General features: G+C 40.0%; 56 protein-coding genes, 4 tRNA genes and 1 other RNA gene (1 of these 61 running past the window's edge). 12 read left to right on the plus strand and 49 right to left on the minus strand.

Translation table 11 applies throughout. The features are described from left to right. Positions 1–162 precede the first annotated feature (162 nt). On the plus strand, positions 163–5,799 hold the full coding sequence (locus C8P65_RS07685; protein WP_107782307.1) for an Ig-like domain-containing protein: 5,637 nt from the start codon (positions 163–165) through the stop codon (positions 5,797–5,799). 64 nt (positions 5,800–5,863) lie between these two features. Here C8P65_RS07685 and rnpB read toward each other — a convergent pair. From rnpB to C8P65_RS07700, 3 genes are all read right to left on the minus strand, one after another. Next, positions 5,864–6,169: RNase P RNA component class A (gene rnpB, locus C8P65_RS07690), an RNA gene on the minus strand. A gap of 41 nt (positions 6,170–6,210) precedes the next feature. Then, on the minus strand, positions 6,211–6,972 hold the full coding sequence (locus tag C8P65_RS07695; protein ID WP_107782308.1) for an endonuclease/exonuclease/phosphatase family protein: 762 nt from the start codon (positions 6,970–6,972) through the stop codon (positions 6,211–6,213). Positions 6,973–7,118: 146 nt separating this feature from the next. Continuing rightward, positions 7,119–7,961 (minus strand): transketolase, encoded by an 843-nt coding sequence (locus C8P65_RS07700; protein WP_107782309.1) that lies wholly within the window; start codon positions 7,959–7,961, stop codon positions 7,119–7,121. 278 nt (positions 7,962–8,239) lie between these two features. Here C8P65_RS07700 and C8P65_RS07705 point away from each other — a divergent pair, with 278 nt between their 5' ends. Further along, on the plus strand, positions 8,240–10,087 hold the full coding sequence (locus C8P65_RS07705) for a DNA topoisomerase IV subunit B (RefSeq protein ID WP_107782310.1): 1,848 nt from the start codon (positions 8,240–8,242) through the stop codon (positions 10,085–10,087). Positions 10,088–10,142: 55 nt separating this feature from the next. On the opposite strand, the gene C8P65_RS07710 is transcribed toward C8P65_RS07705, so the two are convergent. The 7 genes from C8P65_RS07710 to C8P65_RS07740 form a co-directional block, all read right to left on the minus strand. Continuing rightward, entirely contained in the window at positions 10,143–12,407 is a 2,265-nt protein-coding gene (locus tag C8P65_RS07710) for an aconitate hydratase (RefSeq protein ID WP_107782311.1), read from the minus strand. A 44-nt stretch (positions 12,408–12,451) separates the two neighbouring features. Beyond that, a complete protein-coding gene (locus C8P65_RS07715) occupies positions 12,452–14,665 on the minus strand; it encodes an NADP-dependent isocitrate dehydrogenase (RefSeq protein ID WP_107782312.1) in 2,214 nt (737 codons plus the stop codon). A gap of 18 nt (positions 14,666–14,683) precedes the next feature. Next, complete coding sequence (locus C8P65_RS07720; RefSeq protein ID WP_107782313.1) at positions 14,684–15,967, minus strand: citrate synthase; 1,284 nt, start codon at positions 15,965–15,967, stop codon at positions 14,684–14,686. A gap of 231 nt (positions 15,968–16,198) precedes the next feature. After that, a tRNA-Leu gene (locus C8P65_RS07725) sits at positions 16,199–16,282 on the minus strand. An 18-nt stretch (positions 16,283–16,300) separates the two neighbouring features. After that, a tRNA-Lys gene (locus C8P65_RS07730) sits at positions 16,301–16,373 on the minus strand. A gap of 31 nt (positions 16,374–16,404) precedes the next feature. Further along, a tRNA-Lys gene (locus tag C8P65_RS07735) sits at positions 16,405–16,477 on the minus strand. Between the two features lie 37 nt (positions 16,478–16,514). Continuing rightward, positions 16,515–16,587, minus strand: a tRNA-Lys gene (locus C8P65_RS07740). 137 nt (positions 16,588–16,724) lie between these two features. Here C8P65_RS07740 and C8P65_RS07745 point away from each other — a divergent pair. Next, positions 16,725–17,237 carry a shikimate kinase gene (locus C8P65_RS07745; RefSeq protein WP_107782314.1) on the plus strand — a complete coding sequence of 171 codons (513 nt, stop codon included), beginning with the start codon at positions 16,725–16,727 and terminating at the stop codon, positions 17,235–17,237. On the opposite strand, the gene C8P65_RS07750 is transcribed toward C8P65_RS07745, so the two are convergent. The 8 genes from C8P65_RS07750 to C8P65_RS07785 all read right to left on the minus strand — a co-directional run bounded on the left by C8P65_RS07750 (position 17,224) and on the right by C8P65_RS07785 (position 24,951). Further along, positions 17,224–17,973 (minus strand): tetratricopeptide repeat protein, encoded by a 750-nt coding sequence (locus tag C8P65_RS07750; protein ID WP_107782315.1) that lies wholly within the window; start codon positions 17,971–17,973, stop codon positions 17,224–17,226. The genes C8P65_RS07745 and C8P65_RS07750 overlap by 14 nt on opposite strands. A gap of 8 nt (positions 17,974–17,981) precedes the next feature. Next, positions 17,982–19,736, minus strand: coding sequence for a BatD family protein (locus tag C8P65_RS07755; protein ID WP_107782316.1), 1,755 nt, complete (start codon positions 19,734–19,736; stop codon positions 17,982–17,984). A gap of 42 nt (positions 19,737–19,778) precedes the next feature. Then, on the minus strand, positions 19,779–20,714 hold the full coding sequence (locus C8P65_RS07760; protein WP_107782317.1) for a tetratricopeptide repeat protein: 936 nt from the start codon (positions 20,712–20,714) through the stop codon (positions 19,779–19,781). 8 nt (positions 20,715–20,722) lie between these two features. Next, positions 20,723–21,760, minus strand: a complete 1,038-nt coding sequence (locus C8P65_RS07765) for a vWA domain-containing protein (RefSeq protein WP_107782318.1) — start codon at positions 21,758–21,760, stop codon at positions 20,723–20,725. 95 nt (positions 21,761–21,855) lie between these two features. After that, positions 21,856–22,842, minus strand: a complete 987-nt coding sequence (locus C8P65_RS07770; protein WP_107782319.1) for a virulence RhuM family protein — start codon at positions 22,840–22,842, stop codon at positions 21,856–21,858. An 80-nt stretch (positions 22,843–22,922) separates the two neighbouring features. Next, the gene (locus tag C8P65_RS07775) at positions 22,923–23,174 is read right to left on the minus strand and encodes a type B 50S ribosomal protein L31 (protein ID WP_009391080.1); all 252 of its coding nucleotides are present in this window, start codon (positions 23,172–23,174) and stop codon (positions 22,923–22,925) included. 70 nt (positions 23,175–23,244) lie between these two features. Beyond that, the gene (locus tag C8P65_RS07780) at positions 23,245–24,393 is read right to left on the minus strand and encodes a vWA domain-containing protein (protein WP_107782320.1); all 1,149 of its coding nucleotides are present in this window, start codon (positions 24,391–24,393) and stop codon (positions 23,245–23,247) included. Positions 24,394–24,396: 3 nt separating this feature from the next. Continuing rightward, positions 24,397–24,951 carry a hypothetical protein gene (locus tag C8P65_RS07785; protein ID WP_107782321.1) on the minus strand — a complete coding sequence of 185 codons (555 nt, stop codon included), beginning with the start codon at positions 24,949–24,951 and terminating at the stop codon, positions 24,397–24,399. Positions 24,952–25,209: 258 nt separating this feature from the next. Between C8P65_RS07785 and C8P65_RS07790 the strand changes: the two genes are divergently transcribed. Beyond that, complete coding sequence (locus C8P65_RS07790; RefSeq protein ID WP_107782322.1) at positions 25,210–25,659, plus strand: MoaF-related domain-containing protein; 450 nt, start codon at positions 25,210–25,212, stop codon at positions 25,657–25,659. An 82-nt stretch (positions 25,660–25,741) separates the two neighbouring features. Then, complete coding sequence (locus C8P65_RS07795; protein WP_107782323.1) at positions 25,742–26,536, plus strand: glycoside hydrolase family 16 protein; 795 nt, start codon at positions 25,742–25,744, stop codon at positions 26,534–26,536. Positions 26,537–26,909: 373 nt separating this feature from the next. On the opposite strand, the gene C8P65_RS07800 is transcribed toward C8P65_RS07795, so the two are convergent. Continuing rightward, positions 26,910–27,332 (minus strand): organic hydroperoxide resistance protein, encoded by a 423-nt coding sequence (locus C8P65_RS07800; RefSeq protein WP_107782324.1) that lies wholly within the window; start codon positions 27,330–27,332, stop codon positions 26,910–26,912. 183 nt (positions 27,333–27,515) lie between these two features. On the opposite strand from C8P65_RS07800, the gene C8P65_RS07805 reads away from it, so the two are divergent. Then, positions 27,516–27,935 carry a SlyB protein gene (locus C8P65_RS07805; protein ID WP_107782325.1) on the plus strand — a complete coding sequence of 140 codons (420 nt, stop codon included), beginning with the start codon at positions 27,516–27,518 and terminating at the stop codon, positions 27,933–27,935. Positions 27,936–28,009: 74 nt separating this feature from the next. Here C8P65_RS07805 and C8P65_RS07810 read toward each other — a convergent pair whose 3' ends face one another. From C8P65_RS07810 to C8P65_RS12085, 13 genes are all read right to left on the minus strand, one after another. After that, positions 28,010–28,852, minus strand: coding sequence for an aldo/keto reductase (locus tag C8P65_RS07810; RefSeq protein ID WP_107782326.1), 843 nt, complete (start codon positions 28,850–28,852; stop codon positions 28,010–28,012). Positions 28,853–29,065: 213 nt separating this feature from the next. Next, positions 29,066–29,380 (minus strand): hypothetical protein, encoded by a 315-nt coding sequence (locus tag C8P65_RS07815; RefSeq protein WP_107782327.1) that lies wholly within the window; start codon positions 29,378–29,380, stop codon positions 29,066–29,068. Between the two features lie 83 nt (positions 29,381–29,463). Then, positions 29,464–29,946: a hypothetical protein gene (locus C8P65_RS07820; RefSeq protein ID WP_107782328.1), complete on the minus strand. Its 483-nt coding sequence runs from the start codon at positions 29,944–29,946 to the stop codon at positions 29,464–29,466. A gap of 34 nt (positions 29,947–29,980) precedes the next feature. Continuing rightward, a complete protein-coding gene (locus C8P65_RS07825; RefSeq protein ID WP_107782329.1) occupies positions 29,981–30,832 on the minus strand; it encodes an AraC family transcriptional regulator in 852 nt (283 codons plus the stop codon). 178 nt (positions 30,833–31,010) lie between these two features. Next, positions 31,011–31,475, minus strand: coding sequence for a DUF302 domain-containing protein (locus C8P65_RS07830; protein WP_107782330.1), 465 nt, complete (start codon positions 31,473–31,475; stop codon positions 31,011–31,013). Between the two features lie 257 nt (positions 31,476–31,732). Then, entirely contained in the window at positions 31,733–33,298 is a 1,566-nt protein-coding gene (locus C8P65_RS07835; protein WP_107782331.1) for a hypothetical protein, read from the minus strand. Between the two features lie 279 nt (positions 33,299–33,577). Next, complete coding sequence (locus C8P65_RS07840) at positions 33,578–34,195, minus strand: hypothetical protein (RefSeq protein ID WP_146162927.1); 618 nt, start codon at positions 34,193–34,195, stop codon at positions 33,578–33,580. A gap of 20 nt (positions 34,196–34,215) precedes the next feature. Continuing rightward, positions 34,216–34,467: a hypothetical protein gene (locus C8P65_RS07845; protein WP_107782333.1), complete on the minus strand. Its 252-nt coding sequence runs from the start codon at positions 34,465–34,467 to the stop codon at positions 34,216–34,218. A 387-nt stretch (positions 34,468–34,854) separates the two neighbouring features. Beyond that, positions 34,855–35,718, minus strand: coding sequence for a hypothetical protein (locus tag C8P65_RS07850; protein ID WP_107782334.1), 864 nt, complete (start codon positions 35,716–35,718; stop codon positions 34,855–34,857). Positions 35,719–36,087: 369 nt separating this feature from the next. Next, complete coding sequence (locus tag C8P65_RS07855; RefSeq protein ID WP_107782335.1) at positions 36,088–37,404, minus strand: DUF389 domain-containing protein; 1,317 nt, start codon at positions 37,402–37,404, stop codon at positions 36,088–36,090. Positions 37,405–37,529: 125 nt separating this feature from the next. Further along, on the minus strand, positions 37,530–38,312 hold the full coding sequence (locus C8P65_RS07860; protein WP_107782336.1) for a DUF481 domain-containing protein: 783 nt from the start codon (positions 38,310–38,312) through the stop codon (positions 37,530–37,532). A gap of 59 nt (positions 38,313–38,371) precedes the next feature. Further along, positions 38,372–38,500, minus strand: coding sequence for a hypothetical protein (locus C8P65_RS12360; RefSeq protein WP_281260411.1), 129 nt, complete (start codon positions 38,498–38,500; stop codon positions 38,372–38,374). 51 nt (positions 38,501–38,551) lie between these two features. Continuing rightward, complete coding sequence (locus C8P65_RS12085; RefSeq protein ID WP_170069092.1) at positions 38,552–38,719, minus strand: hypothetical protein; 168 nt, start codon at positions 38,717–38,719, stop codon at positions 38,552–38,554. A 48-nt stretch (positions 38,720–38,767) separates the two neighbouring features. On the opposite strand from C8P65_RS12085, the gene C8P65_RS07865 reads away from it, so the two are divergent. Next, positions 38,768–42,301, plus strand: a complete 3,534-nt coding sequence (locus tag C8P65_RS07865) for an AAA family ATPase (protein WP_107782337.1) — start codon at positions 38,768–38,770, stop codon at positions 42,299–42,301. A 3-nt stretch (positions 42,302–42,304) separates the two neighbouring features. Here the strand turns inward: C8P65_RS07865 and C8P65_RS07870 are convergent, their stop codons facing one another. The 8 genes from C8P65_RS07870 to C8P65_RS07905 all read right to left on the minus strand — a co-directional run bounded on the left by C8P65_RS07870 (position 42,305) and on the right by C8P65_RS07905 (position 48,255). Continuing rightward, the gene (locus C8P65_RS07870; RefSeq protein WP_107782338.1) at positions 42,305–43,372 is read right to left on the minus strand and encodes a glutaminyl-peptide cyclotransferase; all 1,068 of its coding nucleotides are present in this window, start codon (positions 43,370–43,372) and stop codon (positions 42,305–42,307) included. Beyond that, positions 43,369–44,955, minus strand: coding sequence for a tRNA pseudouridine(55) synthase TruB (gene truB, locus C8P65_RS07875; protein WP_107782339.1), 1,587 nt, complete (start codon positions 44,953–44,955; stop codon positions 43,369–43,371). The genes C8P65_RS07870 and truB overlap by 4 nt, the downstream gene beginning before the upstream one ends. Before the next feature lie 13 nt (positions 44,956–44,968). After that, positions 44,969–45,613 (minus strand): epoxyqueuosine reductase QueH, encoded by a 645-nt coding sequence (locus C8P65_RS07880; RefSeq protein ID WP_009733825.1) that lies wholly within the window; start codon positions 45,611–45,613, stop codon positions 44,969–44,971. Positions 45,614–45,668: 55 nt separating this feature from the next. Then, the gene (locus C8P65_RS07885) at positions 45,669–46,115 is read right to left on the minus strand and encodes a GNAT family N-acetyltransferase (protein ID WP_107782340.1); all 447 of its coding nucleotides are present in this window, start codon (positions 46,113–46,115) and stop codon (positions 45,669–45,671) included. A 21-nt stretch (positions 46,116–46,136) separates the two neighbouring features. Then, positions 46,137–46,952 carry an orotidine-5'-phosphate decarboxylase gene (pyrF, locus tag C8P65_RS07890; protein WP_107782341.1) on the minus strand — a complete coding sequence of 272 codons (816 nt, stop codon included), beginning with the start codon at positions 46,950–46,952 and terminating at the stop codon, positions 46,137–46,139. A gap of 3 nt (positions 46,953–46,955) precedes the next feature. Beyond that, a complete protein-coding gene (locus C8P65_RS07895) occupies positions 46,956–47,195 on the minus strand; it encodes a hypothetical protein (protein ID WP_107782342.1) in 240 nt (79 codons plus the stop codon). After that, positions 47,188–47,886 (minus strand): SIR2 family NAD-dependent protein deacylase, encoded by a 699-nt coding sequence (locus C8P65_RS07900; protein WP_107782371.1) that lies wholly within the window; start codon positions 47,884–47,886, stop codon positions 47,188–47,190. Before C8P65_RS07900 ends, C8P65_RS07895 begins: the two co-directional genes overlap by 8 nt. Before the next feature lie 93 nt (positions 47,887–47,979). Next, the gene (locus C8P65_RS07905; RefSeq protein WP_095914603.1) at positions 47,980–48,255 is read right to left on the minus strand and encodes an HU family DNA-binding protein; all 276 of its coding nucleotides are present in this window, start codon (positions 48,253–48,255) and stop codon (positions 47,980–47,982) included. A gap of 199 nt (positions 48,256–48,454) precedes the next feature. Here C8P65_RS07905 and C8P65_RS07910 point away from each other — a divergent pair, with 199 nt between their 5' ends. Further along, entirely contained in the window at positions 48,455–49,396 is a 942-nt protein-coding gene (locus C8P65_RS07910) for a transcription antitermination protein NusB (RefSeq protein WP_107782372.1), read from the plus strand. A gap of 56 nt (positions 49,397–49,452) precedes the next feature. After that, on the plus strand, positions 49,453–49,749 hold the full coding sequence (yajC, locus tag C8P65_RS07915) for a preprotein translocase subunit YajC (RefSeq protein WP_009733833.1): 297 nt from the start codon (positions 49,453–49,455) through the stop codon (positions 49,747–49,749). 60 nt (positions 49,750–49,809) lie between these two features. Here the strand turns inward: yajC and C8P65_RS07920 are convergent, their stop codons facing one another. Genes C8P65_RS07920 through C8P65_RS07930 form a run of 3 tightly spaced genes read right to left on the minus strand, consistent with a single transcriptional unit; the run spans position 49,810 to position 51,024 of the window. Beyond that, a complete protein-coding gene (locus C8P65_RS07920) occupies positions 49,810–50,100 on the minus strand; it encodes a type II toxin-antitoxin system RelE/ParE family toxin (RefSeq protein WP_095914604.1) in 291 nt (96 codons plus the stop codon). Continuing rightward, on the minus strand, positions 50,072–50,317 hold the full coding sequence (locus C8P65_RS07925; RefSeq protein ID WP_095914605.1) for a hypothetical protein: 246 nt from the start codon (positions 50,315–50,317) through the stop codon (positions 50,072–50,074). The genes C8P65_RS07920 and C8P65_RS07925 overlap by 29 nt, the downstream gene beginning before the upstream one ends. 17 nt (positions 50,318–50,334) lie before the next feature. After that, positions 50,335–51,024 carry a PAS domain-containing protein gene (locus C8P65_RS07930; RefSeq protein WP_107782343.1) on the minus strand — a complete coding sequence of 230 codons (690 nt, stop codon included), beginning with the start codon at positions 51,022–51,024 and terminating at the stop codon, positions 50,335–50,337. A gap of 259 nt (positions 51,025–51,283) precedes the next feature. Here C8P65_RS07930 and C8P65_RS07935 point away from each other — a divergent pair, with 259 nt between their 5' ends. Together C8P65_RS07935 and C8P65_RS07940 are read left to right on the plus strand one after the other, a co-directional pair. Beyond that, a complete protein-coding gene (locus C8P65_RS07935) occupies positions 51,284–51,886 on the plus strand; it encodes a hypothetical protein (RefSeq protein ID WP_107782344.1) in 603 nt (200 codons plus the stop codon). Continuing rightward, positions 51,876–52,160, plus strand: a complete 285-nt coding sequence (locus tag C8P65_RS07940; RefSeq protein ID WP_107782345.1) for a winged helix-turn-helix domain-containing protein — start codon at positions 51,876–51,878, stop codon at positions 52,158–52,160. The genes C8P65_RS07935 and C8P65_RS07940 overlap by 11 nt, the downstream gene beginning before the upstream one ends. Positions 52,161–52,282: 122 nt before the next feature. On the opposite strand, the gene C8P65_RS07945 is transcribed toward C8P65_RS07940, so the two are convergent. The 6 genes from C8P65_RS07945 to C8P65_RS07965 all read right to left on the minus strand — a co-directional run bounded on the left by C8P65_RS07945 (position 52,283) and on the right by C8P65_RS07965 (position 55,411). After that, on the minus strand, positions 52,283–52,909 hold the full coding sequence (locus tag C8P65_RS07945; RefSeq protein ID WP_009733837.1) for an L-threonylcarbamoyladenylate synthase: 627 nt from the start codon (positions 52,907–52,909) through the stop codon (positions 52,283–52,285). Positions 52,910–53,051: 142 nt separating this feature from the next. Continuing rightward, positions 53,052–53,471, minus strand: a complete 420-nt coding sequence (locus tag C8P65_RS07950) for a PaaI family thioesterase (RefSeq protein ID WP_107782346.1) — start codon at positions 53,469–53,471, stop codon at positions 53,052–53,054. Between the two features lie 101 nt (positions 53,472–53,572). After that, complete coding sequence (locus C8P65_RS07955; RefSeq protein WP_107782347.1) at positions 53,573–54,169, minus strand: SMI1/KNR4 family protein; 597 nt, start codon at positions 54,167–54,169, stop codon at positions 53,573–53,575. A 383-nt stretch (positions 54,170–54,552) separates the two neighbouring features. Further along, a complete protein-coding gene (locus C8P65_RS07960) occupies positions 54,553–54,861 on the minus strand; it encodes a hypothetical protein (RefSeq protein ID WP_107782348.1) in 309 nt (102 codons plus the stop codon). 189 nt (positions 54,862–55,050) lie between these two features. Then, positions 55,051–55,182 carry a hypothetical protein gene (locus C8P65_RS12365; RefSeq protein ID WP_281260412.1) on the minus strand — a complete coding sequence of 44 codons (132 nt, stop codon included), beginning with the start codon at positions 55,180–55,182 and terminating at the stop codon, positions 55,051–55,053. A gap of 10 nt (positions 55,183–55,192) precedes the next feature. Beyond that, positions 55,193–55,411, minus strand: coding sequence for a hypothetical protein (locus C8P65_RS07965; protein WP_107782349.1), 219 nt, complete (start codon positions 55,409–55,411; stop codon positions 55,193–55,195). Between the two features lie 236 nt (positions 55,412–55,647). Between C8P65_RS07965 and mfd the strand changes: the two genes are divergently transcribed. Then, on the plus strand, positions 55,648–57,671 hold the 5' portion of the coding sequence (mfd, locus tag C8P65_RS07970) for a transcription-repair coupling factor (RefSeq protein ID WP_107782350.1). The gene runs 1,291 nt beyond the window's last position; 2,024 of the gene's 3,315 nt are visible here — the first part of the coding sequence; it begins with the start codon at positions 55,648–55,650; the stop codon falls past the right edge of the window.

Raw genomic sequence — 57,671 nt, forward strand, 5'->3', positions numbered from 1 at the left:
TACTTAAGCCTTTTTTCTCTATTTCTTCTATGACAGCTCTCTTAAAGCAATCACTGTACCGAACTATCTCTGCTCGCCCTTTTGTCATATTTTTTTCCTATTTTAGTGTAAACCTATTTTAGGATATGACATAGTGCTCGTGAAAGAAAGAAAATAACTACTTTGGATAATGGACAACCTTTCAAGGCAGACCAAGAGTATGAAGTAACCTTTACATCTGTAGATGGACAAACAGTAACTAAAAAAGAAACGTATAATACTTTTTACAACACGGTGCGACCAGGAGGAAGCTATACTCAAGAAACTAGATGTTTTGGAAGTAATGAGGTTCCTAAAGGAAGAATTGATATATACTTTAGGCAAAAGCAATGGGGGTCTATATTGTCTATGAATGGCTTTAAGGTTACTCTCCTTGAGGCTCCAGCAGGTTATGTAGAGGAACCAGGTAAGCTTAAACTAAACGAAACTGTTACCATAAAATATCAGAATCCATCTAAAGTGATTACTAATATTATGGCCACACATAACCAAGATGATTTAACACAAAACTTCTCATTACCTGAAGGTACTTACAAAATTAAAGTAGAGGATCTTTGTGGAAAGGTAACCTATGTGTATAGTGGAAGAGATGATTCTAAAGAGGAATTTAATCTCGTTTATCCATCTTACCAAGAAAAGCCATTAACACCTAAAACAGAAACCGACTGTGCTAAAGTAAGAGTTTATCCATTTAGAGGTAATCCTACTTTTGATTGGTTGAAAGCTGAAAATAAAAACAGAAGTGTGTATGTCTACCTTTATAAACGCCCTGATGGTATTGCTGAAGAAGATGTGACAGTAAGTAGTAATTTAGCTCAAGTAATAGCAGGTAAGAGATATATCAAAGCAGTTTATAATCCTAATGATGCAAGTTCTGCCAACCAGTATTTCTCCTTGCCGAGAAACCAAAATTCTGAAGGTAGCTATACTTTTGTATATGGAGGAAAAATAGATGTTACTAATAGCAATGAGCAAGATATATCCACCTATATATCAAGCAATGGCACCAATGGTTGTGTACGCACTTTCACTATCAGTATAGATGATGTGCTACTCAACTTCGATAGAAATGGCTATATAGGCTACAAATGTGAAGATAATACTGGTAAAATTGTCGTGAAAGCCATCAATGGTATTGGCGGTTCTGGCAACTACCAATACGATTTGTACAACGTGAAAAACGGCACTCTTATCGAAAGCAAAACCGCTGCTAAGGGTACTGCAGTTACCTTTACTAATTTGGGTACTTTCACTGGAGGACAAAATAGTCGTTGGGTGAAAATCACCGATTCAGAATGTCCAACAGATCCTGTTTGGAAAGAGTTGCCTATCACACCACTCAACAACCCACAATTGGCGTTGGCTACACCATTACAAACGGCTTATTGCAAAGGAGAGACAGTAACTATTACCTTGCATTCGTTGGGAGCAACCGCTTATCAGTGGAAATATCCTAACGGAACTACGGTAACTACTAGCGCTCCTCAGTTGGTAATACCATCTATTGATGCTCAGCATGCAGGCTCTTACCGAGTAGTAGCCCAAGGACTTGTTTGTGCTGCTAGCACAGTAACATTCAGTTATACAGTTAATATTTTAGAAGCACCAGCTACGGGCAAAACTTATACTTTATGTGCAGCTGCTACAATAACTGATCTCAAAGCAAAAATAGCAACTGATACAGCTACCGTAAGAGTTTATAAAAACGGTACTTTAGTAACAGATAATACTGAATCTCTCTCTACTACTGATACTTATAAGGTGAGCCGCTTTAATGCTGTTTGCGAAACTGATAAAGTAGTCGTAACGATTGTGTTTAGTAATACAGTAACGCTTACAGTTCCAACTGCTTTAACAGTAACTTGTACAGCTACCAATATCGATACAGTAGTAAGCAATTGGCTTAACCAAGCTACTGTTACCGATACTTGTGGTACGGCTACACTTACTCACGATTTTGCAGCTGTAAAACCAACGAACTGGTGCAACACATCAGTAGTAACAGTAACCTTTGTAGGAAAAGACCCTCAAGGAAATACAGTAACTAAAACAAGTGTCATCAAAGTAAATAGTACGCCAATAGTTGCTAAAGACGATACTTATACTGTTACTAACGGACTTACTGGCGGTACAACTCCAAGTGTATTGACTAACGATAGCTTGAATGGTAATAACAACCCAAGTACTAGTTCAGTAACGCTTACTTGGCTAACAGTACCATCAGGCTTACAAACCAATACTGACGGAACTGTAAGAGTACCAGCAGGTACAGCATCAGGTACTTATACAGTAACTTACCGTATTTGTGAGAAATTGAACTCAAGCAACTGCGATACAGCAACCCTTACTATTACTGTATTAACTCCTGTAACGCCAACAACTATCGAAGCTAATGATGATGTAGCAACTGTAAGCAGCACTACCGGAGGAACTACCTCAAGTGTACTTACTAACGATAAGTTGAACGGCGTACCGAACCCAAGCATTAGCTCAGTAACGCTTACTTGGAATACCGCTACTCCAACAGGCTTCACGTTGAATCCTAACGGCACGATAACAGTAGCTCCTAATACCCCAGCGGGTACTTATACTATCAGTTATAAAATTTGTGCAGTAGCAAGTTCAACGGTATGCGATACAGCAGATATAGTAGTAACAGTAACTGGTACCACTACCAGCACAACAACGCCAACAACTATCGAAGCTAATGACGATGTAGCGACAGTAAGCAGCACTACCGGAGGAACCACCTCAAGCGTACTTACCAACGATAAGTTGAACGGTGTACCGAACCCAAGCATCAGCTCAGTAACGCTTACTTGGAATACGGCTACTCCAACAGGCTTCACGTTGAATCCTAATGGCACGATAACGATAGCCCCTAATACCCCAGCGGGTACTTATACTATCAGCTATAAGATTTGTGCAGTAGCAAGTTCAACAGTATGCGATAACGCTAACATAGTAGTAACGGTAACTGGTACAACAACAAGTACAACAACGCCAACAACTATCGAAGCTAATGACGATGTAGCGACAGTAAGCAGCACTACCGGAGGAACCACCTCAAGCGTACTTACCAACGATAAGTTGAACGGTGTACCGAACCCAAGCATCAGCTCAGTAACGCTTACTTGGAATACGGCTACTCCAACAGGCTTCACGTTGAATCCTAATGGCACGATAACGATAGCCCCTAATACCCCAGCGGGTACTTATACTATCAGCTATAAGATTTGTGCAGTAGCAAGTTCAACAGTATGCGATAACGCTAACATAGTAGTAACGGTAACTGGTACAACAACAAGTACAACAACGCCAACAACTATCGAAGCTAATGACGATGTAGCAACCGTAAGCAGCACTACTGGAGGAACCACCTCAAGTGTACTTACTAACGATAAGTTGAACGGTGTACCAAGCCCAAGCATCAGCTCAGTAACGCTTACTTGGAATACGGCTACTCCAACAGGCTTCACGTTGAATCCTAATGGCACGATAACGGTAGCACCTAATACCCCAGCGGGTACTTATACTATCAGCTATAAGATTTGTGCAGTAGCAAGTTCAACAGTATGCGATAACGCTAACATAGTAGTAACGGTAACTGGTACAACAACAAGTACAACAACGCCAACAACTATCGAAGCTAATGACGATGTAGCAACCGTAAGCAGCACTACTGGAGGAACCACCTCAAGTGTATTGACTAACGATAGCTTGAATGGTAATAACAACCCAAGTACTAGTTCAGTAACGCTTACTTGGCTAACAGTACCATCAGGCTTACAAACCAATACTGACGGAACTGTAAGAGTACCAGCAGGTACAGCATCAGGTACTTATACAGTAACTTACCGTATTTGTGAGAAATTGAACTCAAGCAACTGCGATACAGCAACCCTTACTATTACTGTATTAACTCCTGTAACGCCAACAACTATCGAAGCTAATGATGATGTAGCAACTGTAAGCAGCACTACCGGAGGAACTACCTCAAGTGTACTTACAAACGATAAGTTGAACGGTGTGCCAACCCCAAGTGTTAGCTCAGTAACGCTTACTTGGACTACGGCTACTCCAACAGGCTTCACGTTGAATCCTAACGGCACGATAACAGTAGCGCCTAATACCCCAGCGGGTACTTATACTATCAGCTATAAGATTTGTGCAGTAGCAAGTTTAACGGTATGTGATAACGCTAACATAGTAGTAACGGTAACTGGTACAACTACCAGCACAACCACGCCAACTACTATCGAAGCTAATGACGATGTAGCGACAGTAAGCAGCACTACTGGAGGAACCACCTCAAGTGTACTTACTAACGATAAGTTGAACGGTGTACCAAACCCAAGCATTAGCTCAGTAACGCTTACTTGGAATACCGCTACCCCAACAGGCTTCACGTTGAATCCTAACGGCACGATAACGATAGCACCTAATACCCCAGCGGGTACTTATACTATCAGCTATAAGATTTGTGCAGTAGCAAGTTCAACGGTATGCGATACCGCTAACATAGTAGTGACAGTAATTGGTACCACTACCAGCACCACCACGCCAACTACTATCGAAGCTAATGACGATGTAGCAACAGTAAGCAGTACTACCGGAGGAACCACCTCAAGCGTACTTACTAACGATAAGTTGAACGGTGTACCGAACCCAAGCATCAGCTCAGTAACGCTTACTTGGAATACCGCTACCCCAACAGGCTTCACGTTGAATCCTAACGGCACGATAACGGTAGCACCTAATACCCCAGCGGGTACTTATACAATCAGCTATAAGATTTGTGCAGTAGCAAGTCCAACGGTATGCGATAACGCTAACATAGTAGTAACGGTAACTGGTACAACCACCAGCACCACAACGCCAACAACTATCGAAGCTAATGACGATGTAGCAACAGTAAGCAGTACTACCGGAGGAACCACCTCAAGTGTACTTACTAACGATAAGCTAAACGGCGTACCAAACCCAAGCATTAGCTCAGTAACGCTTACTTGGACTACGGCTACCCCAACAGGCTTCACGTTGAATCCTAACGGCACGATAACGGTAGCACCAAATACCCCAGCGGGTACTTATACTATCAGTTATAAGATTTGTGCAGTAGCAAGTTCAACGGTATGCGATACAGCAGATATAGTAGTGACAGTAACTGGTACAACTACCAGCACTGCTCCAGTATTGCCAGTAGCAGCCGATGATCGTACTACTACTCCTATAGATACACCAGTAGCGGTAAATGTACTTGCTAACGATACACCAAACGGAGCTACAGCACCTAATGTAGTAACCAATCCTACTAATGGTACAACAGTAGTAAATCCTGACGGCACTATCGAATACCGTCCACATACAGGTTTTGAGGGTATTGATACCTTTGTGTATGAGCTTTGCAATACCGATGGTTGTGCTTCAGCTACCGTAACTATCGAGGTAATAAGCAAGTTAATACCTTATAATGGTATGTCGGTAGATGGCGATGGTAAGAACGAACACTTCCATATCGCAGGCATAAATCGTTACCCAGACAATGTGGTACGTATTTATAACCGTTGGGGAGTAAAAGTGTTTGAAATAGAAGGTTATAACAACGTGACTCGCGTATTTAGAGGCTTCTCTAATGGTAGGGTAGTAGTAGAAACTTCAGATAAGTTACCACAAGGTACTTACTATTATGTCATCGAATACGTCGATGAGAATAGACAAAAACGAAGTGAAGTAGGTTGGTTATATCTCAAACGATAGTAAAAACCTAATAAAAGCAAAAAGGCTGTCATCATTACGATGACAGCCTTTTGTATTTTAAAGTAAAAAGAGCAAATCATAAGCCGGATTCTGTTCTTATCATTGCTGATAAGTGCTTATCATTTATCTCGACTAATAATTGCTCATTAGCTCTAACCGCCTACCCTCCAACAATTGGGCGAGCAACCCTCAAACGCTGGTTTACGCGGCGTTGCACCTCATAGAGTTTACCTGATTTCACTATGGCATTACCCATACATTCTTTCTGTTGCACTTGTCCTCGCCTCGCGGCGGACGGGCGTTACCCGCTATGATGCTCTGTGGTGTCCAGACTTTCCTCTACTTGCGTAGCGATAAGCTGATTTGCTCTTTTCACCGCAAAAATAATTAAAATATATTTACTGACAAATTTTATAACTCAAAACTGATAAAAACCCCATTGTGGTCAGACATATATTTCCCTTCTTCATTGAAATGATCCCAAGCACCCACCTTATATTGTTTCATTTCTTCTAGTAAAGAATTAGAAACACAAATATGGTCAATGTTGTTTCTTATCTTATTTTTAATTGGGTCAGGATGCAGAAAAGGGGAGAGGTCTCCTTCTGTTACACAAGTTAAATGTAGTTTATTGAGATAATCAGAGAGCAGTAGTCTTACTTTTTCAGTACCATAGCCTTTATGGTTATATCTACTTTGGTTAAAATCACCCATTACCCATAAGGGTATTTGTGTCTCTTCTGCAATGCGTTTCCAATCTTTAGCTTGTTGGTGCAAATCTTTTTCGTGGTATTCCCATTGTTTATATCCTAAATTTCCATATCTAACTCCTGATACACCCGCTTGATGATAAGGAATAATAGTGCCAAATACAGTAATGTCTCTAAAAGGAGCTTTTATTACAGCACAAGCTGTTCGATAGTTATCAAAAGTTTGTATTTGTCGAATGATTTCCCATTTAGAGAAGATAGACACCCAATGTTCTTCAGGAGTTCTTTCATAAGATAAAGAATGAACAGAAAAAGGATATAATTCAGTTAATGATATACTAGTAGCATTTTCAGTAAGTACTAAAATATCAGCATTCACTTCTTTTATTTTAGCTACAGCTAGAGCCGTTTTTTCAGTACTTTTTTTAGGGCGTTCTACATTCCAAGTAGCAATTTTGTACATAATTTTTGATGATAAAAAAACTTTGTCAAAGTCCTTAATGCCTATGTAGCTATGGTTTGACAAAGTTTAATGTTTTTCCTAATTTGCTAATTCTCTAATCTGCTAATTTGCTAATTGTCAAATCGTCAAATTGACAAATCGACAAATTAGTAATCTCCCAACGTATCAGCATTCTGTGCCAAGGCTTTCGCTAATTGTTCGTCATTAGGAGCCTTGCCGTGCCAAGCGTGAGTACCCATCATAAAATCTACACCATTACCCATTTCGGTATGTAGCAAGATACAAACAGGTTTGCCCTTGCCAGTCAGCGCTTTAGCTTCTGCCAAGCCTTTCAAGATAGCACTAATATCATTGCCCTTTTCAATGTCAATTACCAGCCAACCAAAGGCTTCCCATTTAGCGCGAAGGTCACCCAAAGGCAGTACCTTATCAGTAGGACCATCAATCTGTTTTTGGTTGTAATCAACCGTAGCGATGAGGTTATCCACCCCTTTGCCACCAGCGTACATTGCCGCCTCCCATATCTGTCCTTCCTGTAGCTCCCCATCGCCGTGTAGGGTATAAACCAAATGCTTATCGCCGTTTAGTTTCTTAGCCAAAGCCGCTCCTATAGCTACCGAAAGCCCTTGTCCTAAAGAGCCCGAAGCCACACGTACTCCCTCCAAACCTTCGTGCGGAGTAGGGTGCCCTTGCAAACGCGAATTAAGCAAGCGGAAAGTGTTGAGTTCTTTTATAGGGAAGAACCCTCTACGAGCCAGTACACTGTAGAACACAGGCGAAATATGTCCGTTAGATAAGAAGAAAAGGTCTTCGTCTTTCCCGTCCATACTAAAAGGAAGTTTAAAGTCCATCACCTCGTTGTATAGGCATACTAAGAACTCAGCGCAGCCCAAAGAGCCACCAGGGTGTCCCGAATTTACCTTGTGTACCATTCGCAATATATCTCTACGCACTTGGGTAGTAAGGTCAGTAAGTTGTTGGGTATTCATCGTTTTTTATCGTTTTATAATTTGATGCCACAAAGATACAACTTTCTTTGGTAAATGCAAAACTTAGAAAAAAATTCTCCAGCCATCTTCCCTATACAATCGCTATAGGAAGAGTATAGGAAGAGCGAACGATGAGCGAACGATGAGCGAAGGATTAGCGATAAATGAGCGAAAAATAATTGTCTAATAAACGCCTTATTGGGCAAAAAATCTCATTAGCAAATTGGCAAATTGGCAAATTAGTTCGTATCTTTGCCCCCGAACATATAAAAATCATTATGGAAGAAATAAGATATGACGAAGACAGTATCCAAACGCTCGACCCCTTAGAACATGTGCGTTTGCGCCCCGGTATGTATATCGGAAAGCTCGGCGATGGCTCTTCTGCCGATGACGGTATCTACGTACTCCTCAAAGAGGTACTCGATAACAGTATAGACGAGTTTATTATGGGTGCCGGCAAGACTATCGATGTGAAAATCAGCGATAATAAGGTAGAAGTACGCGACTATGGGCGCGGTATTCCTTTGGGCAAGGTAGTCGATGTAGTTTCTAAAATGAATACTGGGGGCAAGTACGATTCGCGCGCTTTCAAAAAGTCTATCGGACTTAATGGGGTGGGTACTAAGGCAGTAAATGCCCTTTCGTCTTATTTTAAAGTGGAATCAGTACGCGACAACCAAACTAAGTCAGCTTCTTTTGAAAGGGGAATTATAAAAGAAGAGTCTCCGATAGAAGAAAGTCAGAAAAGACGAGGCACGAGTGTTGCTTTTATTCCTGATGATACTATTTTCAAAAACTTCAAGTTCCGCAACGAATACGTAGTGCGTATGCTCAAAAACTACGTATACCTCAACCCTGGGCTTACGATTAATTATAACGGCGAAAAATACTATTCAGAAAACGGACTTAAAGACCTCCTCACTGAGAACAATAACGAAGAGGATTTCCTTTATCCAATCATTCACCTCAAAGGCGAGGATATTGAGGTAGCTATTTCGCACAGCAAAACCCAGTACAGCGAGGAGTATTATTCTTTTGTAAACGGACAAAACACTACACAAGGGGGTACGCACCTCAATGCTTTCAAGGAGGCGTACGTAAAGACCATCCGCGATTTTTATAAGAAGAACTTCGACCCCTCTGATGTGCGCAAGTCTATCATTGCCGGGCTTTCTATCAAAGTGATGGAGCCTGTATTTGAAAGCCAGACCAAAACGAAGCTTGGTTCTACCGAAATGGGCGAAGGGATGCCCTCAGTGCGCACCTATATCAATGATTTTGTAACCCGTCATTTAGACGATTATCTACATAAGAACAATGAAGTAGCCGATGCTATTTTGCGCAAAATTATGGAAGCGCAACGCGAACGTGAAGACCTTGCTGGTATCAGAAAATTGGCTAAAGAAAGAGCTAAAAAAGCAAACTTACACAATAAAAAACTAAACGATTGCCGCATACACCTTACCGATACAAAAAACAAACGCAATTTAGAGAGTACGCTCTTTATTACAGAGGGAAATTCAGCATCGGGTTCTATCACTAAGTCCCGCGATGTCAATACCCAAGCGGTCTTTTCGTTGCGAGGTAAGCCGCTCAATACCTATGGAATGACAAAGAAGATAGTCTATGAAAACGAGGAGTTTAACCTCTTGCAAGCTGCTTTAAATATCGAAGACTCTATGGATGACCTCCGTTACAACAACATTGTCATTGCCACCGATGCCGATGTCGACGGAATGCACATCCGCTTACTACTTACCACTTTCTTTTTGCAGTTCTTCCCCGAGATTATCAAGGAAGGACATTTGTATATACTGCAAACGCCTCTTTTCCGTGTGCGCAATAAGAATGAGAAAATATATTGTTATAGTGAAGAAGAAAAGCAAGCTGCTATAGCGAAGCTCAAAGGGAAGCCTGAAATTACCCGTTTCAAGGGGTTGGGTGAAATTTCTCCAGATGAGTTTAAAGATTTTATTGGCGAAGATATCCGTTTAGATCCTGTAATGCTTGATAAAACCATTCATATCGAACAGCTTTTAGATTTTTATATGGGTAAAAACACCCCTGACCGACAAGATTTTATCATCAATAACTTGAAAGTAGAGATTGATAATTTTGAATAAAAAAAGAGCCTTGCAAAACCATTTGCAAGGCTCTTTTTTGTTGATATGCTATGAATTATTTACTTTTTGCTGCAATTAAGTTTAGGGCACTACCAGCTCTAAACCACGCTATTTGCGAGTCGTTATAGGTATGGAGGCATTTTATTATATCTTTGCTACCATCACTATGTACGAATTCTAAGTGCAAAGGCTTATTAGGTGCAAAATCAGTAAGGTCTAAAAAGTTGATTACATCGTCTTCTTGTATTTTGTCATAATCAGCCTCATTAGCAAAGGTGAGGGCTAGCATACCTTGTTTCTTCAGGTTAGTTTCATGAATCCTCGCAAACGACTTTACTAATACTGCTTTTACTCCTAAGTGGCGTGGTTCCATAGCGGCGTGTTCTCTAGAGGAGCCCTCGCCGTAGTTTTGGTCACCTACTACTATGCTGGGGATACCTGCTGCCTTGTATGCTCGTTGCACTTTAGGTACTTCGTCATACTCGCCCGTCAATTGGTTTTTCACATAGTTTGTCTTACCGTTAAAGGCATTTACAGCTCCTATAAGCATATTGTTAGAGATATTGTCTAAATGACCTCTAAATTTCAGCCAAGGTCCTGCCATCGATATGTGGTCAGTAGTACATTTGCCTTGCGCCTTAATAAGTAGCTTTGCTCCTGTGATGTTCTTGCCGTCCCAAGCAGGGAAAGGCGATAGCAATTGCAAGCGCGAAGAAGTAGGCGATACTATCACCTGCACTTGGCTACCATCGGCTGCTGGAGCCTGATAACCAGGGTCGTCTACCGAAAAACCTTTAGCGGGTAGTTCTTCTCCTTCTGGTGGGGCAAACCTAACAGCTTCTCCTTTGTTGTTCAGTAGGCTGTCTGTTATAGGGTTGAAGTCTAACCTACCAGCTATAGCAAGAGCAGCTACCATTTCAGGAGAGGCTACAAAGGCGTGAGTATTAGGGTTGCCGTCAGCACGTTTAGAGAAGTTGCGGTTAAAAGAGTGTACTATAGTGTTCTTCTCTTGTTTTTCTGCTCCTTCACGACTCCACTGTCCTATACAAGGGCCACAAGCATTAGTAAATACTTTGGTGCCCAACTGCTCAAAGGCTTCTATGATGCCATCGCGCTGCACTGTATAACGTATTTGCTCAGAACCAGGGTTGATACCAAAAGAGGCTTGAGGTGTAATACCTAAGGCTGCAGCTTGCTTAACTACCGATACAGCACGGGTCAAATCTTCGTATGATGAGTTGGTACAAGAGCCTATCAATCCCCATTCTACTTTTAGAGGCCAACCATTTTCTTTAGCCACTTCTTTCATTTTAGATACAGGGGTACCTCTATCAGGGGTGAAAGGCCCATTGATATAAGGTTCGAGTGTGTTTAGGTCGATTTCTATCAGTTGGTCGAAGTACTTTTCAGGGTTAGCATATACTTCAGGGTCGGCAGTTAGGTAAGAGGCAATCTTGTCAGCTGCTTCTACTACTTCTGTTCTACCAGTGGCACGCAGGTAGCGACGCATAGCGTCATCATAGCCAAAAGTAGAAGTTGTAGCTCCTATTTCAGCCCCCATATTGCAAATAGTACCTTTACCAGTGCACGACAACGATTGAGCACCCTCACCAAAGTATTCTACTATAGCTCCAGTGCCTCCTTTTACGGTTAGCAGGTCAGCTACTTTCAGAATAACATCTTTAGGGGCTGTCCAGCCGCTGAGTTTTCCGGTGAGTTTCACTCCTATTAGTTTAGGGAATTTAAGTTCCCACGCCATTCCTGCCATTACATCTACAGCATCAGCACCTCCTACGCCTATTGCTAGCATACCTAAGCCACCTGCATTTACAGTGTGCGAGTCGGTACCTATCATCATACCCCCTGGGAAAGCGTAGTTCTCTAATACTATCTGGTGAATAATACCTGCTCCAGGTTTCCAAAACCCGATGCCGTACTTATTCGATACAGACGAAAGGAAGTCAAATACTTCTTTAGATTGTTCAGTAGCTACTTTTAGGTCAGTAGCGGCACCTACTTTTGCTTGAATAAGGTGGTCGCAGTGTACTGTAGTGGGTACGGCTACCTTTGCACTACCCGCGTGCATAAATTGCAGTAGTGCCATTTGGGCAGTAGCGTCCTGACAGGCTATGCGGTCTGGGGCAAAATCTACATAATCTTTGCCGCGTTCAAAGGCTTTCTGAGGGGTAGCCTCCCATAGGTGTGCATATAGTATTTTTTCAGCTAATGTTAGTGGTCTTCCTACTATTTCTCTTGCTTTATCTACTCTTTCGGGTATATGGGCATATACCTTTTTGATCATTTCAATGTCAAATGCCATAATAGTTAGTTTTAAGTTGTTATTAGTGTTTTTTATAGTTGTTTTTATAGTCCTAAAATACTCCTAAAAGTACTGCTAGGAAGCATCACTGCCGAAGTGCGCTTTGTACTAGGGTGATAATAGCCGTGTAAGTCTATTTTTTGCCCTTGTACTGCTGTCAGTTCAGCTATGATAGCCTTTTCATTTGTAGCAAGGGCTTTAGCTATGGGGGCAAACTCTTCTGCTAATGCTTTGTCCTGTTTTTGAGCTGCTAAGGCTTCAGCCCAATAGAGAGCTAAGTAAAAATGACTTCCTCTATTGTCTAAAGTACCTACTGCCGACTCTGGCGAGCGGTTGTTCTCCAACACTTTACCAGTTGCCTCATCAAGGGTTTGAGCTAACACCAACGCTTTTGTATTCTGATAGGTAGTAGCAAAATGCTCTAATGAGGCTCCTAAAGCTAAAAACTCGCCTAACGAATCCCAGCGCAGGTGATTTTCAGCAAACAGTTGTTCTGCCAATTTAGGAGCAGAACCTCCAGCACCTGTTTCAAACAATCCCCCTCCGTTCATTAGCGGTACTATCGAAAGTACTTTAGCACTCGTGCCTAATTCTAAGATAGGAAACAAATCGGTAAGGTAATCGCGCAAAACATTGCCTGTTACTGATATAGTATCCTCGCCTTTTTTCGTGCGCTCTAAGGTAAAGAGTATCGCAGCTTCAGGAGCGAGTATTTGTATATCTAACCCCTCCGTATCACACTTACTAAGATATAGCTTCACTTTCTTAATAAGCTCAGCATCGTGAGCTCGTTTTGCATCAAGCCAGAAGATAGCAGGGGTATTAGTAGCTTTAGCGCGTTTCACAGCGAGCTTTACCCAATCTTCTACGGGAGCATCTTTTACCATACACATACGCCAGATATCGCCTGCCGCTACGTGTTGCGATAAATATACAGTGCCACTCTCACCAATTACTTGCATTTCTCCCTCTTCAGGTACTTCAAAAGTCTTGTCGTGCGAGCCGTATTCCTCAGCTTTCTGTGCCATTAGTCCTACGTTGGCTACAGAGCCCATTGTGCGTGGGTCAAAAGCACCGTGCGCCTTACAAAAGTCTATCACTACTTGGTAAATGCCAGCGTAACTGCTGTCAGGCAATACAGCTAAGGTATCTTGTGTTTTGCCTTCAGCGTTCCACATTTTGCCCGAATTGCGTATCATAGCAGGCATTGAGGCATCTACTATCACATCGTTAGGGTAGTGTAGGTTGCTGATGCCTTTTTCTGAATTTACCATTGCAATAGCGGGAGCGTTAGCCCATACTTCATCAAGGTCGTGCTGTATAGCTTTCTGAGTATCAGCAGGCAAGGTGCTTACTTTGGTTAGTAAGTCTGAAAGTCCATTGCGTACATTTACCCCTATAGCTTTAAAGGTGTCGGCATACTTACTTAGTACGGGGGCAAAGAGCGTTTCGACAGCATAACCAAAAAGGATAGGGTCTGACACTTTCATCATCGTAGCTTTCAAGTGTAATGATAGCAAAAGACCTTCTTTTTTGGCACGAGCAAATTGTTCTTTATAGAAAGAAAGTAACGCTTTTTTGCTCATTAGGGTAGCATCGATAATCTCTTTGGCTTGTACCGCTATATCAGTTTTCATACTGATTACCTTCCCTTGGGAGGTGTGTAGTTCAATACGTACTTTATCAGCTTTATCAAAGGTTACGGACTGCTCGTTATGGTAAAAATCGCCTTCCTGCATAGTGGCAACAGCCGTTTTCGAGTGGCTTTCCCACGCTCCCATACTGTGTGGGTGTGTTTTGGCGTATTGCTTTACTGCCTTAGGGGCTCGCCTGTCAGAGTTACCCTCTCTTAGCACAGGATTTACAGCGCTACCTTTCACTTTGTCATATCGTTCTTTGACGCTTTTCTCTACCTCCGAAGTTGGTGCTTCAGGATAATCAGGCAGCGCATAGCCCTGTGATTGCAGCTCGGCTATAGCTGCTTTTAGCTGAGGTACAGAGGCACTAATATTGGGCAGCTTGATAATATTAGCTTCAGGCTTTTTAGCCAATTCGCCCAACTGTTGTAGCGCATCTTCCACTCTCTGTTCTTCCTTTAAAAAATCAGGGAAAGCTGCCAAAATACGCCCTGCCAGCGAGATGTCTTTTAGTTCAAAATGTACACCTGACGATTGACAGAAACGCTGAATAATAGGCAATAGCGAATGAGTAGCTAAAAAAGGAGCTTCGTCTGTTTTCGTATAGATGATTTGCTTCATAATTTTAGGGTCTTTGGGTTATCGTTTGTCTAAAGCTACAAAAGCTCTTTCTTTAGCACCAGTGTATATTTGGCGAGGTCTGCCTATAGGTTCGCCTCCTTGCCTCATTTCTTTCCATTGTGCAATCCAACCAGGCAGTCTTCCGATAGCAAAGAGTACCGTAAACATCTCTAAGTGCATACCCAATGCTTTGTAGATAATACCAGAGTAGAAATCTACATTAGGGTAGAGGTTACGACTTTTGAAGTATTCATCTTCTAAGGCCACTTTTTCCAAATGTTTAGCAATGTCAAAAATAGGGTCGTCTATACCTAAAGCGTGCAGTACATCGTCGGCTGCTTTCTTGATGATTTTAGCACGTGGGTCGAAGTTCTTATACACGCGATGTCCAAAGCCCATTAATCTGAATGGGTCGTTTTTGTCTTTAGCTTTGTTGATAAACTTATCTACATCGCCTCCATCAGCTTTAATTTCTTCAAGCATCTCTATCACCGCTTGGTTAGCCCCTCCGTGCAGGCGCCCCCATAGGGCAGAAACCCCCGATGAAATACTTGCAAAAAGCCCTGCTTCTGACGAACCTACTAAGCGCACGGTAGAAGTCGAGCAGTTTTGTTCGTGGTCGCCGTGTAGTATAAGCAACTTGTTTAGCGCGCTCACTATAGTAGGATTGATAGAGTACTCCTCAGAAGGGATTTCGAAGAACAAACGCAAGATATTTTCTATATACCCCTTAGAATTTTTGTAATAATTCAAAGGTAATCCTTCACGTTTGCGGTACACCCACGTAGCGATAATGGTAAATTTAGCGATAGCCTTGCAGACAGCTTGATACACATCTTTGTTGCATTTCACATTCACAGGCACAGGATTGAAAGCGGTAAGCGCACTGGTAGCCGAAGAGAGTACCCCCATAGGGTGTGCCGATCTAGGAAAGCCATCAATAATGTGGCGCATATCCTCGTGCACTATAGTGTACTTGTGAATGGTTTTTTTGAAGTGGTCGTACTCTTCAGCAGTAGGGAGTTCGCCAAAGATAAGCAGATAGGCTACCTCTAAAAACTCGGCATTAGCTGCCAAATCTTCAATATTATAGCCGCGATAGCGCAATATACCGCGCTCGCCATCTAAGAAAGTGATGGCACTCTTGCAAGATCCAGTATTTTTATACCCCGAATCTAAAGTAATAAGCCCCGTGAGGGCACGTAGCTTCTCAATGTTGATAGCTTTTTCATTTTCAGTTCCTACTTCAATAGGAAATTCAAATTCTTTTCCTTCAAAGATTAATTTGGCTGTGTTTTCCATAGTCTATTAGTTTTAAATTCTTTCGCAAAGTTATAAAAAGAAAATTAAATGTACAAGAAAACTTGTTTTTTTTAACAAAAAAGCTCATAAATGTTAAAAATAAAAAAGAGAGTGTAAAATAAGAAGTATGGAAAATAAAAGTCGAAAGATTAAAAGAAAAAGACCTTAAAAAAGTTTTAACTTTCTCAAAGTCTTTATTTTATAAATAAGCCATATTATGGAGTAGCAATGTGCCTACGACTGGATTCGAACCAGCACGCCCTAACGAGCACCACCCCCTCAAGATGGCAAGTCTACCAATTTCTCCACGTAGGCTACTAACATTAAAAAATGTGACCTGGCTGGGGCTCGAACCCAGGACCCCAACATTAAAAGTGTTGTGCTCTACCAACTGAGCTACCAAGTCATCAAATAAATAAACAAACTGTATAACTATGTGACCTGGCTGGGGCTCGAACCCAGGACCCCAACATTAAAAGTGTTGTGCTCTACCAACTGAGCTACCAAGTCATCAATAAAATGAAAAACAAACTTTTAAAATCCTTAGTGACCCGGCTGGGGATCGAACCCAGGACCCCAACATTAAGAGTGTCGTGCTCTACCAGCTGAGCTACCGAGTCGGTTTTACTCAAAAGTATTTCCTTGTTTGCGGGTGCAAAGATACAACATTTTTTTTATGTACCAAGAAAAAAAGTATTATTTTTGCACTTTATTTTAAATAATTTTTTCAAACCCTTACTATACAACAGTTTATAAAATGAAAATAATTCTTATTGGCTATATGGGAAGCGGTAAATCTACCCTCGGAAGAGCCCTCGCCACTGCTAAAAACATTTCTTTTATCGACCTCGATGCTTATATCGCTAAGCGTGAAAAATGTTCCGTACCCGATATTTTTAAAAATAAAGGAGAGATTTATTTCCGCAAGAAAGAAGCGCTTTACTTGCAAGAAGTCCTCCAAAAAGAAGAGGATATGGTACTTTCTTTGGGCGGAGGTACGCCTTGCTTTGGCAATAATATGCCCCTTATCAAAGCCTCTGGAGCAACGAGTATTTATCTAAAATACCAACCTCAATCCCTTACCCAGCGTCTTTTGCAGGAGAAAGACCACCGACCTCTGCTCGCCCAAATCAAGGAGATTGATTTAGAAGAGTTCATACGCAAGCACCTCTTCGAACGCAATCCGTACTACGCTCAGGCTACCCATATTATTGCTATGGACGGTCTTACCGCTGACCAAAGTCTTCAAAAGCTACTTACAGTTTTCTAAGACTGCCTACTTTTGTCCAGCCTGTTTTGCCATTAACCAACCGTATCTTTACCCAGTCTTTAGCATCTTCTATAATCTCTACTTTTGTACCTTCGTGCAGCTGCATTACCTCGCTGCTGTAGGCATTAGCATCTGAAAATACGCGTACAGTTTTGTCAAAAAGAATAGCGTATTGTGTTTGGCTAACTTGCTTATGGCAGAAGTGCGCTAAGGTGTAACTACCTATCGCAAAAAACAAAAATACTAACATCAGACTGAAAAAAGTGCGCTTTAGTGCAGTGCGCTCTACGAAATAGTAGAGCAAAAAACTCAACACAAAAGCAAAAACTCCTATAATCGAAAGTACCGCCCACGTATGAGCGCTAAAAAGCCCTACGATACCATCGCTTAGTTGGCGCACCCACGTTTTGGGTAGAGGGGTGATGGCATCTACTTTCATTTGGTTAGCAAATATCAGATTGTTTTTCGCATCGGCATTTTCAGGGTCAAGCTGCAGTGCCTTTTCGTAATAATAGATACTTTCAGGCACATTGTTCAGCTTGTAATAAGTGTTGCCTAAGTTGTAGTACAAAGCCGATGACTCTTTGCCTGACTTCAATATCGATGAGTACACCGCAGCCGCTTGGGTGTAGTCTCCCTTTTGGTAGAGCGTAGTAGCTTTGTCAAAATTATCTTGGTCTTGCCCCCTGCCTATAGTGGCTATAGCAAGGCATATTAGAGTTATAAGGTACTTCATCGCTAAGCTTATTTTTTTACTTGTTTGTCTAATTCTGTTATCACTTGCACGGCATTGCCAAAATCACTTTCTACTGAAGCATCGGTGTGGTGCTGCGAGTAGCGCGCCATTTCGCAGTTAGCTAATAGCTGAATAAAGCGTTCTACGGTCTCTGGTGCCGCGTGGCGTGCCAATAGCAATTCGTTTATTTTCTCCTTGCTCATTTCAGTAGTTTCTATCTTCAGTTTAGCTTTCAGATAGTTGTGTAGCGCACGTTCTAAAGCCTCATAGAAGTGGTCTTTGTCAGCGAGTTTGCGTTTAGCTTCACTTAGGTATTTCTTAGCCAAGCGATTGGCAGTACGCACTTTTGCTCCTTCTATATCTCCTGCGCGACGCTGTCTAATGCGCCAAGCTATTAGGGCGATAGGTATCAGCAATAGTGGCAAGAGTAGGTATAGATAGTAGCGCACCGAACCAAAGAAGGCAGGCTGATGCATCGCTACAAGGCCTGTGTTAGGCTGTTGTGCGCGGAAGTGACTGCTCGGCAGGTTGTTATCGTTAGCCACATCAGTAGGAGTGTCTTCATTAGCAGCTCCTTCGGTTACATCTATCCACAGCTCGTCTGTTTTTATAGTTTCGTATTTATGAGTGTTGGGGTTGAAGTAAGAGAAAGCCACACCGCTGATAGGGTATTTGCCTTTGTACTGAGGTACAATGGTGTAAGTTTGCTCTATACGCCCTTTCATACCAGCAAGGGTAGTGCTGATGTCGTCATTTTGCTCAGGAGCATATACTTCTAATGAGGAAGGGAAAGTGGGCTTAGGTAGGTCGAACAGTTTTAGGTTACCACTGCCCGATACTTCTACTTTTACCTGCATACTTTCGTTGCCTTTTAGGTTTTGCTTGTTAGGGGTTACGGCAAAAGAGAAGTCGCCTACCGCTCCGCTAAAGTTATCAGGTTTGCCTTCCTCAGGTAGGTCTTTTACGTTGATAGTCTTATTGCCTGAGGTTACCCTGCGCGATACTTGTTCATACATCATTCTGCCAAAGAAATCACGCTGATTAGTAGGCACACTCAGTACTGCGTCCATAGTGAGGGGTTCGAGGGTGATAGTACCTGTTTTTTGTGGGTAGAGTACTACTTTTTTCACTACTATGCAGCGATAGTTGCGTCCCTGATAGCTGCAGTCGCCTATCTCATACTCCTGCATTTTTATCTCTTGACTCCAGAAGTTAGGAAACTTAGGTACTGTCAGCCATTGTAGGTCGTTTAGGGCTACATTGCTGCCTACGTATAGGCGATAGGTTACGCTTACTGCCTCATTCAGATAAGGATTGGGCTTAGAAACTTCAGCCAGTAAAAACAGACTTTCTTTGGCTACATCATTGCTCGTCTTATCTATAGACGGAGCAGCGACAGCTTCTGTTACGGTGATAGCGATAGGGGCTGTCTTGTAGGTTCTCCCATCAATATCTATCGAGGCTTGCCCTATGGTGAATTTACCTTTGGCTTTAGGTTGTAGTATATAGATGTAAGTCTTTGAAAAAGAACGCACGCCATTAATCCACGATTCAGAAACGGACTGCGAAGGCCCCATTACCACCGCAAAATCCTGAAAAGAGGGCGGAGTAAAGTTATCGCCGTTTTTGTTCATCGTAAACTCTATGCGCACCCGCTCATTAGCACCTAAGGTGTTCTTGCTCACATTGGCTTTAAACTCTATATTTTGGGCATAGAGGCTTTGTACTAAAAAGGTTATAAAGAGTATTAATCTATATTTCATTGCTTAAATTATTTATGTTAAAAGACAAAATGCTATTTGCTCTTACCAATCTTTTTCAGATTTGGCGCGCTGTCCTCTTACTTTTTGTCCGTTTACTTTATCTTGAGTTTTGCGCTCCTCATTGTTCATAGCTTCAAGGATACGCTCCATCTGTTCAGGCGATAAAGACGAAGGTCGTGGCTGTCCGCCTTGCTCTTTAGACCCCTGTTGGTCGTCTTTATTGTCCTTATTCTGGTCTTTGTTGTCCTTATCTTTGCCGTTTTTGTTGTCTTTATCCTTATCTTTATTGTCCTTATTGTCTTTGTCTTTATTATCCTTATTCTTGTCTTTATTATCCTTATTCTTGTCTTTATTGTCTTTGTTGTCCTTATTATCCTTGTTTTTATCTTTATCGTCTTTCTTATCCTGATTTTTATCTTTGTTGTCCTTGTTATATTGATTTTTATCCTTGTTGTCTTTATTGTCTTTATTATCCTTGTTATCTTTGTTGTCCTTATTGTTGTTTTTAGGCGGATTTTTCTTAAGCATTTCATTAGCTACTGCCAAGTTATAGCGCGTTTCCTCGTCAGTAGGGTTGTATCTGAGGGCTTCTCTATACGCCAATACAGCCTTGTCATAGGTCTTTTCTTTCATAAAAGCATTTCCTAAGTTATGAAAGATTTGGTGTCTTTCAGCTTCCGACATCTGTTTAGCATTCGCCGCTTTCATCAGCTGAGCAAAGGCTTCTCCGTAGTTTTTTTGCTTGTACAACAATGTGCCCAAGTTGTATTGGGCAGTCAGGTTCGTATTATCTTCAGCTATAGCATTCCGATAATCTACCTCAGCTTGGGTAGGTTTATCACCTTTCAATGATTCATTACCCTGATAGGTCAGCTTTTTAGAGTTCATAGCCGCTTTTAGCGCCTCTTTTTCCTCTTTGCTTTGTGTAAAACTGCCTATACTCATAAAGGTTAAGACTATAAAAAGAATATTTTTCATACAGATACTTACTTTTTTCGTTCATTAAACAAATTAAGACGCTTTACCCATTGTGTTTTTCTTTCAAAGATAAAAAGGTCAAGCACCAACAGCAATAACGCTCCTGCTAAAAACCACTGAAACTGGTCTTTAAAATCTACAAACTTCTGTGTGTCAAACTGACTTTTCTCGGTGCCTTCTAATATCTTTTCTATTTGGCTAACAGCCTCTTGGGTATTATCGCCGTTTAGGTACTGTCCGCCAGCATTTATAGCTATCTGTTGTAGCAACTCTTTGTTCAGCCGTGTGATAACCACCTCGCCATTGCGGTCGCGTTTGTAACTCTGTTCGCCCAGTTCGCGCATCGGTATCGGACTTCCTTTTTCAGTACCTACTCCTATAGTGTAGATGTGTATGCCCTTTTCTTGTGCTTCAGCAGCAATTTCGGTAGCTCCCATTTCGTGGTCTTCACCGTCAGAGATGATAAAGAGCAAACGCGAGGTAGTACTTTTATCGTCAAAATAGTTGGTTGCCATACGTATAGCCTCCTGAATAGCAGTACCTTGCGACGATAGCATATTAGTATTCATACTCTGCAGAAACATTTTGGCAGCCGAATGGTCAGTAGTTAGAGCGAGTTGCGGATAAGCACTTGCCGCATAGGCTACGATACCCACACGGTCGCCTTTTAGCTGATTGATAGTCTCAAAGGCGATGCGTTTAGCTTTCTCTAAGCGGTTAGGGGCTACATCTTCAGCCAGCATACTTTTCGAAACGTCAATAGCAAAGACGATATCTACCCCTTCGCGTTTCACGGTTTCTATTTTAGTGCCTATTTTGGGGTTAGCTAAAGCTATGCAGAGTAGCACCACTACGGCAGAAAGCAATATCCACTTCAGCCATAGCTTAAAGTTAGAACGGTCAGGCGATAAGCGTCTGAGCAACGCACTATCGGCAAACGCCCTTTGAGCCTTCTTTTTTCGCCATAGCGAAACCACAAAAATAAACAACAGCGGCAGCAATACCGCTATAAACCAGAGATATATTTTTTCGTCTATATGTATCATAATAAGTTATAAAAGAATAGCTATTACCTATGCCTTTTTGCCTTCCTCAAATACTGCGCCAAACCCACTATAAAATTAAAAAAATCGCCAATTTGTCAATTTACTAATTGTTTCAGGTCGCTCTCTAATTCTTTAAGGCTGTTCTCACGTTCTATTTGTCGTTGTTGGGTTTGGTATTTCTCGTATTCTAGAGCCGATTTCTCCATAGCCATTTGGTGTGAAATCTTACCTGCGTGTTGCAAGAGCTCTCTACCATTCAGTTGCAGGATAATATCTAGGCGCGATATCCAGTCTTTCATATACATAGGCGTTTGCTGTTGAGCCATAGTTTCGGCAAAAGCCAAATATTGTTCCACAAGCAAGCCTAAAAGCTTTATTTCCTCTTCGTTCAGATAGTTCTTAGCGATGCTTACTTCACTTTTTTTGATAGTGGTGGTAGCTGTTTTGTCATACGATTGCATTCCCAAAAGAGGCAAAGAGGCATTGGTGCGATTATACACTATTTCAGCTGCTGTTTGCTTACTAACCGCCCATAAGAGTTTGTTCTGCACTACTTTAAAGAACATTATCGTTTTCTCATCCTCAGGGTTGTAGTCTATGCTAGTTTTGTATATATCTTTGATTTTTTGGTAGAAGAACCGTTCAGAGATTCGTATTTCGCGGAGGCGTTCCTGAAGCTGGTCAAAGTAATTCATTGCAGTACCTTGCTTAAAACGCTCGTCATTCAGCACAAAACCTTTGATTAAATACTCTTTAAGTTGTTGAGTTGCCCAAATACGAAACCGCGTTCCTTGTTGTGATTTTACCCGATAGCCTACTGAGATAATCACATTGAGATTGTAATATTCTACTTGATAGTTTTTGCCATCGGTAGCAGTTGTTGCAAAATTTGCAACAACTGAATTTCTGTATAGTTCTCCTTCTTCAAAAATATTTTTAATATGTCGTGATATAGTAGATTTATCACGGCTAAAAAGAGTCGCCATTTGGTCTAATGAAAGCCATATTGTTTCATCTTCAAAGCGTACATCTATTTTAATATCACCTTCTTGATTTTGGTATATGAGAAACTGTGAGTCCATAGGGGGTATGAATTTCCTTTTTACTAATTGTAAAAAAGGCTACCACATTACTGAGGCAGCCTTTTTTACGATTGCTATGCTTATTTTTTAAACTTAGCGTATTTGTTTTTAAATTTATCGATACGTCCGGCAGTATCAATAAGTTTAGATTTACCTGTGTAGTAAGGGTGTGAAGTGCGTGAAATTTCCAACTTTACTAAAGGATACTCTACCCCTTCTACTTCAATGGTTTCTTTGGTCTCTACTGTCGATTTGGTGATAAAGATATCGTCGTTCGACATATCTTTGAAAGCCACCAAACGATAAGATTCTGGGTGAATTTCTTTTTTCATTGCAATGTTAATTCTTTTATTACGTAATTTTCAGGGCGCAAAAGTATAACATTTTTTTTTAATAGCCAAATTACTCCGAGTATTTTTTGATGAGGCGCACCATTAGGTCGCTTAGTTTCTCTACCTGATACTCGCCAACGCTGGGCTCTAAATGCTTGTTTCCTATGCCGCTATGGTCGGTGATAAACACATAGGTACCATTGGTGTACATCGCTATAAATCGCATCAGAAACTCAGTAGTTTTATCTATTCCACTGGCTACTACAGGTATGAGTTTAATGCCACTAGCAGCAGCCGTTTTCACTGAGTATTGTATACTGCTGATTACGGCGGGCTTATTATGAGGGGGCGCATCGAGTACTAAGAAAGCGATACGCGTGCGTGCCTCAGGTTGCCATTGCAGTTGGTTTAGCTGTACGAGGGCTTTGTCTACCGCTTCAGGGAAATCACCCCCACCATCAGCGCGCTGTTGGCTGATAAACTCTGTAGTCTGGTTAATATCTTCAGTAAAAAGACTGTGTTTTACCACATACTCATCACCCTCATCGCGATAGAAAACCGTAGCCGTACTGATTTTCAGTTGCGTATTAGTCTTTTGTACCTCATTAATCACCTTTTTCAAGTCCATTTTCAGGAACTCAAGTTCATCGCCCATAGAGCCTGTAGCATCTACCATAAAGGCTATTTGCACTTGGTTAGTAGGCGAGGGGAGAGTCTCATCAAGGGCAATACGGTTCACCTGAGTTTCGCTGATAGTAGCTGTAGATACCCACTGCTCATTCACTTTTAGCCGAAGTAGGGTGGGGTTGAGTTCCTTTTCTTTCTGAAAAGCTCCTACCCACAGTTCAGCCCTTCCGAGGTTATCGGTTTTAGCTGTCCAAATGGGGGTATCGTTTCGAAAGAGTGTAACGGTAGCATTAGCAGCCGGCTTATTTTTAGCGGTTAGAGCTACTGCTATACGGTGATTGGTATACATTTGCCAATCGTCAGGAAAACCTTTGAATGGCTCTTTCATAAGAGTTTTTTGATAGAAAGCCCAGTTGTCTAAGTCGTTCCATTCGCCGGCAGTCACTAAGCCACCTTGAGGTTGAATACCTCCTTGACCACCTTTGCTTTCTTTAGAATGCATAGAATAATCGTCGTGCATTCCATCATCAGGTCTAGCGCACGCACTTAGTAAAAGTGCTGCTATAAACGAAAGAAAATACAGTTTTTTCATATCTTAAAATGATTTATTGATTTTATTTCCAGCCCTATCTACAGCCGTTACTACTACTTTACTATCAGTGGCAGCAGCGTTTAGTGCCGTAGTAACATACTGCCACACACTATCTACAAATGTAGCGCTTCCCTCTTCTATTATCGTCACATCATTTATAATGCTAACCGTTACCCCCACTACTTTAAAAGTATCAGCTACTTCAATAGTTATGACCTCTCCCTGTTTGCTACCCGTATAGTTTGCAATATCTATCGCCTTAATTTCAGGCAGTCTCAAACAGTCTGACAGCGCCATATTATAGGCATTGATAACCCCGCGCCGTTTAGCTTCAGCAGTGTAAAGAGCCTTTAGTTCAGGATTTTGCATAACACTTTTAGCATAAGCGGTAGCCAGTTTAAATCCTTGAGCGCACATCTGCTGCTTGGCACTGCGGGCAGCAGGTTTTTTCGGCATTTTCGATAAGACCGTCTTTCCGTGTACCCGCTTCAGCACCACCTGTTTTCCTATATTTCCAGAGACTTTTTGTAGTATAATATTATCATTTGTCCGCGCCATAATCCATCGTTTTATCAAAGCACAAAGATACAAAATAATCCCTAAACTACCAAAACTTTTGTGTAGGAAAATCAGCGAACTGGCGCAGCTTAGTATATGATGTAAAGTCAGTGTAGGATCAGTGTAGGATTAGTGTAAGATCAGTGTAGGATCAAAGTATTAGCAAGCAGCTAAAATCATTTATTTGCTAAATTTCAATCTTGCTCATTTAAAAAAAAAACACTACTTTTGCCGTATTAAATTTAATAATAAAACACAATGAAAAGAAGATTAATGTTTTTAGCAGTAGCAGCGGCTCTTATAGGCTGTAACTGCCCTAATAACAAAAATTGCAACCAAAGTTGCCCTGTCAATACAACTACCCCTACTACCGAAGTAGCATCTGTTAAAGAACCAGTGGTACTGATAGGCAAAAAAGCCCTCCTTACTTATCCTTCTCTTAAAGCTGAAGTGCAATACCTCAGTGATAACCAGCTTCATTGGAAAACTACCGACTCTCAAGGACAAGTAGCTGAGCAGACTAATGCCCTTACGCTAAAAGCTATTAATCCTACTCAATATTTTCTCAGTTGGGTAGAAAATGATGGTACTACCGTAAGCCAAGTAATTGATACTGAAAAAGGTACTGTTACCACATACCTTACTTATGAGGATAAAGGCAAGCGCCTTTCCGAGCTACTCGAAGGTAGTTTTGAGTTATTAAATTAACGCACTTGCTTTATATCTCCAAAAATCATTAAATATTTATTTCTATCTTTATCACAAGAACTTAAAAAAACAATATCATATTATGAGAAAATTACTTGTTATCTTATGCGCTTTGAGTATCACCATAGGATGCAAAAAAGAACCTTTAGAAGATTGGAAATTAGTTTGGGAAGACGATTTTAACCGCGATGATATCTTCTCCACAGGGATATGGTCAAAAATATGGGGCTGCCCTACTTCCGATGCTGATTGGTGCAAAACAATGAGTCAAGACCCTAGTTTGTTCGAGATTAAGAATGGTAACCTTATTCTCTTAGGGAAAACCAGTAGCGACCCTGTTAAAGATAAATCAAAATATATCACAGGAGGTGTTTCTACCAAAAACAAAAAGTATTTCCAAAACGGGCGTTTAGAAATCCGTTGCAAGCTTGAAGCCCATCAAGGTGCTTGGCCTGCTATCTGGATGGTACCCGATGCCCCTTGGCCTACAGGTGGTGAAATAGATATTGTAGAGCGACTTAACTATGATCCTTTTGTATACCATACCTTACACTCACCTTACACCCAAGCAGGCAAAAAAGACCCTTCTAAAAAAAATAACCCACCAAGCCATACTAAAGCCACTATCAATCCCGATGATTACAACATCTATGCGGTAGAACTCGACACCGATGAGGTGCGTTTTTATGTAAATGGCACACAAACTTTCAGCTATGCGCGCGTACCCGAGAAAGAGAGTGAAGGGCAGTTTCCTTTTAATCGCCCCTATATGTTGCGTATCGATATGCAATTAGGCGGTAAATGGGTTGGAGAGGTAAAACCTTTGACTAAGCCTATAAGAATGTACATAGATTGGGTGAGGTTTTATCAGAAATAACTAAAAGAAGCTGCCTTTTCCTTGAAAAGATACAAATCCTGCTAAGTACAATAAACTGCTCTTGCTTATTTTTGCAAATTGTGTAATTGAAAATTAAGTATTACTTTTGTCAAACTAAAAATAAATCTAATTATATATGAAGGGTTTAATTATCAACGGACATCCTACTATGAAGACGTCCAATGCCAATAAGGTATCTTGAAAGAGGTACTTTCAGTAATACAGCAAAAAGCCAAAGACCACGCTGCACGCTTAGTAGTACAAATTAAGAAGTTGGGCTAAAGAAAACTAGCAGATTTGCTAATGAGCAAAATAAAACTCCCCGTGTGGTTATGTACTACACGGGGAGTTTTATTTGTTGTCGTACTACGACTTAATTATTACTAACTTCAAAGGTTACTTCTATATTTCCACGAGTAGAGTTAGAATACGGACATACTTGGTCGGCTTTTGCTACAAGCTCCTTAGCTTCTTCAAGCGATACATTAGGTATATTTACTTGTAGGGTTACGGCGAAAATAAAACCGCCATTGTTCAGCTTCCTAATAGATACGTGTGCCGTTACAGAGGTCTCACCAGTAGCTACTTTAGCTTGCTTAATAACCAAATTCAGGGAAATGTCAAAACAAGCCGCATAGCCCGCAGCAAAAATCTGCTCAGGATTGGTATAATCATCATTAGCTCCATCTAAGGCTTTAGGAGAACGTATTTCAAGGCTTAATACGCCGTTGTCAGAAGTTACTTTTCTGTTACGACCACCTGTCGCGGTGGCCACTGCTGTGTACAATGCTGTCATCTGTCTTTTTTATTTATGATTAATAATTTGTTTACTAAATGTCCTAATATTGTATTGTTTTTAAGTTATTCTAAATGCAAAGGTAGTGATAATTTGGTAATTAGCAAATTAGTAAAATAGTGAATTTGCATATTAGGCAATTAAGTATTACTTTTGCAGCATTAAAATATTAATAATATAATTATGAAAAAAGTACTTTTAATGGGAGTGTTAGCTTCCTTTATGTTAGCGGGTTGTGGTACAGCTAAATCACCAGAGATGAAACGCTTGGAAAAACAACAACAAGCCTTGAAACTCAATACCGAGCTCAACGAATTGCAAATGAAACTCACTCAAGAGCAAACCAATAATCAGTCGTTGCAAACTGAGGCTACGCAAGCTAATGAAGAAGCTACCAATCGTACGGATGCTTTTAGTGATGCCAACTCGGCTTCGGCAAGTGCTAAAAAAGCGAACAAAGCTCGAAAGGCATTGCGCAAAGCTAGTAAGGCTAACAGGAATTTAGCCAAAAGTAATCGCCGTATTGAGAAGTTGCAAAAAGACATCACTAAATTGCAAGAAAAGATAACTAAACTAAATGCTGAAGTAGAATTTAGCAAATAGATACAAGTTAGATGTCTTATTAAAAATTCCCGTGTGGTACTACCACACGGGAATTTTACTAATTAGCACATTTGCTAATTACCATATTGTAGTATCATCTCTACAAAAGCAGGGTCTTGGTGAGAAGAGAAGAGCGTTTGCTTGGTGTCGAGAACCGCTATTTGGCTCATATCCTCCGCTGAGAGTTGGAAGTCAAACACATTGAAGTTCTGCTGTATACGCTCTTTGCGCACCGATTTAGGAATGCAGATAATATCGCGTTGCAAGAGATAGCGCAAAGCTATTTGGGCAGCACTTTTCTGATACTTTTCACCAATAGCATTGAGAGTAGGATTGGCAAAGAAGTCGTTTCTGCCTTCGGCAAAAGGTCCCCACGACATTAGTTTAGTGTCGTACTTCTTCATTAGCTCTTGAAGGGCTTGCTGTTGGTGGAATACGTGTGTTTCCATTTGGTTTACAGCAGGTTTTATCTCGCAATGGTATGCCAAATCAAGGTATCTATCAGCATAGAAGTTACTCACCCCAATAGCGCGTACTTTGCCCTCTTTATAGGCTTCTTCCATAGCGTGATAAGAGCCGTAATAGTCGCCAAAAGGTTGGTGAACGAGTAGCAAATCGATATAATCAGTTTGTAGTTTGCGCAAAGAGGTTTCGATAGAGGCTTTTGCCTTTTCATAACCTGCATTGCTTATCCACACTTTGGTAACGATAAAGAACTCTTTGCGGTCAATCCCACTTTTCTTAATAGCGTTACCTACACCCTCTTCATTTTTGTAGATTTGGGCGGTATCAATCATTCGGTAGCCTACCGAAATAGCATCGCTTACGCAACGCTCACATTCTTTGGGGTCTACTTGGTATACACCATAACCTAATAGGGGCATTTGTACCCCATTGTTTAATTGGATGTTTTTCATTTGTAATTCTTATTTTTAGTTTTATACCCTGCAAAGATAAACAATTTTTGTCAAATAATTGTTACAGAGAAGTATAGTTTTTCAAATTTTCCTCTATCTTTGTGCTTTCAAAACTTTGGTGGCACATCAAGTAAAACTCATCCATTAGAAAATAAAACTCCCTATATGGCACATTTATCATATGGGGAGTTTTATAATTAACAAATAAGTTAATTATTTCCTTAGAAAACGGAAACGTTCTATGATATCCATAAGCATATCAGCTTCAAAAAACTCATCATTTAGTAAGTCGTCAAATTCTTCATCACTATCTTCGTAAATGTTACTAATATAAGATAGATGTTCCTCTGCTTCAGGGAAATTACCCTTCATAACATAGTATTCAGCAAATATTAGATGTGCTTTGATAAGGCTTATTTTATTATCACCTCCTGTTTCAAGTACTTTATTTAAGCTTTCTATACTTTCTGTCTCCAATCCTCTAGCTAATTGCAAAGTAGCTTTTTTTAAGTATAATTCTGCATTCATTGTTTGTTTGTATATTGTACAATAAATTCTGCCCCAAATATAAGGATAATTTGTTAATTAACTCATAAGGCAATACAAATATCCTAAGCCATCATTTGCAATAAACTACTGATTTCGTCAGCGTGAGTGCGACAGTAGTACATCACAAAAGCAATAAAAGGCACAAAAAGTATGATACTCCACAACAAGCCTTGCGCAAAGACTTTGTAATCGCCGAGACGATAGAGTATATAGCCTGCCCAAAGAAGATTAAGCGTCATAGTAATATGCGACATTTGGGCAAAGATATTAGCGCCACTCCACGTAAAGGTTAAGAGTCCCATAGTGCCAAAATAGTACATTGGCAAGAAAGCAAGTGCCAACCCAATAGCGTTTTTGTTGTACAAAAAGACTATAAAGCCTACTAAATATACCAAGCTACTGGGCGAACAAGCATTGTAAGCAATCCATTGTACTATGTTTGTTTTCAGGTTAAAGAAGAAGTAACCACTTCCTGAAAGAGTGAGCAGTAATAAGGCAATCGCTAAGACGATACCAATAGTTTTTTCTGTTTTTGTAAGTTGCATAGTATTAAAAGTTATAAAATGATTGACAAATGGGTTAATTAATAGGAATATAAATCTCTGTTTTTAGCTTTTCTTTAGGGGTACGGCGCGCATCGTTGAGGTATTTTTCAAAGAAAGGTTCTTCGCGTAGTGTGTACTGGTGGTCTATAACCCAGCGTACAGCTGTATCATACACCTGAGAAAGGTTTTCGTAACTGCCTTGATAGAAGAAAACGGCATATTTACCTCCTGCTAAGGTCTTGCAACTAACTTCTTCTTGTGGGGTGGCAGGCTTGTGGATAGCCAAACATACATCAGAGCGTTGCAAAGAGCCTTCAGTGATTTTCGGATCGTCATACGATATGCATATAGACTCTATCCCTTTGGTGAAGAGTTTTTGAGCCTTAATAACAGCCCATAGTTGCTCATAAGCCTTTCCGTAGTCTAAACTTCCGTAAGCACCTGTGAGGGCTACATAAATAAGGTTTTTAGGCTCTAATGTTACTATTTTAGGGGCTTTCAGAGCCAAATCGGGGTTGATGATTTCTTTTTTCATAATGTAGGTATCTTTGTTTGTTCTATACTCGGTAGGGCTGATGCCGTATTGTTTCTTAAAGGCTTTAGAGAGCGAAGCAGGAGTTTCATAGCCTATATTAAAGGCTATTTCTTCTATTGTCAGAGCGGTGTACCGCAGCAAGCGGGCAGTAGCTTCTAACCTAAGACGAGTGATATACCCTCCAATAGCTTCGCCTTTTAGGGCTTTGAAGATGCGGTGAAAATGAAAGTCTGATAAAGCCGCCTCATTAGCGAGTGTTTTTAGGTCTAAAGTCTCATCTAAATGATTGTTGATGTAAGCAACCACCTTATTGATGCGCTGAATGTAATCGTTGTAAGTAATGTTTTTCATATTGAGTTACTGATTTACGAGGGCAAAGATAAGGCTGTTTTGCAGAAAAGACTTTTCCTATCTTGCTTATTTTCTAAAATTGCCAATAAAAACTCCCCGTGATGCGAGCCGCATAGGCAGTTTACACCACGGGGAGTTTTATTCTCTAATTCTCTAATTTGCTAATTCTCTAATTTTCTCATTTGCTAATTGACGATTTAATCAGCTGTTGCATGGCGCTATCTATCTTCTCAGCTGTACTGAAGTTTTGCTTTATATCATATTTTTTGGCAATAGCAGCAATTTTCTCGTAGCGTATCTTTACTGTTTTATCTTCCTTATAGATGAGGATTTTCAAAGGGAGTTCAATAGCCAAGCGAGGGTTTTCCTGCATTAGGGCAGTTCCTACTTTGGGGTTACCTACTATAAGCACAGTGGCGGGGTGCATACTTTCGCCTACTGCCTCGGCTGCCTTCTGATGGTCGATAGTAGCAAAAATGGTAATACCCCTGCTATTTACCTCTTTTTGAAGGGCTACCACAGTCTCTTCAAAAGCTAATGGACTCTCAAAGTCAGCATAAGGTTTTATCATATCTGTACAGCTAATAATAGGTTGTGCAGCCGCTAAGAATGGGAATAATAACAAGATAATTAAGTGTTTCATATAGTTTATTATAAATATTTTTTAGTGAAAGTAAGAGTGAATTCATTCGGTTTATGGTGAGTTCCCAGCTTTCCACTGCTGATACAGATGAGTTATTTTATCCATAATGTATTCTTTTTTGCATTCAAAGGTAGCCTGTGGCTACCTTTAGATGGTATAATGTGCAAAAGTACATATTATTTTTTACTTAGCCTACTAATACTTATAGCTTATTGTGCTACGACTTAATTATTGTAAAGTATAAAGTGAGTAAAGATTTAGAAATACTCTTTCATTGTTCTGATGTCTAGATAACCTTTTTTGCCTTTCTTTACAATGTGATAGAAAGAGTGGGTTTGGGGTTCTATTTTTTCGTATATAACCTTTTTATGCTGGGGGTAGATACCTATCTTATTATCTTTGTAGAAGTAGATAAGCCCATCCTTATGCTGCTCAATATTATCATAGATGATAGGGAGCTGTTCTTCTCCTGTGAGATGAGCTGAAGCATATTTGCGTACATTGCGTTTAAAACTATTTTCTTCTTCGTTTTCTTTATCCTCCTCTATTCCTTCAATATATAATTCTTTTTCTGAAATCTTTTGATAATTGTATTTGAACAGTCCGTATTTGTTCCCTCGTTGCACACGTATAAGCTCTGGGTGATGATAAATGTTGTCCACAAAAAAATCATTCTCATCCCATACAAAATACCTACTACCATCAATAAAAGAAAGTGTTTCATCGGCACTTCTATCAGAAAGATAGTTTCGTTTTTCGGCTTCGAACTCTGAAGCAAAGCCTCCAAAACCATAAAGCATATAATGTGGGTATTCTGATTTTTTAGGGTCTTTTTTCAATGAATAACGCCTTTCATATACGGTTCCGCAGAGTGAGTAACTGATTTTGGGGAATTTCTCTATACGTTCGCCATTTATTGTGTAATATGCTGCTCCTTGCTTGTTAAGCATCTCAATACCATTGCGGTAGAAATAAACACTGCGCATCCCTTTAAACGATTTTTTTTGTAAGTAACTGTCGTAGAGTACAAACTTGCTTCCTCTTCTGGCTATAACGCCAAATTTGTTATAATAGATGGTATCATATCTGCCAGAAAGCACTTTTTCTTTATAGGTATTCATAAGCTCATAACGCTTGCCTTTGGGGCGAAGTATGAGATGCTCTTCTGGCTCATAGCTTATAAAGTCATCTGTATAGGACAAAGGGTATTGAGTTGGCGCAAGTACCGTTGTCTCTATGTTAGTTAAAAACAAGGTTTTATCTTTTAAGGGTACAATAAAACCCTCAATATTTTCTCCATAACTCAAGAGGTAAATGTTTCGCCCCTTTTTTAGATGGATAGTATGTAGTGCATAATAATCTGTTCTTCGATAAGGTTTTTCTTCTTTTCTATCTATATCACATAACAAAGCCAAGTAAGGGTTAAGTATCTTGACAATAATTGTTTGAGTATCCTTGTCATAGATAGGAGGAAGTGTGTTAAAGGTTTTGCCTACAAAGTCGCTGGGGGTAGTGCGTTGTATATCTTTGAGGTAGATAATTTTCTTGTCGTCCTCTTTTATCTCGTTTAGGGTCTCTAAATCCTCCTCATTATAATGAACCAATTTGAGATCGTAAACTTCGGTATCGGTATCTAGATTTTCATCTTCTTGAGACTCAAATTCTAACTCTAAAAACTTGTCTTTCTGTTTTTGAGTATAAAAATAAAGTTCCCCATCAGAGTCATAAGCGAGGATATCGATATGACGGATTGAAGTTTCTTTTTGTGCTTGCGCTAAAGAAGTGAGCAAGAGAGCAATGATAAGAGTGATATTTTTTAACATATCGTCCTAAGGTTTTTGTTGACAAAGATAGTGATAAATGGGGAATTAGAAAATTAGAGAATTAACAAATGAGCAAATTTGGGGGATTAGAAAATCCCCGTGGAGTTATTCACTGCATGGGGAATTTTATCAAGAGATTAGATTAGTCAATTTTGTGGACTACTTTTGCAAGTCCTAATTCTTTCCATTTACGATTTTTAGCTTCAGGACGTAATGCTTACTATATAGCACAATTCATTCTATTTATTCGTATTTTCTTGAAATTTAAATACTATCTTTTTAATCACACAAGAAGGATAATAGTTGATATACAATAGGTGCAGCAGGGTGAGGGATATATAAAATATAAGGTCTTACTTCACGTAAGATTTCTTTAAAATCAATATTTTTAATAAAATGAGAAACCTCACTACTAAGCTCTTGTTTTTCTTCTATTATTTCAGAAGTATTGAGTGATAAATTATTTCTTTTTTGATAATTATCAAAAATATTTAACAGAGAAACTACTATTTTTAAAGCATTTTTAGCTTTTTCATTTTTTATTTCAACATTGTTTAAATTTTCAATTAAACTATTTAGATCGACTTTAGAAAGAACTCTATAGAAATTATCTTTAATTTCTATCTGATCATAAAATTCTCCTGCCTTATGGGTTATTTCTACAAAACTTTCAGCAGTAGTATTATAAATATTTGAGCTTTTTTCTGAAATGAAATCAATAGTAGTGCTATATGCTACGCTTGTGCTCTCGACAATATTATCGTATGTTGAGGAGGTATAACTAGCAATGTTATTCCATAGACTTTCTTTGTCCTTTATATCCTTACATGATATATTTTCTTCCTTCTTTTCAAATAAAGAAATGAATTTATCAAACATTGATTTCTCTTGTTCCATACAAATAATTGTAATTGATTTTACCAAAATTTCCACCAAGGAGAATCGCTTTTCTCTTCAATAGTTATTACATTTGCTGTTAAACTTAGAGTTCTATCTGTTTTAATACCTGGGAATTTATTTTTTGCCCAATTTTTTAGAACTTCTTTTCTGTTACCACCCATAAATGAGCGTGCTAAATTGAAATTTTCAGTAATAAAAGTTTCGTTAATTGAAAAAGCTCCATTAAGTTGTCCTGCTCCTAAAATTGTTACTTTGTACTTTCTAGCCATTCTTTTAATCGTTATTTAGTTTATTATTCCTACTCTTTTACAGGCTTTTCGGTTTCCGCCTTTATCGTTCACATAAGTACATAAAAAAACGCGGGTACATTCCCTATTACTTTCTCATAGAAGCCCGACCAAAGGCATACAGCAAAAGTAAAAAGGAATGCCCACGCTTATAACGCAGGCATTTCCACTTCACTTTCCTTGCTGTTAAAAAATTGGTCGTTTTCTATGAAAGGAAAATTGTAAAGCGAAACGCTAATTTATGTCTTTATGTAATTGTTTTTTCTGTTTCTTTTAAATAGTGTTTAAATGAGTTTTTAAATTCATTGCAAAGGTAATGAATTCTTTGTAATATGCAAGGGGGTGAGAAATAAAATTGTTAAAAAAATACTATTCAACCTTTATGATTTGTCTGCAATCATTAATCCACATAATTATATCAAGATATTTTGCATCTTGGTGTTCATCCAAACTTACTGTACCATAAACAATTACGTGGCAACCATTGGGATAATCTTTAATAAGAGAAAATCCCTTACTTACTAACTTTATTGCAATTGTTTTCTCTTTACCTTCATCTACTATTTTTTCTCCATATAAAAAAAGAGAAGGTTCATTATCATCTCCTATGTGGTAAATATTCCCTTCAATACAGATAGGATGTCTTTTAGGTTGTTCTTTGTGGACGACTTTTAAAATACCCCCATATTGTTTAAAAGCAAAATAAAAATCTTCCCATTTGACTTGCTCTTCTCCAAAATACAATGTAAATTGAGATAAATCGGCATCACTTTCCAAATCGTCTCTTAAACGTAATATATCTCTTACTGTTTTTAGATAATTGTTATAGTACTTGTTATCAGCAGATATGGTCTTGCTATATCTGTCATAAGGTTGTATGTTGTTATTAGTTTTCGTACTTTTTTGGCTGTAAGGATTTTTTAAACTCAAAATAAATTTACCTTTTTCAATAGGCAAACATTGTGATTCTGCCACAATTTCCTTTATTCTATTTGAAATATTGTATGGGCAATCTTCTTTATGAACTGAGGTTTTACTGTCTCTGAAGAAAGCTGAAACGGTAGAAGAATTGCCTTTACTATACCTTCTTATATATGCTTCGACAAAAGAGAGTTTCGCTCCACAAGAACATCTAACTTCTTTTCTGTCGTTACATTTTTTAAACATTTCTTCATACTCACGAGGAGTAACAAGTTCATTGTTTTCAACAAGTAATGCTTTTTTAATCTTCATAATACTTTTACTTTTAAAATTATTCGCAAAAGTATGGGTTTTTTGCTTATTGGCAAAATAAAAGTTCTGACATTTTTTAGGGGTGTTTTTAGCAAGTTTTTTATAGCCTATCGTGCTATGACTCTTTAATTTTAAGGTAGTCTTTAGCTTTTGTGTCAGCAATATCCGTAAGACGCATTTTGCCGTCAGCAGCTTCTAATTTTAAACTGTTACAACTTGTAACGGTTCCATTTTTCAAACCACAAAGATAGTAATAATTAGCCAATGAGTCAATATGTCAATAAAAAACTCCCCGTGCAGTACCATACCACACGGGGATTTCATTTTCTCATCTACCACAATCGCCAAATCGCCAAATCGGCAAATTGCCTAATTGACAAATCGGCATATTACTTTCTTATCGCCAAATTTCTCAGCGAGCCATTGTTGCAATCGCGCGGCATCTATTTCTTTGACCACTTCTTTGCCCTTTATAGTATCTTTTTTCAGGGTGTAGAGCAGTACAGTAGCCGTTTGTAGAGAATCTTTATTAGACAAGTGGTTCAGCTTGCCAAAATAAAAATCGTCTATGCTTGGGAATAATACCTGCATTTCTTTAGCAAAAGTAGCATCAGTAGGCTTGTATTTTTCCAACTCGTCAGTTAGGTTCTTTATCATCACATCTTTACTAGAGAGCGACGACTTGTTTTTGTTGATTTCTAATAGTATTTCTTTATCAATTTCCGATTCTTTTTGTCGTACAATAAGATTGGTATTGAGTAGATTGAAGTTTTTAAGGTTGCTTTGCAGTGTTTTTAACTCTTCATCGCTAAATTTCTTATCCAAAAACGCTAATTCAATGCTTTTAGGGTTCGTATTGTAGCGTATTTTCTTATAAATGATAGTATAACCACTGTTTTCAAACTCTGCAGTGATATAGTGTGCCACATTCTCGTGGAATTTCTTCTCTTCTAAAAGACTATAAGCTAAATAGAGGCTGGGAGTGACGATGAGGACTACTAGTGTAGTGATAACCACGCGCAAACGCTTGTTAAGCGCCTCATTACCCGTATTCTTAGGGGTGTATTTCAGGTATTTGATAATGAGGAAAGTAGCAATACCTATGAAGAAGCAGTTAATGCTGTATAGGTAAAAAGCACCTAAAAAGTAACTAATATTGCCGGTGGCCAAGCCAAAACCAGCTGTACAGAGCGGAGGCATCAAGGCAGTAGCAATAGCTACCCCTGGTATAGGGTTACCTTTATCCTCGCGCGTTAGCGAGATAGCCCCTACCAACCCACCCACAAAAGCGATGAACACATCGTAAATAGTAGGCGAGGTACGGGCTAAAAGCTCTGATTGCGCATCCTTAAACGGACTGATATAAAAGTAGATAAACGATACTATAAGGCTCACTACCGTAGCGATAAGCAAACTGCGTCCTGTTTTTTTCAATAAGTCAAAATCATAGGTAGCTAATGCAAAGCCTGCCCCCACAATAGGCCCCATAAGAGGTGAAATAAGCATCGCCCCGATAATGACTGCCGTAGAATTGACGTTTAGTCCGATAGATGCAATAAGGATAGCACAAGCTAAAATCCATAGGTTAGCCCCTCTGAAAGAGATATTGCTGAGGATATCCTCAATTACTTTTTCTTTTTTCTCTTCGCCTTGGTATAGATTAAGTAGGTTTTTTAAGAAACTCATAGTGTTAAATAAGTGTTTAGATGTTAGTACTTAAGTAATGTTTTATCTGAACTGCAAAGATAATAATAATTTACTAATTGAGTATAAGCCGCACAAGCAAATCGTCAAATTGGCAAATCGTCAAATTAAAATGAAATATTAAGCGCCACTTCCATAGTGTTGTAGTCCTTTCGTACGGGCACAATAGGGTCGGTGTCGTAGATAAGGCGATAGGTGCCCACGATGCCTACGGTAGGAGTGATGTTGTAAGTAAGGTCTGCCGCACCTCCATAGCGAGGTTTGTTAAAAGTGCTATCGGGACGGGTTTGATATATACCGGTAGTGGTAAGCGTCCATTTTTCAGTCAGTTGGAGTTTATAGCTAAGCGATAAATGTGTTTTGATGCTCCTGCTATAGGCGTGCTCGGGTGTATTGGCATCGGGGGCAGGGTGTTGCCATTTTTCGTATTCGAAGAACAAGCTCAAAGCGGCAAACATCAGCGAAGACTTGGTGTTAATCAGCCGATAGCGCGACTGCAAGCCCGTAGAAATCTTGTTGTTCATACCTCTACTCTCAGCCCATTGCGATTCGGCATAAGGATACACCTCAAAAGCGTGGTCTAACAAATAGCGGTATTCTAAATGCAAATATCCTCCGCTCACGATAAGCATTTTGCCATAAGTAGAGAACTCGAACTTATTGATGAGGTTGATAACCCTATTGCGATTGAGCAGCAGGTTGAGGTTGGCGGTATTTTTCAGGGTGAAGACATTAGCCTTTTCGGTTTTAAAATCTAAGATAGGCATTAGGTTACCTTGCAGTGTCTTGGTGCTGTCTATTGTCATTGTAAGGTTTTCCGAGAAGAGCATCTGCGAATAAGTTGCTAGCGAAAAGAGCAATGCGCCCCATAAAAGAAGTAGGTGTTTCATAGTGATTCTTAAGTTTTTTCTTTTTCGGGGGCAAAGATAGCAATAAATTGTTAATCTGCCTATTTCTCAATTTTAAGATAATCTTTCACTTTTGTATCAGCAACATCAGTAAGCCGCATTTTACCATCAGCAGCTTCTAATTTCAAAGCGTTACAACTTGTAACGGTTTCATTTTCTTCTTTTTTCATTTCAGATGATGATTTGTTTTTCAAACAACAAATATAAGCATAATTTACTAATTAGAAAAATTTTTTCTTCCTACCAGTTACATTTGGAAGGATACAGAAAGGATACAGCAAGAGCGAACGATGAGCGAATGATGAGCGAATGATAAGCGAAGGAAAGTCAGCGAGCTGGCGCAGCTGAGTATGTGACGAATGATGAGCGAAGTTTATCCGTATCCTCACAATTGTTAATTTAAGAAATATCCGTACATTTGCCACAAAAAAGATGCGATGAAGATACTATCTGTTTCCCTTTACAATATAGCTTCTATCGAAGGACCTTTCACGCTTGATTTGGAAGCCGAACCGCTGAAGTCTGTGGGCTTATTTGCTATCACAGGGGCTACAGGGGCTGGCAAATCGACTATCTTAGATGCTATTTGTCTTGCGTTATATAACGAAACGCCCCGTCTTGCTGCTACCAAAAGCACCCTGAGCATCAACGATGGTACCGGTGAAGTGCAGGTTAATAACGTTAGAAATCTCCTCCGCAAAGGGGCGACTAATGGTTATGCCAAGGTGGTTTTTCAGGCGGCTGATGCTAAGCATTATGAGGCCGAGTGGCAGGTGCGTAGGGCAAGGGGTAAGCAGCAGGGAAATCTTCAGCAGGAAACGATACAGCTTACTAATCTGACTGATAATGAGGTGTTTGCTGAGAATAGAAAAACCCTTGTTTTGGAGAAGATAAGGGAGCTGATAGGGCTTTCGTTTGATGAGTTTACCAAGTCGGTTATTTTAGCACAAGGTGATTTTACTTCCTTTCTGAAGGCGAATGACGATAAGCGTTCGGATATATTAGAAAAGCTGACCGGTACCGAGATATACAGTCAGATTTCTATGAAGGTATACGAACTTAGCAAGCAGCACCGCACAGAGCTTGAACTTTTGGAGCGACAGCTGGCACAGCTTAGTTTCTTATCGTCTGCCGACCGAGAAGCAATAGAAAAGCAATTGGCTGCTGATAGCCAACAACTTAAGGCGCTTCAGGAGGAACTTGATACATTAAAAGCACAACAGCAGTGGTACGCTGATTATCATTCGCTTTCAGATGGGTATCAGCAGGCTATGGCTGAGAAAGAAAAGGCTATCACTGAGAGGAGCGCACAAGCTGACCGTTTCTCTCAACTATCTATTATTGAGCAGCTGCAGGCGGTAAAAGCGGATATTCTGCTGCAACAGCGGGAGGAAGCACAACTACAGCTTGCCGTGCAGCAGTTGCAAGCCGCTCAGAGCGAGCAGCAACGCTTGGCTACAGACAAAGCAACGGCAGAGGTTGAGAAATCTACAGCAGCGGAAGAACTCGTGGCTGCCCAGTCGGTGTATGAGACTGCTAAGCCAGCTATCGACAAGGCAAAGGCATTGGAGGTGCGTTTGGCTGAAGCACAACGGCTGCTAACCGAGAAGCAAGCGCAGCAGCAAGTCCAGATGCAACAGTTGCAGGATAAACAAAAAGAGCTTTTGGCTAAGGAGGAAAGTATAGCAAAGGGCGAGCAATACAAGCAAGAACGACAATCGTGGCTAAATGAAAATGCGGCTTATAAGTTGCTCAGAGACAACTATCAATGGTTGCAGGCATTGGCTGTAGAAAAGGAAGAACTCTCGAGGCTTATGGCTGAAAATGCTGATAAAATGGCTCGTTTAGAGGTTCAATATGAGGCACTTCCGCTCAAAGAAGCGACTTTTACCCTTGAAGAGGTATTGCAACAGCAAAAAGACTACCGAAACCAGCTGCAAGTCTATCAGGCGGATAGGCTTTTGGCACAGCATATTCAGACCTATACTACTCAGAAAGAGGCTTCGGAAGCGCTTATTGCTGAGGGAGAACAACAGGTAGCAGAGTTGGCTGCAGCTCTTATTGGTTTGCAAAAACAGCTTTCTGAGGTGCAAATTGAGTGTAAAACGGCAGAGCGCATATATGAGCGCACTCGCGAGGAGAACTCGCAAAATATAAGCTTATTACGCGAAAAATTGGTAGAGGGTGAGGCGTGTCCGCTCTGTGGGTCGCTGCATCACCCTAGTGCACATAAAGCTATTTCTGAGCAACTGGTCGATACGGTGAAACAAGAATGGGAGGCAGTGCAGCAGCGTTTGGCTACCCTCTCTAAGTCGATAGCACAGAAAGAGGCAACACAGCAAGCTACCCTTGAACGCATAGCCGAGGCGCAGGAGCAACAGGCGTGCTATCATCAGCTTGTAACCGAGACGCAAAGTCAATTGCAGCAGTCGGCTTTTTATAGCACTTATCCTGCGGAGGGGCTACAGGCATACCTCGAGCAGTGTTGTGCTGACACGCAAGAACGTTTGGCGGAAAGTGAAATGCTTTTTGGGCAACTTAGTCGCCTAAAGGATTTTACTACACAAAAAGAAAGCCTTGTGGCTAAAAAAGAGGAGTACCGCAAACAAGAAGAAGGACAACTGAAGCAGCTCGGTACTTTGCAGCTTTCAGAAGCTATGCTACGGCTCTGGAAAGAGGATACTGCAGCTTTTTCTTCTGAAGTAACAAAGGCTAAAACGGAGTACACTCAGCAAGAAGCGCACTTACAAAAGGCAGTTGAACGGCTGCAGTTGCTTTATCAAGAACAATCGTCTCTCGCTACTGAAGTAACGGCTTTAGAAAGCCAACTTACGCAACTACAGACTACCCTACAGACAGATACAACACAATATGAAGTGCTTAAGGCTGAACGCCAATCTTTATTAGAGGGGGAAGAGGCTGCTAAGGTAGAAGCGACTTTGCAAGGGACACTTGCTGCGGCTAAAGCGCGTTACGAAGCAGCGCAAGACCATTACAACTCCCTTTTGCTAAAAGTAACAGCTAATGATAAGACGGTAGAGTCGCTCGCAGAACGGCAACAGCATAGTAGAGAGCGCATCGCTGAAGCTACCGAAAAGATAAACAATTGGATAGCGACCTATTATCCTGAGCAGCAGGCGTACCTCCACGCACATAAGGTAGAATGGGCTAATCGAAGTCACGAGTGGTTACAGTCTGAGCGGGCAGCCCAGCAGTCGCTTGAAGAGCGGATAGCCAAATACGACACGCTTTCTAAAGAAAAACAACAGCAATTAGAGGCGCTAAAGGATAAACGCCCGCTATCTCTTTCTGAAGAGAAAACTATAAAGATATGTGAGGAAAAGATGGCGGCAGAAGAACCACTACAGCAGCAGGTGATAGCACAAAAATCGCGCTTGCTCACCGATGAGCAGCAACATCATATAGCTGCTGATTTGCAGCAAAAAGAGAAGGAGAAACGCGAAGTAGTCACCCAATGGGATAAACTCAACAGCCTGATAGGCAGTCATTCAGGCGGACTTTTTAGGCGGTATGCACAAGAGTATACCCTCGATGTGCTGCTGCAGTATGCCAATGTGCAGATGAAGTACCTCAATAGGCGCTATACCTTATCGCGCATACCTAACTCGTTGAGTTTGCAGGTACTCGATAATGATATGGCAGCTGAGGTACGCTCGGTGTATTCGCTTTCAGGAGGGGAATCGTTTTTGGTGTCGTTGGCTTTAGCTTTGGCGCTCTCGTCTTTGTCGTCTACAAAGATGAACGTCGAGACTTTGTTTATTGACGAAGGCTTTGGCTCCTTAGACACCGATACACTATCGGTAGCCTTAGATGCCTTAGAAAGTCTTCAGAATCAAGGGAAGAAAGTAGGGGTTATCTCGCACGTACAAGAGATGGTAGAGCGCATAGCCGTGAAGGTAGTGGTTGAGAAGGAAGGTAACGGGCGAAGTAATATAGTCGTTAGGAGTTAGCCGTTAGTCGTTAGGTAGGAATACTACTTCGAATATTTTACTCCAGTTCTTACCTGTAATGAAGAATGTATGTCGTATAGGGTGATAAGCGATGCCGTTTAGGACGTCTACATCAGGGGTTTTCTCTACTTTGTCTTTAAGTCCGCGTACATCTACTACGCCTTCTATAGCTCCATTTTCAGGGTTTATAATCATAATGCCGTCTTTTAGGAAAGTATTGGCATAAATCTTTCCGTTAGCGAACTCCAATTCATTAGCATACGTATACAGCGACTTATCTGTGCAGAGTTGCAAACTATCTATTTCAGCAAAAGTCTCTGGGTGCAGTAACCATATCTTCTCGGTACCATCACTCTTGTATAGTTTATCACTCCCGTTATGGCAAAGCCCCCAGCCCTCTTTGCTCTTTCCGTAGGTAAAGGTCTTCACTACTTTTAGCTGTTGGTCATATACAAACCCGATATTCTCGCGCCACGTTAGCTGCAATATCTTCCCTCTGAAAACCGTAGCCCCTTCACCGAAATAGATAGGTTGTAGGGGTACATTCTGGTATACTTCCCCTGTAAAAAGATTCCATTTTCGTATAGAAGACTGTTTGTATTGCCCTGTGCTTTCTACCAAAGTATCGCCTATAAACTCTAATCCTTGAGTGTAGGCTTCTTTGTCGTGGGGGTATTCATTAAGTATTCTATAGCTAAGGAGTTTAGGGGCGTGCTGAGCGAGTATCAGAAGAGGCTTTTTTACGGTGTATTGCTTGCCGTCATTAGTCTGTACGCTTACACTTAGGAACTGTTTGCCTAAAAGCAAGTTTTCTAATACTATCTTATCGCCCAAAGTAGTTACTTGCTGCTGGTGTATCTGGTACGAAGTCTGCTGCACAGTGCCCTCAAAACGCGGGTGGTGTATGCTTATCTGTAGGGTGTCGCCTAAGTGGTATTCTTTCTTTTTAGGCGAAATATCTATACTGAAAGCGTCTTGTGGGGTAGTAGTAGGGTTGTGCTTGCAAGAGGAAAGTCCTAATAGAAGGGCGGCAAGCAGTAAAAGTTGGCGTGTAGGTGTCATCGTATTCATCTCTTTTTTTGAAATATGTAAGTAATAGTTCCTATTTGTTCTTTCTTATTGGGTGCTGCGTCAAACTTAGCTTGAACGGCGTAGCGCAATGAGTTTTCTATTAAGCAATCATCAGTGGTAGTAGAGGCTTGTTTATCAATAGCAGTCTTAGTTACTCGTCCAGCCTCGTTTACCGTGATGATGACCACCACTTGTCCATCTTGCTCGCAGGTAAATACAGGATTAGGTATAGTGCCGTTTCTACCTGCAAGGGCGTATTTTACTAACGTATGTTTGTTAGCTTTATCAGTTACAGCTAGAGAAGTATTAGGCTGTTGCGATGGCTGTGGTACTACTGCCAAGTCGGTAGGGGTATTGCCTGTTACTAAAACCTCTTTGAGGCTTGCCATCTCTTGAGCAGTGCGCTCTGCCATTATCTCATCTAATGTTTTAATGTCAGCACTATGCTTTAGTTGTGGGTCGGCTTGGTTGTAGGCGTTGGTAGTAAGAGCAGTCTTAGCTGTAGCTGCTTCATCAGTAGTAGTAGGAAGAGGAGTATCGGGTAGGAGAGGAGTGATAACCTCCTCAGGAGTGGTTGTTACCTCTATCATTATCCCTTTAGGCTGCCCACTCAGTTGCAGAGCCAATAGGGTAATGACTGTAACAAAGAGCACGAGTAGGGTTAGTGAGATAGCTTTATCGGTAGGGGTAAACATACGAGCAAAAGCCCTGAACTCTCTACTGATAGCACTGCTTTTCTTCTTTTCGTTTCTTCCTAAAATGGCTCTTACATCTATAGCTTTTTTGGTAGGCTTGGTGTGCTGTCTGCGATGTTCTCCGTATACATCATTCACCGACTTCTGCAGAGGAAATTGCTCGATGATAGTAGTTAGGATAATCGGCTTTCTAAGGTCGGGTATATTGGTTGCTACAAAATCATCGGGGGTAAGAGCTTCTGCTACAGTATAGTCGCCTATTTGGGTGCGTCTAAGAGCTGACAGATAGCCCGCTGATTGCAGCGCTTTGCCAAAATCATTAGCTAAAGAGCGTATATAGGTACCCTTACTGCATTGTACTTCAAAATGTAATAGAGGAAAATCAGTAGTGTCTATCTCGAACTTGTAAATGAATACTTGGCGAGAAGGTACTTCTATGGCTTCTCCCTCGCGAGCGAACTCGTATAAACGCTTGCCATCTTTTTTAATAGCTGAAAACACGGGGGGCACTTGCACTTGCTCCCCTAAAAACTGTTGTCTCACTTGTTCTATGAGAGCTGGCGTGATATGGTCAGTAGGGTAGTGAGCGTCTACTTCGGTTTCCATATCGAATGAAGGGGTAGAAGCCCCCAGAGTAATAGTGCCAGTATAGGTTTTAGGAGCGTCTTGTATTTCGGTTATTTTCTTAGTATATTTGCCAGTACATATTACCAATAAGCCAGAGGCAAGCGGGTCTAAAGTACCTGCGTGCCCTATTTTTATTTTCTTTAGTTTATAGTGCTTGAGTATTGCCCATTTTATTTTGTTTACCGCCTGAAATGATGACCATTGCAGGGGTTTATCTATGAGCAATATCTTACCTTCTGAAAATTCTTGTGCTGTAATCATATTGGCAAATTAGCTAATTTCCGTAGTATTTTTCACCTATGCGTATTTTCTCTCTTCCGTTTTCTACACGCCATTTGTTAGCATCGCGTAGCGAAAAAGCGCAACCACAGTACTCTTGTTGGTAGAACTTCTCGCTTTTGCAGATTTCCATATTGCAGGCAGAGCCGCCATTTTTGCGCCAATTGTAGTCCCAATAGGTAAGGCCTTCGTACTTGCTGGCTGCATTTTTGCCAGCTTCGTTCACTTGGTTGAGGTCTTTCCAGCGCGAGATACCTAAGGAGGTAGCAATGGTATCAAAGCCATTTTCGTGAGCATATAGGGCAGTGCGCTCCATACGCATATCAAAGCACATTGCACAACGGCTGCCGCGTTCAGGCTCAAACTCCATACCTTTAGCACGAGCATACCAATTATCGGTGTCGTATTCGGCATCAACAATAGGTACACCACACTTTTCGGCAAAGCGGATATTCTCGTCTTTGCGTATTTCGTATTCCTTTTTAGGGTGAATGTTAGGATTATAAAAGAAGATAGTAAAGTCTATCCCCGAACCCTGAATTGATAGTATAATAGAGCCCGAGCAAGGCGCACAGCAAGTGTGCAATAGCAGTTTTTTGCCATTGTTGGGCAATACCAGATTCTTGTGAACTAATTCCATAGTGTTGAAGTCTTCTTTTTTATGAGGGGGCAAAAATACGAAGAAATCGCTAATATCAAACCACAGGAGGGTACATTTCTTTCAGAGCATTTACAAATACCTCTGTACCTTTGCGCTTAAATCCCTCATTTTCATACAGTCGTATGGCGGCTTCATTAGTAGGGGCGGTGAATAAAAGAATCTCGCCCAAGCCTAATTCTCTCCCTTTGCTAATAAGGGTTTGTATCAGTTGGGTGCCTATTTTCTTACCACGTGCAAACTCGTCTACTACCACATCTTCTATCCAGCCCTTGTAGCCCGAAATCACTTTGTAGACAGCCATTGAGGCCATACCGTGTAGTCTGCCGTCTTCTATGTAGCCAACTACATATGGAGCACTATTTTCGTCTTCAAAGAGTTCAGAAAGAGCCCGTTGGTAGCGTCTGCTTAGCATTGAAAATAGGCGATGCGCATCTTGCTCTATTTCCTTAGTAATCATTTCTTTCGTTAGAAGTGTAATCATATCAATTAGTAATTTAGAAAGTTAGTAAATATTTGTCATTAACTTCTTCATTTCTTCCTGCAATTCTTGAGCTTTTTCAGCTGCTACGGTGGCAAAATCTTCTCCTTTAGAGGCGTAGATAATGTCGCGCGATGAGTTAATCAACAGTCCGTATTGGTCATTTAGTCCGTAGCGACATACTTCTTCTAAGCTGCCTCCTTGTGCGCCAACCCCTGGTACTAACAGAAAGTGGTTAGGCACTATCTGCCGTATTTCTTTCAAATATTCGGCTTTGGTAGCCCCTACTACATACATCAGCTGCTGACTGTTTTTCCAGCTGAGCGAGGTGCGCAACACTTTCTTATAAAGCGCTTCACCCTCTATCTCTTGGGTCTGAAAGTCGAAAGCTCCCTCATTAGAGGTCAGGGCAAGCAGTATGGTGCTTTTATTTTCGAAAGCCAAAAAGGGCTCAACCGAATCGCGCCCCATATAAGGAGCGACAGTCACGCTATCGAACTGCATATCTTCAAAGAACGCTTTGGCATACATCGTAGCAGTATTGCCTATATCGCCGCGTTTGGCATCGGCTATGGTGAAAATTTCAGGGTGAAAAGTGTTCAGATAGTCAATGGTTTTCTTTAGCGAACGCCACCCTTTTTCGCCGTGTGCCTCATAAAAAGCAATATTAGGCTTATAAGCTACTGTAAAAGGGTGTGTAGCCTCTATAATAGCCTTGTTGAAGGCAAAAAGAGGGTCTTCTTCGGCTAACAAATGGCGTGGTATTTTGGTAATATCAGTGTCCAACCCCACGCATAGCAGCGATTGTTTGGCTTTTATCTGTTCGATGAGTTGTTTCATAGTTTAATAATTTTCTTGTTCTATGCGGGCAACCTCGCGCTCGTAGAAATTAAAGGCTTCAGCTATTAGGTTTTCGCTTTCAGCTTCTAATTCTTTAGTATCTTCTTCTTCAAACTCTTCTAACCATTCTACCTCATCGGTATCTAAGTTTAGTACAAAACGTGGGTACTCAAGGTGTACCACAAACATGGCATCGGGCATATCAGTATTATCGCCCAATATAAATTTAGGAAAATTACTCATTGTTCTCTTTTTCTTTGATTAATGCTATAGCTTTAGCTACACCAGTTGATGCCTTTTCGGCTATAACGGTTAGCCTACCTTTGCTGGTGATAGAGGGGCGTGGGTCTATATAATAAATAGGTACGTTGTCTTCAGCACAATTCATTAGTCCAGCTGCCGGATATACTTGTAGCGAAGTGCCTATAACCAGCACTATATCAGCACTTTCTACCTCTTCAGCTGCTTTCACTATCAGGGGTACATCTTCGCCAAACCACACAATGTGAGGGCGTAGTTGGGCACCTGTGGGGGTCAAATCGCCTACCTTTATGTCGCCAGTACAATCGTATATTTCGTTAGGGTCGTCAGCACTGCGCATTTTCAGAAGTTCGCCGTGTAGGTGAATGATATTTTTGCTACCGGCGCGCTCGTGTAGGTCGTCTACATTTTGGGTGATAACCACTACTTCATAGTCTTTTTGCAGTTCAGCTAATAGTAAGTGGGCAGCATTGGGCTGTACGCTTTTCAGCTGTTTGCGCAAACCGTTGTAGAAGTTGAGTACTAACTCAGGGTTCTTCTCAAAGCCATAGGGAGTAGCCACCTGCTCTACATCGTGCCCTTCCCATAGTCCATCAGCATCGCGGAAAGTCTTCACCCCACTTTCAGCACTAATTCCTGCGCCAGTAAGTACTACTATTTTTTTCTTTTTCATATGGTCAGTCTTTTTGGTTTTCTTCTCTCGTCTTTCATCTCTGAAAAAAAAGAGCCTCTTTATCATCACAAAGAGGCTTTTTTTTTCGAGCAATTACTTGTTCACAGCGTCTGCCAATTCAGTTCCTGCTTTAAATTTCACAACTTTCTTAGCAGGTACTTTGATAACTTCTCCTGTACGTGGGTTTCTTGCATCTCTTGCTTCTTTCTCAGCTACTGACCAAGCTCCAAAACCTACGATAGAAACTTTGTCACCTTTGGTTAGGGCTTTTTCAACGCTTGAGAAAAACGCTTCTACAGCCTTTTTGGCATCCACTTTTGATAATCCTGCCTCAGCAGCGATTGCATCAATTAATTCTGTTTTGTTCATAAGATAACTCTTTAAATAAAGTTAATTGGCACAAAGGTACTAATATATTTATTCATAGCAAATCTTTAGCCCTAAAAAAAACAAATTTGGCAAAAAATTAACATTTAATAGTGTTTTTTACCCCTTTTTCTTGGCTTATTGCAGCTTTTTTACTACTTTTGCACCCTCAAAAACAAGTAAAAGAGGTTCTTATAAAATTATGCTTACAAGACGACATATTAGGGCTAAAGTGATGCAGTCGGTTTATGCAATGCAGCAAAGCCAAAGTCAAGACTTAGACAAAGAAGTAAAGTACTTAGAAAATAGTGCTAATGAGATGTACGACCTATATCTTCTTCATCTATCGCTCCTCACCGAGCTACACGCCTACGCTATCAAACAAAGCGAGGTAGCTCAGAAAAAATATTTAGCGACTCCTGCCGATACTAAGCAGCACCAGCTAATCGCTAATAATAAGTTTCTTACCCTCATTAGCCAAAACGAATCACTGCAAAAAGCAATAGAAACTGCCCAAATGAATCTCTTTGATCTTCATTACGAATACGTCAATAACTTCTATAAGGCGATATTAGAAAGTGATTATTACAAAGAATACGCTGGCAAAGAATCTTCTTTTGCTACTGATAGAGACTTTGTGGTAACTATTTTCGAGGAAATTATAGCTCCTGACGATGATTTTTATGAGTTTATTGAAGACCATAATCTCACTTGGGTAGATGATTACCCTATTGTCAATACTTTTATTGTCAAATTGTTTAAGAATTTGCGTCCTAACCCTCCTATTAAATACTTTACACCCACTCTTTATAATACAGACGAAGAAAAGCTATTTCTGTCAGACCTATTTAAGAAGACAGTGCTTAATGACAATAAACTAAAAGGGTTTATAGATGATAAACTTACTAACTGGGATAAAGAGCGTGTAGCGGTACTCGATAATATACTGCTAAAGATGGCAGTATGCGAGCTGCTTTATTTCCCAAGTATTCCGATAAAAGTAACAATAAACGAGTATTTAGAGCTTTCTAAAGAATATTCTACCCCTAAGAGTAGCCTATTTATTAATGGAATACTGAATGTGATACACAAAGAGCTTGAAGAAAAAGAACTTATAAATAAAATAGGGCGCGGTCTCCTTTAGTAAGGGAGCGTATTTTGCCTTACAACAGCTAAATTTAATAACTAAATATATAAATAATGCAAACATTAAATCAATTAGCACCCTTTATACTGATGTTCGTGGTGCTGTACTTTTTGATGATTCGCCCTCAGATGAAGCGACAAAAGCAAGAAAAGAACTTCATACAAAATATGAAGAAAGGCGATAAAGTAATAACCAAAGGTGGGGTACACGGACGTATAGTAGAACTTACTGACGATACTTGTGTTATCGAAACGCTTTCAGGCAAAATAATGTTTGAGCGTTCTGCTATCTCTATGGAATTATCAGCTAAGTTAAAAGCTGCTGAAAACAAAGATTACAAAAAAGCATAAAAGCTAAAATCAGAACTAAAAAGGGCTATCCTACAATTAGGATAGCCCTTTTTATATAATTTACAAAGGTTTTTGTTTTGAACTTCTAAAAAACTGAATAATCACAACATTTTGTTCTTCTAAAACATCGTAATATATTACAAATTTACCTTTTAAGAAGTGTCTCCTATACAATTTTAATTTATTACTATATTTAGCTAAAAAGTAAGGTGTTTCAGCGAGCTCAAGTTCTAATGTTTTTACTGCTTGCATTATCTTCAAAGAATATTCAAATGAACCATTATGTTCTTCCCAATAATCAAGAGTGTTAAAGAAATCTTGCTTAGCCTCTGTATTCCATCTTACTTCCATATCTTTCTATCATTTCTCTATGAAGTTCCTCACTGCTTATGGTCATTCCAAGTTTTGATAGCTCTCTTGCTCTCTCTATTTTCTTTAACTCTTCAGCTGATAAATCATAATAAAAATCATCTTCTCTCTCCTCAAAAATAGGAGAATTAGTTTCTGAGAATTTTATATTATAATTGAGTACTTCTACTTCATTATTGTTATAATTAGCTGTTCTCATAATAATATTTTTAATTCTTAATTTGTTGAAAACAATTTAGCAAAGAAACTTTTGCGCTGTAGTATATTTTCTTCTTTGTGATCTTCACTAAAGATATCATCAGATATTTCGTAATCGCCTAAAGTACTTTCGGTATCAGTGTGTGTATTCACTGGCTCGAAGCGTATTTCGCGTTTAGAGTCATCAAGTATATCCATAACATACTCAATGTACGATTTACCTTGTTTTTCTAAAAAACCTTTGAAATAGCGGTTGCTAAGCTCCATACCACCAATTTTCTCCAATTTTAGGAGCGTTTGGTATAGTGGCTCTATATGGTCAGTGATTACGTGCTCGGGCACAGCACGGCGGCGTGCCATAATAGTTACCACCTCGCCCATAATATTGCGTCCTACCTCAAAGTCAGTAATTACCCAGTAATACCGACCCGATTTGGCTAAGTTCTTTATAATAGCGTGAAAGTTGCGCCCTGCCAAAATATTGTCCCACGTTACCTTAAATACTATTTTAGGCATATCAGGGTGACGGATAATATTGTGGGGTTTTCCTAACAATTCACTTGCTGAATAACCACAAACATCTATAAACGTTTGGTTTACGTCAGTGATATTGCCAAATCTATCAGTAGTACTGATGATAGTTTTGGTTTTATCCCACACTACTTCCTCATTGATGGGGGTGGGTTTATTTATTACTTGTTCTGACATACGATTTATGATTTATATTCAACGGCGACAAAAGTAGAGTTTTAAAATCGAAAAACAAAATAACGAACTATCTTTTTTTGTGATATATGTAACAATAATTTTGTAAGTAGCTGATTTTTAAGTGTAATAGTATGACTTTCTGTTCCCATTTTGGAGGAAGTAAGAAGGAGGTTACAAAAAAAGTTTGCTAAAAATTTGGTTTATATTATAAACTAACTTATATTTGCAGCGAATTTATAACATTAAATATTTTAAAACTATGGAATTACAAGTAGCCGACAGCTTGAAAATCATTCAATCTGTCATCAATCAACGAAAACAAAAGTACGAAGAGAACGGTTTCTTCCTTATCTTTTGGAGTGTGCTCATTATGCTTGCAGGCATTATTCAGTTTGTGATGCTTATTACCGACTATTATCCCAAACAATCAGGTTTGGTATGGTTGATATTAATGCCCATTGGGTTCTTTTATAACTTATGGGCGAAAATTAAAAATACAAAGCGCAAAAAAGCTGAAAAAAGCTATAATGATTGGACGGATTGGCTTTGGTTTATAGCAGGTATTAATGCTATGATAGCTTTCTTAATCCCTTGGTCAATCTTTGACTCTTTTCTCACTGCTTTTTTAATTATTTATCTGCCCTTCACCTTTGTGGCTTTAACGATGGCATTGCAAATGAAAATGAAGCTATGGATAGCTACCTGCCTATTGGCTTTTATAATTATTTACGCAGTACAATTTATTCCTTTTAGTCAGGAAGTTTTTCTGCCTTTGCTCAGTAGCCTTATAGCGGTTTTGCTATTCTTAGTGCCTGGTATTCAATTTAATAAAGAATATAAAAAGAGAAATAATGTTTGCTGATTTAAATCCTATTTTGCATTCGCAATTGCGTTTGGCTATCATTTCGCTATTGGTTTCAGAAGAAAAAGCCGACTTTGCTCGTATTAAAGAAGTTACTAAAGCCACTTCGGGCAATATTTCGGTACAAATTCAGAAGTTAGAAGCAGCGGGCTATATCAGTATCAAAAAAACATTCAAAGAAAATTACCCTAATACTGAAGCCCAGCTTACCCCTAAGGGACTTTCAGCTTTTGAAGAATATATCGAAGCACTGAAAAGCTATATTAGTCATTAGTGGGTTAGTCGCTAGTCGTTAGCTGTTAGTCGTTAGTGGGTTAGTCGTTAGTGGGTTAGTCGTTAGTCGTTAGCTGTTAGTCGTTAGAATAGAGTCGCCTTCTAACGACTAGCGACTAATGACTAACGACTAATAATATCAACGTCTCCTTTCCCCTCACGTATAACCACTGGTTCATCACCCGATAGGTCAATGACAGTAGAGGCGGTATTATCACCATACCCGCCGTCAATCACTATATCTACAAGGTTTTGCCATTTTTCAAAAATCAGTTCGGGGTCGGTAGTGTATTCTATCACATCATCTTCATCGTAGATAGAAGTCGATACTATAGGGTTGCCCAATCGCTCTACTATGGTGCGTGCTATCAGGTTGTCGGGCACGCGTATCCCAACCGTTTTTTTCTTCTTAAAGTCTTTAGGCAGGTTGTTATTGCCCTGCATTATAAAAGTATAAGCCCCTGGTAAAGCGCGTTTTAGCAGTTTAAAGGTACTGCTGTCTATCTGTTTTACGTAATCTGATAGGTTCTTTAGGTCAGAACAAACGAATGAGAAGTTCGCTTTTTCGAGCTTCACACCTTTTATGCGTGCTATCTTTTCGAGGGCTTTGGTGTTGGTAATGTCGCACCCTAAGCCATACACAGTATCTGTAGGATAGATGATAAGACCACCATTGCGCAGTACTTCCACTATCTTAGCAATCTCCTTTTCGTTAGGATTTTCGTTGTAAAGTTTAATAAATTGAGCCATATTTTAGTTTTTAGTCCTTAGTTTTTAGTCCTTAGTTTTTAGTCGTTAGTTTTTAGTCGTTAGTCGTTAGTCGTTAGCTGTTAGTCTTTAGTGGTTAGTTTGTTACTCCTTAGTCTTTAGGTCGCTTTCTAACGACTAACGACTAACCACTAACGACTCTAATCGTTGTAAATTTGCAGTACGAAATCAGTTTTTCTTCTTGGTTTGTCACCTTTATATCCCAGAGTTGTAGGGTACGTCCGGCGTTTAGGCACACGGCTTTAGCATAGAGAGTATCGCCTACTTTACCAGGGCGTAGGTGGTTGGCACTCAGTTCTATACCGCGTATTTGTTCCTCCCCCTTTCGACATAGCAAAAAGGCAGCTATACTACCAGCCGTTTCAGCCAGCGCAAGAGTAGCCCCACCGTGTAGCACGCCATCTACTTGCGTTACTTGGTCGGTTACGGGCATAGAGAGGGTAACCGACTGCTCGGTAATCTCGGCTATTTGCATTTGCCACTGTCGCATTAGGTTATTGGCAGGGAGAGCGTCCCATTTTAGCTGTAAATCATCTTTGTTCATAGTAAGTTTTTAGAAAGAAAATAGAATTTAAAAAGCAAAACTACAAAAAATAATGCAATTAGCCCATATTTTCTATATATTACAAGTTTAACAACCTTTCATTACATTACTACTGATTCATCAAGCCATTCAGTAAACCATGATATAAAAGATACTCTTTCCCCTTTTTCGTTCAATAGAGGTTTTAATCCTCCATAATCAATTCTTCCATCAAGCCACATATTGCCATACTCTTCACCGTTTACAACTAATAAATAAGTGGCTCCGTGCCCTATATGACAAATTTGCAAACAACCAGTGATATGATTAGTACTCATATACTTCTCTAATACTTCATCATCAGGGCGTTCCCCCCTATCCCAGTCAATAGCATCAATCCATTCATCTTCATTCCATTTTTCATTATAAGGAAAAGGCTTAGATAGATTAATTGCAGGATTATCTCTAAGTTTAAAATCAAACATTGACTCTTGCAAAGAAAGTAATCCTTGTCTTGGACCTATACAACCATTTCCTATTTTTGTTATAAATTCTCTATAATCTTTAGGAAGTATTATATTGTTCTTTTTTTCTATTTCAGAAACTTTATCTTCTGAAATCGTAGGGTTTATAAATACCTCTTTAGGAACAATTGATTTTAAAGTGTTTGGATGTGCTAATAAAAATAGCATCTTCTTTTTAATATAATCTATTTGCATAATAATTTATTTACAACCATTATATATTTTCTCTTCTTCGATAATCTCCATTTCATATTTCTTTGCAAAATTTTTAAGAGCTACAGAACATCTATCTACCTAAACCTATCTACTCACCACTCCCAGCCCTCCCAGCCTTCTCATTCCTCCCACCAGTCTCACCAGTCTCACTCGTCTCACCTGTCCCACTCGTCCCACTTGTCTCACCACTCCCAGCCTTCTCAGCCTTCTCATTCCTCACACTCGTCCCACCTGTCCCACTCGTCTCACCAGTCTCACCAATTCACTACCTATGTAGCTTGCAGTTATATTGTGTTAATGGTTAGCATATTATGCTCTTAACAATATATTTGAAAGATTACCAATACTATCAATATCTCCAATTACCATAAACTTGTTTTATATACTTCTTTATAAAAAGTATTAAATAAGACAAAGAACATATCCAGAGCCTTTTCTTCAGTTTCAAATTTATAATAAAGGATATCTGCCCATCCTCCACTACCTCCTACTTTGTATTTTTCTTGTAGCCATTCATAAAATTCTGTGTATAAGACACTCGCCCTTACATCTTCTTTATCATCACGATAATACCAACCATCAATAAATACCTCGAGACTAAATATACTATGTTTTCTAATGAACAATTTAGGAATAGGCTTAATAAGCTTTATGAGATCTATAACTGTCATAATATAAAAATTAAAATTCAGTTTTTGTTTCTGTATGTGTTATATTAGGTATAAATTCTAAACTATTCTTCCACTTATTATATTCAATCCCTTCGGGACTAATATTATCAAAAATGGTATTTTCAACCTTATTATATTTCTCAGGTATTTTATCTGCTAATTTTCTAACTTTTTCAACATTCTTACAATCTAATCCCAACCTATCCACTCACCACTCCCAGCCCTCACAGCCTTCTCATTCCTCCCACTTAATTTTAAATGTTTTTCAATGTGGTCTAAATAGTCATCACAATACTTCAGTTTATAAATTTCTTCTTCCATTTTTAGTCTCCTAAAAGCATTTTCTCATCTCTTCACGACTAATTTCGTGCTTTTTCCCTGCCCTTGCTCTATCAATCATAGCAAAATACTCCTTTTCAGACATTAAAGTATCATCTTTCTCTTTAATATCTTTTATATCGTTATAAACCGTTACATTAAACCGTTTAAAGAGTGGTTCAAATATGTAAAAGTCTGCTGCATTATTAAACTTTATTCTGATTGTGTCCATAAGTTATTTTTTTTTCTTGCAAAGATAGTATATTATTAGTTCAAAACAAAATACTAACAGAATTTTTTCTCCCATATTTTTCCCTTTATCTCAGATATACCTACACCGAAGGATGAGCGAATGATGAGCGAATGATAAGCGAAGAATAAACGAAGAGTAAACAAAGTATAAACCTCTAATCATTAATCATTAACAATTATTTCGTACCTTTGCACTTTGTAGTTTTAATTATCATCGTGAAAGAGTTATTACAAAGTCTGGCTCAGAGTAGCCTTTATAAATCCTTGCTTGCCAAAGTGCAGGCGCAGAATAGCACTACTGTAGGGGGCTTGGCAGGTGCCTCGCTGTCGGCAGTGGTGGCAAACCTATACACCCATACGCACCGCCCGCTGTTAGTATTGTTACCTGACAAAGAGGAAAGTGCCTATGTGCTTAACGATTTAGAAACTTTAGTAGGCGAGCAGCGGGTGCTTTTCTTCCCCGACAGCTATCGCCGCCCTTATCAGATAGAAGATACCGATAATGCTAACGTGCTACTGCGCGCTGAGGTGTTGCACCAACTAAGCCACAGCACTAAACCGCTGATAGTAGTATCATACCCTGAAGCCCTTTTCGAGAAAGTTATTACCCGCAAACAGTTAGAACAGAATACCCTAAAAATTACCAAAGGCGATTCGCTTACCCTTGAGTTCCTCAACGAGGTACTTTTTAGCTATCAGTTCAACCGTACTGACTTCGTTACCGAACCGGGTGAGTTTTCGGTACGCGGGGGGATAGTCGATATTTTTTCATTTTCTAATAACGAACCCTATCGTATAGAGTTTTTTGGCAATGAAGTAGAGAGTATTCGCACGTTTGATGTAGAAAGCCAGCTATCTACCGCACAACTTTCGCAGATAATCATCATTCCTAACGTAGAAAATAAGGAAAGTGATGAGGTGCGACAGTCGTTTTTAGAATATATTAGTCCGCAAACGCTTTTTATAGCTAAAGATATAGCCTCTTTAGGACAAAAAATAGATAAACTCTTTGCAAAAGCTACCGATATTTATCAGAAATTAGCCAATGAGGTGAAGCGTACTGCCCCAGAGGAGCTCTATTGCCAGACAGAAGACCTTTTGGCGCAAGCTAACCGATTGCAGTCCATTCACATAGGGATTTCACAGCCTGAACTCACTTTTCTCACCACTCCGCAACCCTCGTTTAATAGGCAATTCGAGCTGCTCATCGCTTACCTCAATGAGAAGCACGCCGAGGGCTATCAGAACTATATATTGTGCGGTACCGAGCAGCAGGCAAAGCGTTTTCACGATATATTCGAAGAGATGGAGCAGAAAGTAGCTTACCAAACGGTACAGCTATCACTACACGCTGGTTTTGTAGATAACGAACTGAAAATAAACGTTTTTACTGACCACCAAATATTCGAGCGCTACTATAAATTTCAGCTAAAAAACGGTTATGCTAAAAAGCAAGCGATAACCCTTAAAGAGCTGATGCAGCTGGAGGTAGGCGACTATGTTACCCATATCGACCACGGTATAGGCAAGTTTGCAGGCTTGCAAAAGATAGAAGTAGAGGGCAAACAGCAAGAGGCCATCAAACTGATTTATGGAGACCGCGATGTGCTATTTGTCAGCATTCACGCCTTGCACAAGATAACCAAATACAACGGCAAAGACGGCAAACCGCCCAAAATATACAAATTGGGGTCAGGAGCGTGGAAAGCCCTCAAACAGAAGACCAAAGCAAGGGTAAAAGAGATAGCTTTCAACCTTATTCAGCTATACGCCAAACGCAAAGAGGCGCAAGGCTATGCTTTTGCACACGACAGCTATATGCAGAACGAGCTCGAAGCCTCATTCCTCTACGAAGATACCCCCGACCAAAGCAAGGCTACTGCCGAAGTAAAAGCCGATATGGAGAGTGCCAAACCTATGGATAGGTTAGTCTGCGGCGATGTGGGCTTTGGCAAGACTGAAGTGGCTATCAGGGCAGCCTTTAAGGCAGTTGATAACGGCAAGCAGGTAGCAGTATTAGTGCCTACTACGGTATTGGCTTTTCAGCACTATCAGACTTTTAGTCAGCGTATGAAAGATTTTCCGGTGCGCATTGATTATCTGAACCGTTTTCGCACGGCTAAAGAGAAGAAAATCATTTTGGAAGAACTCGCCAAAGGGCAACTCGATATTGTTATCGGTACGCACCAAATAGTGGGCGAAAAGGTGCAATATAAAGACTTGGGACTGCTGATAGTAGA

Source organism: Capnocytophaga leadbetteri (assembly GCF_003054025.1).
Lineage (GTDB): Bacteria > Bacteroidota > Bacteroidia > Flavobacteriales > Flavobacteriaceae > Capnocytophaga > Capnocytophaga leadbetteri.

Excerpts from the sequence above, each read along its gene's own strand:
- C8P65_RS07865 (WP_107782337.1), top strand. The coding sequence starts at position 38,768 with ATGAAGATACTATCTGTTTCCCTTTACAATATAGCTTCTATCGAAGGA.
- C8P65_RS07935 (WP_107782344.1), top strand. The coding sequence starts at position 51,284 with ATGGAATTACAAGTAGCCGACAGCTTGAAAATCATTCAATCTGTCATC.
- C8P65_RS07710 (WP_107782311.1), bottom strand. The coding sequence starts at position 12,407 with ATGGCATTTGACATTGAAATGATCAAAAAGGTATATGCCCATATACCC.
- C8P65_RS07870 (WP_107782338.1), bottom strand. The coding sequence starts at position 43,372 with ATGAATACGATGACACCTACACGCCAACTTTTACTGCTTGCCGCCCTT.
- C8P65_RS07965 (WP_107782349.1), bottom strand. The coding sequence starts at position 55,411 with ATGGACACAATCAGAATAAAGTTTAATAATGCAGCAGACTTTTACATA.
- C8P65_RS07820 (WP_107782328.1), bottom strand. The coding sequence starts at position 29,946 with ATGCAACTTACAAAAACAGAAAAAACTATTGGTATCGTCTTAGCGATT.
- C8P65_RS07830 (WP_107782330.1), bottom strand. The coding sequence starts at position 31,475 with ATGAAACACTTAATTATCTTGTTATTATTCCCATTCTTAGCGGCTGCA.
- C8P65_RS07955 (WP_107782347.1), bottom strand. The coding sequence starts at position 54,169 with ATGCAAATAGATTATATTAAAAAGAAGATGCTATTTTTATTAGCACAT.
- C8P65_RS07960 (WP_107782348.1), bottom strand. The coding sequence starts at position 54,861 with ATGACAGTTATAGATCTCATAAAGCTTATTAAGCCTATTCCTAAATTG.
- C8P65_RS07940 (WP_107782345.1), top strand. The coding sequence starts at position 51,876 with ATGTTTGCTGATTTAAATCCTATTTTGCATTCGCAATTGCGTTTGGCT.
- C8P65_RS07880 (WP_009733825.1), bottom strand. The coding sequence starts at position 45,613 with ATGGAATTAGTTCACAAGAATCTGGTATTGCCCAACAATGGCAAAAAA.
- C8P65_RS07945 (WP_009733837.1), bottom strand. The coding sequence starts at position 52,909 with ATGGCTCAATTTATTAAACTTTACAACGAAAATCCTAACGAAAAGGAG.
- C8P65_RS07790 (WP_107782322.1), top strand. The coding sequence starts at position 25,210 with ATGAAAAGAAGATTAATGTTTTTAGCAGTAGCAGCGGCTCTTATAGGC.
- C8P65_RS07930 (WP_107782343.1), bottom strand. The coding sequence starts at position 51,024 with ATGTCAGAACAAGTAATAAATAAACCCACCCCCATCAATGAGGAAGTA.
- C8P65_RS07785 (WP_107782321.1), bottom strand. The coding sequence starts at position 24,951 with ATGGCGCGGACAAATGATAATATTATACTACAAAAAGTCTCTGGAAAT.
- C8P65_RS07855 (WP_107782335.1), bottom strand. The coding sequence starts at position 37,404 with ATGAGTTTCTTAAAAAACCTACTTAATCTATACCAAGGCGAAGAGAAA.
- C8P65_RS07810 (WP_107782326.1), bottom strand. The coding sequence starts at position 28,852 with ATGAAAAACATCCAATTAAACAATGGGGTACAAATGCCCCTATTAGGT.
- truB (WP_107782339.1), bottom strand. The coding sequence starts at position 44,955 with ATGATTACAGCACAAGAATTTTCAGAAGGTAAGATATTGCTCATAGAT.
- C8P65_RS07770 (WP_107782319.1), bottom strand. The coding sequence starts at position 22,842 with ATGGACTCACAGTTTCTCATATACCAAAATCAAGAAGGTGATATTAAA.
- C8P65_RS07845 (WP_107782333.1), bottom strand. The coding sequence starts at position 34,467 with ATGGCTAGAAAGTACAAAGTAACAATTTTAGGAGCAGGACAACTTAAT.
- C8P65_RS07910 (WP_107782372.1), top strand. The coding sequence starts at position 48,455 with ATGCTTACAAGACGACATATTAGGGCTAAAGTGATGCAGTCGGTTTAT.
- C8P65_RS07815 (WP_107782327.1), bottom strand. The coding sequence starts at position 29,380 with ATGAATGCAGAATTATACTTAAAAAAAGCTACTTTGCAATTAGCTAGA.
- C8P65_RS07905 (WP_095914603.1), bottom strand. The coding sequence starts at position 48,255 with ATGAACAAAACAGAATTAATTGATGCAATCGCTGCTGAGGCAGGATTA.
- C8P65_RS07750 (WP_107782315.1), bottom strand. The coding sequence starts at position 17,973 with ATGAAGTACCTTATAACTCTAATATGCCTTGCTATAGCCACTATAGGC.
- C8P65_RS07795 (WP_107782323.1), top strand. The coding sequence starts at position 25,742 with ATGAGAAAATTACTTGTTATCTTATGCGCTTTGAGTATCACCATAGGA.
- C8P65_RS07760 (WP_107782317.1), bottom strand. The coding sequence starts at position 20,714 with ATGAAAAATATTCTTTTTATAGTCTTAACCTTTATGAGTATAGGCAGT.
- C8P65_RS07895 (WP_107782342.1), bottom strand. The coding sequence starts at position 47,195 with ATGAGTAATTTTCCTAAATTTATATTGGGCGATAATACTGATATGCCC.
- C8P65_RS12360 (WP_281260411.1), bottom strand. The coding sequence starts at position 38,500 with ATGAAAAAAGAAGAAAATGAAACCGTTACAAGTTGTAACGCTTTGAAA.
- C8P65_RS07840 (WP_146162927.1), bottom strand. The coding sequence starts at position 34,195 with ATGGAACAAGAGAAATCAATGTTTGATAAATTCATTTCTTTATTTGAA.
- C8P65_RS07705 (WP_107782310.1), top strand. The coding sequence starts at position 8,240 with ATGGAAGAAATAAGATATGACGAAGACAGTATCCAAACGCTCGACCCC.
- C8P65_RS07780 (WP_107782320.1), bottom strand. The coding sequence starts at position 24,393 with ATGAAAAAACTGTATTTTCTTTCGTTTATAGCAGCACTTTTACTAAGT.
- pyrF (WP_107782341.1), bottom strand. The coding sequence starts at position 46,952 with ATGAAACAACTCATCGAACAGATAAAAGCCAAACAATCGCTGCTATGC.
- C8P65_RS07775 (WP_009391080.1), bottom strand. The coding sequence starts at position 23,174 with ATGAAAAAAGAAATTCACCCAGAATCTTATCGTTTGGTGGCTTTCAAA.
- C8P65_RS07755 (WP_107782316.1), bottom strand. The coding sequence starts at position 19,736 with ATGAAATATAGATTAATACTCTTTATAACCTTTTTAGTACAAAGCCTC.
- C8P65_RS07835 (WP_107782331.1), bottom strand. The coding sequence starts at position 33,298 with ATGTTAAAAAATATCACTCTTATCATTGCTCTCTTGCTCACTTCTTTA.
- C8P65_RS07950 (WP_107782346.1), bottom strand. The coding sequence starts at position 53,471 with ATGAACAAAGATGATTTACAGCTAAAATGGGACGCTCTCCCTGCCAAT.
- C8P65_RS07715 (WP_107782312.1), bottom strand. The coding sequence starts at position 14,665 with ATGAAGCAAATCATCTATACGAAAACAGACGAAGCTCCTTTTTTAGCT.
- C8P65_RS12365 (WP_281260412.1), bottom strand. The coding sequence starts at position 55,182 with ATGGAAGAAGAAATTTATAAACTGAAGTATTGTGATGACTATTTAGAC.
- C8P65_RS07800 (WP_107782324.1), bottom strand. The coding sequence starts at position 27,332 with ATGACAGCATTGTACACAGCAGTGGCCACCGCGACAGGTGGTCGTAAC.
- C8P65_RS07920 (WP_095914604.1), bottom strand. The coding sequence starts at position 50,100 with ATGGAAGTAAGATGGAATACAGAGGCTAAGCAAGATTTCTTTAACACT.
- C8P65_RS07700 (WP_107782309.1), bottom strand. The coding sequence starts at position 7,961 with ATGAATACCCAACAACTTACTGACCTTACTACCCAAGTGCGTAGAGAT.
- yajC (WP_009733833.1), top strand. The coding sequence starts at position 49,453 with ATGCAAACATTAAATCAATTAGCACCCTTTATACTGATGTTCGTGGTG.
- C8P65_RS07885 (WP_107782340.1), bottom strand. The coding sequence starts at position 46,115 with ATGATTACACTTCTAACGAAAGAAATGATTACTAAGGAAATAGAGCAA.
- C8P65_RS07825 (WP_107782329.1), bottom strand. The coding sequence starts at position 30,832 with ATGAAAAACATTACTTACAACGATTACATTCAGCGCATCAATAAGGTG.
- C8P65_RS07900 (WP_107782371.1), bottom strand. The coding sequence starts at position 47,886 with ATGAAAAAGAAAAAAATAGTAGTACTTACTGGCGCAGGAATTAGTGCT.
- C8P65_RS07805 (WP_107782325.1), top strand. The coding sequence starts at position 27,516 with ATGAAAAAAGTACTTTTAATGGGAGTGTTAGCTTCCTTTATGTTAGCG.
- C8P65_RS07765 (WP_107782318.1), bottom strand. The coding sequence starts at position 21,760 with ATGATACATATAGACGAAAAAATATATCTCTGGTTTATAGCGGTATTG.
- C8P65_RS07925 (WP_095914605.1), bottom strand. The coding sequence starts at position 50,317 with ATGAGAACAGCTAATTATAACAATAATGAAGTAGAAGTACTCAATTAT.
- C8P65_RS07720 (WP_107782313.1), bottom strand. The coding sequence starts at position 15,967 with ATGGAAAACACAGCCAAATTAATCTTTGAAGGAAAAGAATTTGAATTT.
- C8P65_RS07860 (WP_107782336.1), bottom strand. The coding sequence starts at position 38,312 with ATGAAACACCTACTTCTTTTATGGGGCGCATTGCTCTTTTCGCTAGCA.
- C8P65_RS07745 (WP_107782314.1), top strand. The coding sequence starts at position 16,725 with ATGAAAATAATTCTTATTGGCTATATGGGAAGCGGTAAATCTACCCTC.
- C8P65_RS07850 (WP_107782334.1), bottom strand. The coding sequence starts at position 35,718 with ATGAAGATTAAAAAAGCATTACTTGTTGAAAACAATGAACTTGTTACT.
- C8P65_RS07695 (WP_107782308.1), bottom strand. The coding sequence starts at position 6,972 with ATGTACAAAATTGCTACTTGGAATGTAGAACGCCCTAAAAAAAGTACT.